Source organism: Methylobacterium phyllosphaerae (assembly GCF_001936175.1).
Taxonomy (GTDB): Bacteria; Pseudomonadota; Alphaproteobacteria; order Rhizobiales; family Beijerinckiaceae; genus Methylobacterium; species Methylobacterium fujisawaense.
On sequence record NZ_CP015367.1, the window covers coordinates 5212365 to 5269777 of the forward strand.

Annotated in this window: 50 protein-coding genes and 3 tRNA genes (2 of these 53 cut by a window edge); 22 read left to right on the plus strand and 31 right to left on the minus strand. The window is 69.2% G+C overall.

The features are described from left to right. The 6 genes from oxc to MCBMB27_RS23880 form a co-directional block, all read right to left on the minus strand. Positions 1-641: the beginning of an oxalyl-CoA decarboxylase gene (gene oxc / locus MCBMB27_RS23855; RefSeq protein ID WP_075381427.1), read on the minus strand. Its footprint begins 1105 nt before the window's first position; the window shows 641 of its 1746 coding nt (coding positions 1-641); it begins with the start codon at positions 639-641; the stop codon falls past the left edge of the window. Positions 642-787: 146 nt separating this feature from the next. Then, a complete protein-coding gene (oxlT, locus tag MCBMB27_RS23860; protein WP_075381428.1) occupies positions 788-2074 on the minus strand; it encodes an oxalate/formate MFS antiporter in 1287 nt (428 codons plus the stop codon). A 134-nt stretch (positions 2075-2208) separates the two neighbouring features. After that, a complete protein-coding gene (locus tag MCBMB27_RS23865; RefSeq protein WP_075381429.1) occupies positions 2209-4017 on the minus strand; it encodes a DEAD/DEAH box helicase family protein in 1809 nt (602 codons plus the stop codon). A gap of 243 nt (positions 4018-4260) precedes the next feature. After that, the gene (locus tag MCBMB27_RS23870; protein ID WP_043353724.1) at positions 4261-5349 is read right to left on the minus strand and encodes a branched-chain amino acid aminotransferase; all 1089 of its coding nucleotides are present in this window, start codon (positions 5347-5349) and stop codon (positions 4261-4263) included. A 91-nt stretch (positions 5350-5440) separates the two neighbouring features. After that, entirely contained in the window at positions 5441-7201 is a 1761-nt protein-coding gene (locus MCBMB27_RS23875) for an ABC transporter ATP-binding protein (RefSeq protein ID WP_075381430.1), read from the minus strand. A gap of 93 nt (positions 7202-7294) precedes the next feature. After that, positions 7295-7828: a Spy/CpxP family protein refolding chaperone gene (locus MCBMB27_RS23880; RefSeq protein ID WP_075382086.1), complete on the minus strand. Its 534-nt coding sequence runs from the start codon at positions 7826-7828 to the stop codon at positions 7295-7297. Between the two features lie 164 nt (positions 7829-7992). On the opposite strand from MCBMB27_RS23880, the gene MCBMB27_RS23885 reads away from it, so the two are divergent. The 4 genes from MCBMB27_RS23885 to MCBMB27_RS30650 all read left to right on the plus strand — a co-directional run bounded on the left by MCBMB27_RS23885 (position 7993) and on the right by MCBMB27_RS30650 (position 13309). Then, positions 7993-8931, plus strand: a complete 939-nt coding sequence (locus MCBMB27_RS23885; protein WP_083683691.1) for a metal ABC transporter solute-binding protein, Zn/Mn family — start codon at positions 7993-7995, stop codon at positions 8929-8931. A 326-nt stretch (positions 8932-9257) separates the two neighbouring features. After that, positions 9258-11006: a heparinase II/III family protein gene (locus tag MCBMB27_RS23890; RefSeq protein WP_043353729.1), complete on the plus strand. Its 1749-nt coding sequence runs from the start codon at positions 9258-9260 to the stop codon at positions 11004-11006. Between the two features lie 72 nt (positions 11007-11078). Then, positions 11079-12677, plus strand: coding sequence for a bifunctional phosphoribosylaminoimidazolecarboxamide formyltransferase/IMP cyclohydrolase (purH, locus tag MCBMB27_RS23895; protein WP_075381432.1), 1599 nt, complete (start codon positions 11079-11081; stop codon positions 12675-12677). A gap of 179 nt (positions 12678-12856) precedes the next feature. Further along, positions 12857-13309: a hypothetical protein gene (locus MCBMB27_RS30650; protein WP_236952799.1), complete on the plus strand. Its 453-nt coding sequence runs from the start codon at positions 12857-12859 to the stop codon at positions 13307-13309. Between the two features lie 661 nt (positions 13310-13970). Here MCBMB27_RS30650 and MCBMB27_RS23905 read toward each other — a convergent pair. From MCBMB27_RS23905 to MCBMB27_RS23925, 5 genes are all read right to left on the minus strand, one after another. Continuing rightward, the gene (locus MCBMB27_RS23905) at positions 13971-15605 is read right to left on the minus strand and encodes an MFS transporter (RefSeq protein WP_052083781.1); all 1635 of its coding nucleotides are present in this window, start codon (positions 15603-15605) and stop codon (positions 13971-13973) included. Positions 15606-15897: 292 nt separating this feature from the next. Then, positions 15898-17580, minus strand: a complete 1683-nt coding sequence (locus MCBMB27_RS23910) for a cation acetate symporter (protein ID WP_043353743.1) — start codon at positions 17578-17580, stop codon at positions 15898-15900. Next, positions 17577-17948, minus strand: a complete 372-nt coding sequence (locus MCBMB27_RS23915) for a DUF485 domain-containing protein (RefSeq protein ID WP_043353744.1) — start codon at positions 17946-17948, stop codon at positions 17577-17579. The genes MCBMB27_RS23910 and MCBMB27_RS23915 overlap by 4 nt, the downstream gene beginning before the upstream one ends. Positions 17949-18084: 136 nt before the next feature. Beyond that, positions 18085-20031 carry an acetate--CoA ligase gene (gene acs / locus MCBMB27_RS23920; protein WP_043760494.1) on the minus strand — a complete coding sequence of 649 codons (1947 nt, stop codon included), beginning with the start codon at positions 20029-20031 and terminating at the stop codon, positions 18085-18087. 301 nt (positions 20032-20332) lie between these two features. Further along, positions 20333-22993, minus strand: a complete 2661-nt coding sequence (locus tag MCBMB27_RS23925; protein ID WP_236952800.1) for a PAS domain-containing protein — start codon at positions 22991-22993, stop codon at positions 20333-20335. Positions 22994-23109: 116 nt separating this feature from the next. Here MCBMB27_RS23925 and MCBMB27_RS23930 point away from each other — a divergent pair, with 116 nt between their 5' ends. Together MCBMB27_RS23930 and MCBMB27_RS23935 are read left to right on the plus strand one after the other, a co-directional pair. Next, the gene (locus MCBMB27_RS23930; protein WP_043353754.1) at positions 23110-23598 is read left to right on the plus strand and encodes a phasin; all 489 of its coding nucleotides are present in this window, start codon (positions 23110-23112) and stop codon (positions 23596-23598) included. A gap of 131 nt (positions 23599-23729) precedes the next feature. After that, the gene (locus tag MCBMB27_RS23935) at positions 23730-24065 is read left to right on the plus strand and encodes a hypothetical protein (protein ID WP_051044905.1); all 336 of its coding nucleotides are present in this window, start codon (positions 23730-23732) and stop codon (positions 24063-24065) included. Positions 24066-24149: 84 nt separating this feature from the next. On the opposite strand, the gene MCBMB27_RS23940 is transcribed toward MCBMB27_RS23935, so the two are convergent. The 5 genes from MCBMB27_RS23940 to MCBMB27_RS23960 form a co-directional block, all read right to left on the minus strand. Further along, positions 24150-24797 (minus strand): L,D-transpeptidase, encoded by a 648-nt coding sequence (locus MCBMB27_RS23940; RefSeq protein WP_043353755.1) that lies wholly within the window; start codon positions 24795-24797, stop codon positions 24150-24152. 153 nt (positions 24798-24950) lie between these two features. After that, entirely contained in the window at positions 24951-25769 is an 819-nt protein-coding gene (locus MCBMB27_RS23945) for a transglutaminase-like domain-containing protein (RefSeq protein ID WP_075381435.1), read from the minus strand. Positions 25770-25846: 77 nt separating this feature from the next. Continuing rightward, a complete protein-coding gene (locus MCBMB27_RS23950) occupies positions 25847-26776 on the minus strand; it encodes a transglutaminase family protein (protein WP_075382087.1) in 930 nt (309 codons plus the stop codon). 225 nt (positions 26777-27001) lie between these two features. Then, positions 27002-27598: a response regulator gene (locus MCBMB27_RS23955; protein ID WP_078947027.1), complete on the minus strand. Its 597-nt coding sequence runs from the start codon at positions 27596-27598 to the stop codon at positions 27002-27004. A 119-nt stretch (positions 27599-27717) separates the two neighbouring features. Then, positions 27718-28884 (minus strand): transglycosylase SLT domain-containing protein, encoded by a 1167-nt coding sequence (locus tag MCBMB27_RS23960; protein ID WP_043760503.1) that lies wholly within the window; start codon positions 28882-28884, stop codon positions 27718-27720. A 229-nt stretch (positions 28885-29113) separates the two neighbouring features. Between MCBMB27_RS23960 and alaS the strand changes: the two genes are divergently transcribed. After that, positions 29114-31792 carry an alanine--tRNA ligase gene (alaS, locus tag MCBMB27_RS23965; protein WP_075381436.1) on the plus strand — a complete coding sequence of 893 codons (2679 nt, stop codon included), beginning with the start codon at positions 29114-29116 and terminating at the stop codon, positions 31790-31792. Positions 31793-32224: 432 nt separating this feature from the next. Here the strand turns inward: alaS and MCBMB27_RS23975 are convergent, their stop codons facing one another. The 5 genes from MCBMB27_RS23975 to mdeB form a co-directional block, all read right to left on the minus strand. Then, complete coding sequence (locus MCBMB27_RS23975) at positions 32225-32635, minus strand: DUF2147 domain-containing protein (RefSeq protein ID WP_043353773.1); 411 nt, start codon at positions 32633-32635, stop codon at positions 32225-32227. 36 nt (positions 32636-32671) lie between these two features. Then, a complete protein-coding gene (locus MCBMB27_RS23980) occupies positions 32672-33259 on the minus strand; it encodes a hypothetical protein (protein WP_043381805.1) in 588 nt (195 codons plus the stop codon). 338 nt (positions 33260-33597) lie between these two features. Then, a complete protein-coding gene (gene lpdA / locus MCBMB27_RS23985; protein WP_053608908.1) occupies positions 33598-35307 on the minus strand; it encodes a dihydrolipoyl dehydrogenase in 1710 nt (569 codons plus the stop codon). Positions 35308-35318: 11 nt separating this feature from the next. Further along, on the minus strand, positions 35319-36695 hold the full coding sequence (locus MCBMB27_RS23990; protein WP_075381437.1) for a 2-oxo acid dehydrogenase subunit E2: 1377 nt from the start codon (positions 36693-36695) through the stop codon (positions 35319-35321). 241 nt (positions 36696-36936) lie between these two features. Beyond that, positions 36937-39624: an alpha-ketoglutarate dehydrogenase gene (gene mdeB, locus MCBMB27_RS23995; protein WP_053608889.1), complete on the minus strand. Its 2688-nt coding sequence runs from the start codon at positions 39622-39624 to the stop codon at positions 36937-36939. Between the two features lie 207 nt (positions 39625-39831). Between mdeB and MCBMB27_RS24000 the strand changes: the two genes are divergently transcribed. After that, complete coding sequence (locus MCBMB27_RS24000) at positions 39832-40320, plus strand: Lrp/AsnC family transcriptional regulator (protein WP_043354596.1); 489 nt, start codon at positions 39832-39834, stop codon at positions 40318-40320. A gap of 119 nt (positions 40321-40439) precedes the next feature. Here the strand turns inward: MCBMB27_RS24000 and MCBMB27_RS24005 are convergent. The 3 genes from MCBMB27_RS24005 to MCBMB27_RS24015 all read right to left on the minus strand — a co-directional run bounded on the left by MCBMB27_RS24005 (position 40440) and on the right by MCBMB27_RS24015 (position 41185). Further along, positions 40440-40515, minus strand: a tRNA-Ala gene (locus MCBMB27_RS24005). A gap of 55 nt (positions 40516-40570) precedes the next feature. Beyond that, positions 40571-40646, minus strand: a tRNA-Ala gene (locus tag MCBMB27_RS24010). 152 nt (positions 40647-40798) lie between these two features. Beyond that, positions 40799-41185 (minus strand): TIGR02300 family protein, encoded by a 387-nt coding sequence (locus MCBMB27_RS24015; RefSeq protein WP_075381438.1) that lies wholly within the window; start codon positions 41183-41185, stop codon positions 40799-40801. 291 nt (positions 41186-41476) lie between these two features. Here MCBMB27_RS24015 and aroA point away from each other — a divergent pair, with 291 nt between their 5' ends. The 4 genes from aroA to MCBMB27_RS24035 all read left to right on the plus strand — a co-directional run bounded on the left by aroA (position 41477) and on the right by MCBMB27_RS24035 (position 44118). Next, a complete protein-coding gene (aroA, locus tag MCBMB27_RS24020; protein ID WP_075381439.1) occupies positions 41477-42826 on the plus strand; it encodes a 3-phosphoshikimate 1-carboxyvinyltransferase in 1350 nt (449 codons plus the stop codon). A gap of 5 nt (positions 42827-42831) precedes the next feature. Further along, positions 42832-43470, plus strand: coding sequence for a (d)CMP kinase (gene cmk, locus MCBMB27_RS24025; protein ID WP_051044950.1), 639 nt, complete (start codon positions 42832-42834; stop codon positions 43468-43470). Positions 43471-43575: 105 nt separating this feature from the next. After that, positions 43576-43651, plus strand: a tRNA-Lys gene (locus MCBMB27_RS24030). A gap of 185 nt (positions 43652-43836) precedes the next feature. Then, positions 43837-44118, plus strand: coding sequence for a hypothetical protein (locus MCBMB27_RS24035; protein WP_043350305.1), 282 nt, complete (start codon positions 43837-43839; stop codon positions 44116-44118). 174 nt (positions 44119-44292) lie between these two features. Here the strand turns inward: MCBMB27_RS24035 and MCBMB27_RS24040 are convergent, their stop codons facing one another. Then, entirely contained in the window at positions 44293-45231 is a 939-nt protein-coding gene (locus MCBMB27_RS24040) for an alginate O-acetyltransferase AlgX-related protein (protein WP_236952802.1), read from the minus strand. Positions 45232-45549: 318 nt separating this feature from the next. Here MCBMB27_RS24040 and MCBMB27_RS24045 point away from each other — a divergent pair, with 318 nt between their 5' ends. Next, positions 45550-45729 (plus strand): hypothetical protein, encoded by a 180-nt coding sequence (locus tag MCBMB27_RS24045; RefSeq protein WP_043350277.1) that lies wholly within the window; start codon positions 45550-45552, stop codon positions 45727-45729. Between the two features lie 18 nt (positions 45730-45747). Here MCBMB27_RS24045 and MCBMB27_RS24050 read toward each other — a convergent pair whose 3' ends face one another. Continuing rightward, on the minus strand, positions 45748-46038 hold the full coding sequence (locus MCBMB27_RS24050; RefSeq protein WP_075381441.1) for a PilZ domain-containing protein: 291 nt from the start codon (positions 46036-46038) through the stop codon (positions 45748-45750). A 448-nt stretch (positions 46039-46486) separates the two neighbouring features. Here MCBMB27_RS24050 and MCBMB27_RS24055 point away from each other — a divergent pair, with 448 nt between their 5' ends. Then, positions 46487-47515, plus strand: coding sequence for a hypothetical protein (locus MCBMB27_RS24055; RefSeq protein ID WP_075381442.1), 1029 nt, complete (start codon positions 46487-46489; stop codon positions 47513-47515). Positions 47516-47533: 18 nt separating this feature from the next. Here the strand turns inward: MCBMB27_RS24055 and MCBMB27_RS24060 are convergent, their stop codons facing one another. Beyond that, positions 47534-47875, minus strand: a complete 342-nt coding sequence (locus tag MCBMB27_RS24060) for a hypothetical protein (protein WP_043350294.1) — start codon at positions 47873-47875, stop codon at positions 47534-47536. Positions 47876-47945: 70 nt separating this feature from the next. After that, entirely contained in the window at positions 47946-48809 is an 864-nt protein-coding gene (locus tag MCBMB27_RS24065; protein ID WP_075381443.1) for a formyltransferase family protein, read from the minus strand. 109 nt (positions 48810-48918) lie between these two features. On the opposite strand from MCBMB27_RS24065, the gene MCBMB27_RS24070 reads away from it, so the two are divergent. Both MCBMB27_RS24070 and MCBMB27_RS24075 read left to right on the plus strand, forming a co-directional pair. Continuing rightward, positions 48919-49653: an SDR family NAD(P)-dependent oxidoreductase gene (locus MCBMB27_RS24070; RefSeq protein WP_075381444.1), complete on the plus strand. Its 735-nt coding sequence runs from the start codon at positions 48919-48921 to the stop codon at positions 49651-49653. Positions 49654-49657: 4 nt separating this feature from the next. Then, the gene (locus tag MCBMB27_RS24075; RefSeq protein WP_075381445.1) at positions 49658-51262 is read left to right on the plus strand and encodes a cryptochrome/photolyase family protein; all 1605 of its coding nucleotides are present in this window, start codon (positions 49658-49660) and stop codon (positions 51260-51262) included. Here MCBMB27_RS24075 and bcsS read toward each other — a convergent pair. After that, positions 51229-51882: a cellulose biosynthesis protein BcsS gene (gene bcsS, locus MCBMB27_RS24080; protein ID WP_236952803.1), complete on the minus strand. Its 654-nt coding sequence runs from the start codon at positions 51880-51882 to the stop codon at positions 51229-51231. The two genes, MCBMB27_RS24075 and bcsS, sit on opposite strands and share 34 nt — an antisense overlap. A gap of 365 nt (positions 51883-52247) precedes the next feature. On the opposite strand from bcsS, the gene MCBMB27_RS24085 reads away from it, so the two are divergent. Then, positions 52248-52850: an exopolysaccharide biosynthesis protein gene (locus tag MCBMB27_RS24085; protein WP_210274666.1), complete on the plus strand. Its 603-nt coding sequence runs from the start codon at positions 52248-52250 to the stop codon at positions 52848-52850. Positions 52851-52853: 3 nt separating this feature from the next. On the opposite strand, the gene ldtR is transcribed toward MCBMB27_RS24085, so the two are convergent. Both ldtR and MCBMB27_RS24095 read right to left on the minus strand, forming a co-directional pair. Further along, entirely contained in the window at positions 52854-53366 is a 513-nt protein-coding gene (gene ldtR, locus MCBMB27_RS24090) for a transcriptional regulator LdtR (protein WP_043350258.1), read from the minus strand. A gap of 160 nt (positions 53367-53526) precedes the next feature. Further along, the gene (locus tag MCBMB27_RS24095) at positions 53527-53985 is read right to left on the minus strand and encodes a DUF6163 family protein (RefSeq protein WP_043350256.1); all 459 of its coding nucleotides are present in this window, start codon (positions 53983-53985) and stop codon (positions 53527-53529) included. A 212-nt stretch (positions 53986-54197) separates the two neighbouring features. Between MCBMB27_RS24095 and hemB the strand changes: the two genes are divergently transcribed. The 5 genes from hemB to purB form a co-directional block, all read left to right on the plus strand. After that, entirely contained in the window at positions 54198-55256 is a 1059-nt protein-coding gene (gene hemB / locus MCBMB27_RS24100; protein ID WP_075381447.1) for a porphobilinogen synthase, read from the plus strand. Further along, positions 55253-55621: a hypothetical protein gene (locus tag MCBMB27_RS24105; RefSeq protein WP_075381448.1), complete on the plus strand. Its 369-nt coding sequence runs from the start codon at positions 55253-55255 to the stop codon at positions 55619-55621. Before hemB ends, MCBMB27_RS24105 begins: the two co-directional genes overlap by 4 nt. 110 nt (positions 55622-55731) lie before the next feature. Continuing rightward, positions 55732-56223, plus strand: a complete 492-nt coding sequence (locus MCBMB27_RS24110; RefSeq protein ID WP_075381449.1) for an RDD family protein — start codon at positions 55732-55734, stop codon at positions 56221-56223. A 124-nt stretch (positions 56224-56347) separates the two neighbouring features. Next, positions 56348-57094, plus strand: coding sequence for an arginyltransferase (locus MCBMB27_RS24115; RefSeq protein ID WP_043350247.1), 747 nt, complete (start codon positions 56348-56350; stop codon positions 57092-57094). A 119-nt stretch (positions 57095-57213) separates the two neighbouring features. Then, on the plus strand, positions 57214-57413 hold the 5' portion of the coding sequence (gene purB, locus MCBMB27_RS24120) for an adenylosuccinate lyase (protein WP_043381613.1). 1108 nt of this gene lie beyond the right edge of the window; 200 of the gene's 1308 nt are visible here — the first part of the coding sequence; the start codon lies at positions 57214-57216; its stop codon lies off the right edge, out of view.

A 57413-nucleotide genomic window follows, 5' to 3' on the forward strand; every position in this document is an offset into this window, starting at 1 on the left:
ATCGCCTCGGGGGCGGGGTGCTGGGCCGGGGCCGGATCGATCACCTTGACCAGCGACTTCTGGCCGGCCTCGGCGTCCATCACCTGGGAGAACAGCTTGGCGGGCAGGTCCAGGTAGACGCCGCCCGGCCGGCCCGAGCAGGCGGCGCGGATGGCGCGGGCGACGCCGATGCCGATATCGGCCGCATGCAGAACCCGGAAGGCCGCCTTGCACAGGGGCTTGGCGATGGCGAGCTGGTCCATCTCCTCGTAGTCGCCCTGCTGCAGGTCGACGATCTCGCGCTCGGAGGAACCCGAGATCAGGATCATCGGGAAGCAGTTGGTGGTGGCGTTGGCGAGGGCGGTCAGGCCGTTCAGGAAGCCCGGGGCCGAGACCGTGAGGCAGATGCCCGGCTTCTGGGTAAGGAAGCCCGCGATCGCCGCGGCGTTGCCGGCGTGCTGCTCGTGGCGGAACGAGATCACCCGCATCCCCTCGGCCTGGGCCATGCGGCCGAGATCGGTGATCGGGATGCCCGGGACACCGTAGATCGTCTCGATGCCGTTGAGCTTGAGCGCGTCGATGACGAGGTGGAAGCCGTCGGTCAGCTCGGGCTCTGCCTCGACCTCGGGGGCGGTGTGGACGATCTTGGCGAGTGCGGTCATCACGGTTTCTCCCGGAGGATCGGTATCGGTACGGGCGGCTCTGGGCGCCGGCTGGCGGGGGATCCCCCACGCTCCCGGAGGAGGGGAGGGCGGGAGATCCGTGAAGGCTGGGCGTCGCTCGGGCGACGTCGTGGGGCGGGGGCCGCTCAGGCCGCCCGGATCGGATGGGCGCCGAGCGCCGCGGGATGCTCCTCCGCGGCGAGGTAGCGGGCCCGCATCGGGCGCAGGATGAACATCGCCATCGCCGCCGCCGTCACGTTGAGCACGATGATCAGCGTGAACACCGCCGACCAGCCGTAGGCCGCCGACAGTAGGCTGGCGAAGGGCACGAGGAACGCCGCGGTGCCCTTGGCGGTGTAGAGCAGGCCGGCATTGCTGGCGGCGTACTTGGAGCCGAACGTGTCGCCGCAGGTTGCCGGGAACAGCGAGTAGATCTCGCCGAACACCCCGAAATACACCGCGGTGGCCAGCACGAAGACCATCGGGATGTGACCGTAGGTCAGCAGCACGATCACCGCCAGCGCCGCCGTCGAGAAGGCGATGAACATCGTGTTCTCGCGGCCGATGTTGTCGGAGACGTAGCCGAAGAACGGCCGCCCGAACCCGTCGAAGATCCGGTCGAGCGAGATCGCAAGCGTCAGCGCCGCCATCTGGAGGCCGAACAGGCTCACCGGCACGCCCGCCACCTGGAAGTCGTGGGCGATCGGGGCGATCTGCGCCGCCGCCATCAGGCCGCCGGAGGCGACCATCACGAACATGGCGTACATCACCCAGAAGACCGGGGTGCGCACCGCCTCGCGGGGGCTGCGGTCGACCTTGGTCTGCGGCAGGCGGGTGCTCTTGCGCTGGACCGGCGAGTTGGTCGACGGCTTGCGCAGCAGGAAGGCGAGCGCGAGGACCACGGCGCCCTGACCGATGCCGAAATACAGGAAGGCGTCTTGGTAACCGCTCGACGCGATCATGCGGGCGATCGGCACCACCGTGATGGCGGCACCCGCGCCGAAGCCGGCCGCGGTGGCACCGGCGGCGAGGCCGCGGCGATGCGGGAACCACTTGAGCGCGTTGCCCACGCAGGTGCCGTAGACCGAGCCCGCACCGATACCGGCGATGACGGCGCCGAGATAGAGCATCGCCAGGCTGTCGGCGTAGGCGTTGATCGTCCAGGCGAGGGCGATCATCACGCCGCCGAACGCGACCACGATCTTCGGGCCGTAGCGGTCGACGAACCACGCCTCGACCGGGACCAGCCAGGTCTCGGTGGCGACGAACAGCGTGAAGGCGAGCTGGATCGCCGCGCGTCCCCAGTGGTAGCGCTGGTCGATCGGGTCCACGAACAACGTCCAACCGTATTGGAGGTTGGCGATCATGGCCATGCAGATCACGCCGAAGGCGAGCTGCCACCATTTCGCCGACGGCGAATCCTGGCGTTCCATCCCTGAGCCTCTCTCTTGGGCGGCGCGGCCTTGCTGTGGCGGCGTCTCTCGTGCACCGACGATCATGCACATCCGTTCTAGGTATGCAATATACCAGCCTGAGACGGACGGGATGAACTGTCAGGGCGGCGATATTATTCCGTTTCCCCCGGCGGAGGAATTGGGCCCCAGGCACCGAGCGTCGGCGCGTCGGTTGGGTGCAGCGTTTCATCGAGCGTGGGAATCGCGGTCGGATCGGCCGGGAAGCCGATGACCGCGCAGGCCGCCTCCCAGTCCGGACCCGCCTTCACCGCCGCCAGGGTGGCCGGATCCAGCGCGGTGATCCGTCCGCGATCGAGGCGCAGGAAGGCACGGCCGGTCTCGGCCTGAACGAAGCGGACGATCGCCATCCGGCGCAGGCATTCGCGCAGGAAGGTGGTGTTGGCGGATGCCGAAAGGTCGGCGCCGTTGAACACCGCCTCGGGACCGCGGGCGAAGATGTCGACCTTCCGAAACCGATCGATGTCGATCAGCCCTTTCACGTCGAGGATGTTGAGGATCCCGTCGGCCCAGAACGCGATGGTGCGCGGGCGCTCGCCCAGCGGCACGCTGTTGTCGAGGAACTCGCAGACCACCTGCTTGTCGCGCGAGAGCGCCCAGTTGAAGAACAGGCGCGGCATGCCGGTATAGGCCTCGACGTTGTGCGCCAGCAGGTCCTCCACCGCCTTGTAGCGGCCGAACATCTCACCCCGCTGCCATGCCCGCTCGACGGTGTCGGCCGGGGGCGTGACCATGAACTGCATGTAGACCCGGTCGCCGAACCGGGTGAGCAATTGCCCGCCGCCGTCAGAGCCGGCCTCGGCCTGAAAGCTGTCGAACCGAAACCGGTCGATGAGCAGGTTCGAGATCCGCCGCTCGGCCGCCTTGCGGGTGACGTAGCGGTCGAGCTTCATGTCGATGATCTCGACCTCGTAGCCCGTCAGCGTCCCGGCATAGCGGGAGGCCTCGCCCAGGCTGTCGTAGTCGAGGAGGTACTTGCGCCAGACGTCGGGTGTGATCACCGCGAAGTCCGACCACGCCATGCCGAGACGTCTGGCGAGGCCGAGCTGGTAGGGACGGATCGTGCTCTTGCCGGAGGCCGAGGCCCCTTTCACGTTCATCACCACCGGGTAGTCCTGCGGCGCCAGCCGGCGATAGCCATGCGCCTCCACCACTGCGGCGATCCAGGGCTCGATCAGCTCGCCGATGCGGCGGCTGCCGTAGCCGTTCGAGACCAGCGTACCGGCGATGGTCCGCATGAGGGATCCGTCGCGGATCAAGGTGTTCTGCCGCGCGATGAGGCCGGACACCACGCTGCGCAGGGCTTCGCAGGCGGCGATCTCCAGGCCGTCGCCGGATTCGGCGGCGCGCCGCTGCCAAGTCTCGAGATGGCGCAGGGACCGGGTCGCGAGATCCTCGCGCGGGGCCACGACCGCCGGGGGGCGGCGTCCGAGGAGCCTATCGAGCCAGCGCGGCTCGGGCGGCGGCGGGGCCGGCGCCTCGTCGAGGATGGCGGCGACCTCACGATCGAGTAGCGCGTCGGCCTCGGCGCGGATCTGGGCGAGGGCTGCTTCGATCTCACTGAGGCGGGGCTCGATGCCTTCGCGCAGGATCGTGGACACGATGGCCCGAAAGTTCACGCCGAGATCGGCATAGACCGCACCGACCGGCACGGACAGGTCCGACATCACGCGGATCAGCACCTCGTGGACGACGAGGCGGCGGGCCCGGAACCGGCTGAGCTGGCGGGCCGGCAGCCCGCAGAGGTCGCTCAGATCCAGGGCGTCGCGCAGCGGCGTCTCGACGTGCTCGGACCGGTAGACGGTCACCAGCGGCAGGAAGGCGGACGGCAGATCGGATCGGACGCCGGGGTTCCACGGGCCGATGGTGGCCGCATCGGGAGCCTGCCCCGCCGCGACGGTCACGGGCGCAACCGCCGTGGCATGACGCGGCCTGTCCGATCGATCCCTCTTATCCTGAAATGCTGGGCAGCAGCCTCGCAGGCGCGGTCCAGGGATCGCGCGGCCGTCCGGAGGCCTCCTGCGAGGCCTCCGTTGCGCTGCGCCATCACACGATGCGGGGATGGGTTGCACGTGCGGGTGCCGCGCCGAGGGTGCGAGCCAAGCCTGCGCGACCCCCGTGGCATGAGTTCGAACTGGCGAGACGCCTTAAAAGATCTTCTGGAACCAGCCATGGGCGTCATTGGTGTTGCCCCGCTGGATGTCCACCAGAAGGCTCCGCAGCCGCTGGGCCACGGGCCCGGCCTTGCCGTTGCCGATTGTGAAGCTCTCCTCGCGGCCCTTCACGGTGCCGATCGGCGTGATCACCGCGGCGGTCCCGCAGGCGAAGGCCTCGGTCAGGCGGCCCTCCCGCACGTCGGTGCGCCACGCGTCGATCGTGTAGGGCTCTTCCTTCACGGTCAGGCCGGCTTCCCGCGCCAGGGTTATGACCGAGTCGCGGGTGATGCCGTGCAGGATGCTGTCCGAGAGCGGCGGCGTCACCAGCGTGCCGTCCTCGAAGACGAAGAACACGTTCATGCCGCCGAGTTCCTCGATGTAGCGGCGCTCAACCGCGTCGAGGAAGACGACCTGCTCGCAGCCCTGGGCCGCGGCCTCGGATTGCGGGGCGAGGCTCGCCGCGTAGTTGCCCCCGCACTTGGCCGCGCCGGTGCCGCCCGGGGCGGCCCGCGTGTAATGCTCCGAAACCCAGACCGTGACGGTGCTGTTCGGGTCCTTGAAGTACGAGCCCACCGCCGACGCGATGGTGATGAACAGGTATTCGGAGGCCGGCCGGACGCCCAGGAACGCCTCGGTGGCGATCATGAATGGCCGGAGATAGAGGCTACCGTCGGGCGTGTCGGGGATCCAGGCGCGGTCGATCTCGACGAGCTTGCGCACCGCGTCGACGAAGGCATCCTCCGGAAACGGTGGGATCGCCAGGCGCTCGGCCGAGTGCCGGAAGCGACGCGCATTGGCGTCGGGCCGGAACAGGGCGGCGCCGCCATCGGCAGTGCGGTAGGCCTTGAGGCCCTCGAAGATCTCCTGCGCGTAGTGCAGCACCGCGGAGGCGGGATCGAGGGGAATCGCCTCGCGGGCCTGGATCCGCGCATCGTGCCAGCCGCGACCGGCCGTGTAGCGCGCCACCACCATGTGGTCGGTGAACACCTTGCCGAAGCCAGGATTCGCCATCAGCGCGGCCCGCTCCTCGGCGGTCCGCGGGGCGGGATGACTTTGGATCTCGAACGTTAGGTCGCTCACGGTCTGGTCCTTATCGACTGAGGCCCTTATGGCGCGCTCCGGCGCGCGAATCTACGGAGCCGGCGCATGACGGTGTCACCGCACATGCGCGTTATTCGGCGGTCGCGGGCTCCGACAGCTGGAGCCGGTGCAAGCGTGCATAGGCGCCGCCGGCCGCGAGCAGGGCGTCGTGCCGTCCGGTCTCGATCACGCGGCCCGATTCCATCACGGCGATCTGATCGGCGTCGCGCACCGTCGAGAGGCGATGGGCGATCACCAGGGTGGTGCGGCCCCGCATCAGCCGGGTCAGCGCCTCCTGGACCAGACGCTCCGATTCGGAATCGAGGGCGGAGGTCGCCTCGTCGAGGAGCAGGATCGGCGCGTCCTTCAGGAAGGCGCGCGCCAGCGCCACCCGCTGCCGCTCGCCGCCGGACAGTCGGCCGCCGCCGGGCCCGACACGGAAGTCGTAGCCCTCCGGGAGGGCCGCGACGAAGTCGTGGGCCGCGGCGGCGCGGGCGGCCGCCTGGATCTCCGCAGGCGACGCCCCGGGCCGGCCGAAGCCGATATTCCGCGCGATCGTGTCGTCGAACAGGACCACCTCCTGCGACACCACCGCCACCGCCGCGCGCAGGGACGCGAGGGTCACCGCGCGGACGTCCTGTCCGTCGATGGTCACGCGGCCTTCGGTCACGTCGTAGAGCCGCGGGACGAGGTTGAGCAGCGAGGATTTCCCGGAGCCTGAGCGTCCGACCAGGGCCGTGACCGAGCCCGCCGGGACCGTCAGATCGATCCCCTCCAGGGCCGGCGCATCCGGCCGGTAGCGGAACCGCACGCCGTCGAAGCGGATCGTCCCGGCGGACACGGTGAGCGGCCGCGCGTCGGGCGCCTCGCGTATCTCGGGCGCCTCGTCCATCACGTCGAAGTAGCGCCTGAGGGCGGCGGCCGCCTCCTGCAGGATGGCGTTGAGGTTCCCCAGCGCCCGGGCCGGCTGCGCGGCGAGCAGCAGCGCCGCCACGTAGCCGGTGAAGTCGCCCACCGTCTTCTCCCCCGCCAGCACCCGCTGCCCGACCAGTACGAGCACCCCCGCCACCGCGATGCCGCCCCCGATCTCCAGGAGCGGGTCGAGACGCCCGCGGGCATTGGCGGCTTTCATCTTGAGGCGGCGCACCTCGTCGAGGGCCTGCGCGGCGCGGCCCTTGAGGTAGGCCTCCATGGCGTAGGTCTTGGCGACCCGGACCCCCTGGAGGCTTTCGGAAATGAGGCTGGCGGTGGCGCCCATCTGCTCCTGCGTCGAGGTCGAGACCCGCCTGAGCTTCTTCCCGATCCGCCCGATCGGTCCGGCCACGAACGGCACCGTGACGCCGGCCACCAGAGTCAGCACCGGATCCATCCAGATCAGCGCCCCCACGAGGCCGATCAGCATGGCGATGTCGCGCAGGAGCACCGTCGAGATGCGGGTCAGCGCTTCCTTGATGAAGGCGAAATCGGTGGTGAAGCGCTGGGTCAGCGCCGCCGGGCTCTCGCGGCCGAGCTGGGCGAGATCGGACTCGATCAGGTGCCCGTAGAGCGCCGCCTGCATGTCGGCCTCGACCCGGGTGACCACCCTGTTCGTCAGAACGGTCTGGCCATAGAGCGCGAAGCCGCGCGTGGCGGTGACGACGATCACCACCAGCGGCCCGTAGGCGATGGCCGCCGCATCCTTGCGGTCGAAGGCGTCGAAGGCGGCCTTGATCAGCGCCGGGTAGAGGCCGGTCGAGGCGCCCACCAGCGCGATCAGCACCAGCACCACGGCAAGGGTGGCCCGGTGCGAGTACAGCCAGGTGCGCCAGAGGCGCGCGAGGAGGGGAGCCGTGTCGCCGCGGAGGCGCGCCATGAAACCTACCAGGTCGGATCAGCGCCGGCCTCGGGCAGGATGCGCGGCGGCAGCGGTGTGCCGCCGCCATCGCCGCGGATCAAGGCCTTTGACTCAGCGGTCGTCGCCGTCCGGGCCGCGGCCGCCCTCCCGGTTGCCCTCCCGGCCGCGATGCCAGCCGCCGTGACCATGCCCGCCCATAGGCCGGGCGAGGATCGTTGCGCGCCGCTTCTGGTCTTGATCGAGGCTGGCGTAGAGCGGCTGGGACGCGTCGGCCAGCTTGCGCAGGGCCTCTCCGCGTGCCGTCGCGGCATCTGCCATCGCCCGAAGGGCCGCTGGGGCATCGTCGCTGAACTTGGGGCGGTCGCGCATCGCCTCGCGGCGCTGCTGGCGCATCTTGGCCATGTCACGGATTGCAGCTTCCACGGGCGGCCACAGCTTCTCCTGGTCGGGGTTGAGCTTCAGGCCGGCATGCAGGGCGGCGATGCGGGCATCCGTGAAGGCCGCCCGATCCTCGGGCGTGAGCGCACTCCAGCGCCCGTGACCGCGGAAGCCGTCGGGTCCATGGTCGTGCGCAACGGCCGCGCTGGCGACACCCAGGCCGAGGGCCCCTGTTACCAGGATGCTCGCTCTCAAACGGCGGGACATGGAATCCTCCATCTTGACGCTCCGGACAGCGTCGGAACCCACGGGGCGCGACGCGTCCGACGCCGCGCATTGGGGACCGGGCATGTATCCCGCTTGTGTATGTAACAATGTTACATTAGTGGCAGGTGCGACCGAAGGCGCGGGAAGGTGGAACGGTGCGGGGCGTGGCAACAACATTCCGGATCGCGGCGCTCGCGGTCCTGTCCGTCTGGCTCGGACTTGGGGTGCCGGCGGTGGCCACCACGCAGACCGTCCCGATCCGGGCGGTTGCGAGCTTCTCGATCCTGGGCGACCTCGTCCGGCAGATCGGCGGTGCGTCCGTGACGGTGACCACCCTGGTCGGACCCGATTCCGACGTTCACGGCTTCAGCCCGTCGCCAGCCGACGCGCGCAAGCTCGCCGAGGCCGATATCGTGTTCGTCAACGGCCTCGGGCTGGAGGGCTGGCTCGACCGGCTGATCCGCGCCTCCGGCACGCGCGCCCCAGTGGTGACCGTCTCGACGGGCGTGTCGCCGATCCCGGCGCAGGACGAGCATGTCCACGGGGAGGGCGGTCACGGACACGGTGAGCACGCCTTCGATCCGCATGCCTGGCAGAGCATCGCCAACGTTCGGATCTACGTGGCGAACATCCGGGACGGCCTCGTGAAGGTCGATCCGGCCCATGCCGCCGCCTATCAGGAGGCCGCGGCCGGCTACCTCGCCAAGCTCGATGCCCTGGAGCGGGACGTCCGGGCAGCGATCCTCCAAATCCCGCCGGAGCGGCGGCAGATCATCACGACCCACGATGCCTTCGGCTATTTTGCGGCGGCCTACGGCTTGCGCTTCATCGCGCCGCAGGGCGTCTCCACCGACAGCGAGGCGAGCCCGCGGGACGTGGCGTCGATCATCCGCCAGATTCGCCGCGAGCGCGTACCCGCGGTGTTTCTGGAGAACATCAGCGACCCGCGCCAGATGGAGCAGATCGCCCGCGAGAGCGGCGCCCGCATCGGCGGGAAGGTGTATTCCGACGCGCTCTCCGGGGCGGACGGTCCGGCAGCGACCTATCTCGACCTGATGCGGTCGAACCTGGCGGCGTTCGACGCCGCGCTCATGCCGAAGTGACCCGATCCGACCGGCGCGGGATCGACTGCGCTGCAGCCGCTCCGCCGAGGGCTGGCCCGTGTCATGGCCGGATGCCGGCTCCGACAGGACGGGATCGACCTTCCATCCCGACGACGTGCTCTGCGGCTGCGCCGATCCTGCCCGGATCACGAGCCGCCACGACTGGCGGTGCCGTCCTCTGTCGCCTTCACGGCGTCGGGCATGACATAGCGTAAACCGCCGGTTAAGAGGCCCCCACTAGCCTTACGAAACGGGTGCCAGCCGATCCTCGTACGCGAGGGCTCAAGGCCTTGGGGCCTTGTGAAAACGCGCAGCTCGGAGATCGCGTGGCTTGGGGGCCTGACCGCTGGCGCTTCTATCGGCTCGTCGCGCGCGAGGCTGCACGCGCGGGCCGCGCGGCCGGAGCCAGCGTCACAGCACCGCCCGACATCCTCGCCCGGATGCGGGTGACCGGACTGGTGATCGCCCCGCAGGACCTGCGGACCTCGGACGCGACCTTTGCGGACGACATCTATGCCGGGCTGTTCGTCTTCGCGGGCCGGTCGCTCGCGGCGAGCGGCGGCTCACCCTTCGACTACGCGGCGCCGTCGCCGGAATGGGCTGATGAACTCTACGGCTTCGGCTGGCTGCGCCACCTGCGCGCCGCCGACACCGCCCTCGCCAGGGCCAATGCCCGCGCCTTCGTGGCCGATTTCATCGCGGGCCGGGGGGACGCGGCGCTCGCCCGGCAGACGCCGGTGGCGGCCCGCCGGTTGATCTCGTTCCTGTGCCAGTCGCCCCTCGTGCTGGAGGGGGCCGATCACGGCTTTTACCAGAACTTCCTCAAGGCGATCGGACGCAACGCGCAGCAACTCGAGCGCGATCTGCGGCGGGGCGTGCCACCGCAATGGCGCCTGAACGCCGCCGTGGCGCTCTGTTACGCCGGCCTGTGCTGCGACGGCATTCAGCCGATCCTGCGTCGAGCGACCCGGATTCTGACACGGGAGCTCGACCGCCAGATCCTGACCGATGGTGGCCACCGGTCCCGCGACCCGCGCTTCGCCATGGATCTGCTCCTCGACCTCCTGCCCCTGCGCCAGAGCTACCTCAGCCGCAGCGTCGAGCCGCCGATGGCGCTGTTGCGGGCCGTCGACCGGATGTTGCCGCTGCTGCGACTCCTGCGCCACCCGGACGCCTCGCTGAGCCACTTCAACGGCATGGGCGCCACGGATGCGGATCACCTCGCGACCCTGCTGGTCTACGACGGCGCGCTCGCCCGGCCGCTGATGCACGCGCCGAACTCGGGCTACGAGCGCCTGGAAGGCGGCAGGGTCGTGATCGTGGCCGATGTCGGCGCGTGCCCGCCGCTGCCCTACTCGGTGAATGCCGGTGCCGGCTGCCTCGCCTTCGAGATGTCGAGCGGCCCCCAGCGCATCGTGGTCAATTGCGGCCTGCCGGCCAGCGGGGCGGATCTGCGCCTCCTCGCCCGTTCGACGCCGGCCCACTCCACGGCCTCGGTCGCCCACAGCTCGTCGTGCCGGTTCCTCACCCGTACCGGGTGGTGGGGCGAACGGCTCCTGGCCGATTGGCTGATTCGCCGGCGCGGGCCCGTGGTGCTGAGCGGGCCCTCGGCGGTGGCCGCCGAGCGCGCCGAGGAGGCCGACAGCGTCGTCCTCGCGGCCCGGCACAACGGCTACGCGCCCGATTTCGGTATCGTGCACGAGCGCCGCTGGCAGCTGTTCCACGCGTCGGTGCGGCTGGAGGGCCGCGACGCCTTCCTGCGCCAGGGCAAGGCGCAAAGCCGGGGGCGGCGGTTGCGCCCGCAGGATGTGGCGATCCGCTTCCATCTCCATCCCGGCATCGCGGTGCGCGGCATCCCGGACGGGCTTGAACTCGCCTCGGCGCTCGGCGAGGTCTGGGTGTTCCGCGCCGAGAACGCCGAGATCGCCATCGAGGAGAGCGTCTACTTCTCGGGCCTGACGGGGCCGCGCCGCACCGACCAGATCGTGCTGCACCTGCGCGTCTCCGAGGACGTGGAGGTCCGCTGGAGCTTCGAGCGTCAGGCGTCCGCACCGCTGCGCGGGGTGGCACCCTGAGGGAGCCGGCTGGCCGGGCTCACCGTTTCCATGCTACCGCGCCGGAAAATCTCGAACTTTCGGCACGAAGCTATGGCGCACGATCAGGTGCGGGTCTCCCGCGCGCTCCTCTCGGTCTCGGACAAGACCGGCCTCGTCGACTTTGCCCGGGCGCTCCACGCCCGCGGCATCGCGCTGGTCTCAACCGGGGGCACGCATCGTGCCCTGCAGGAGGCCGGCCTGCCTGTCACCGAGGTGGCCGATCTCACGGGCTTTCCGGAGATGATGGACGGCCGGGTGAAGACGCTGCACCCGGCGGTTCACGGTGGATTGCTCGCCATCCGCGACAACCCGGAGCATCAGGCCGCGCTCGCCGCCCATGGGATCGGCGCCATCGATCTGCTGGTGGTCAACCTGTACCCGTTCGAGGCCACCATCGCGGCCGACCGGTCGGATGCCGACTGCATCGAGAACATCGATGTCGGCGGCCCGGCCATGATCCGCGCAGCGGCCAAGAACCACGCGGATGTGGCCGTGGTCACCGACGTGTCGGATTATGCCGGCGTGCTGGCCGCACTGGAGGCGCATGACGGCGCCCTGGGCGCGGAAATGCGCCGGAGCCTGGCGCAGAAGGCCTTTGCCCGCACCGCGGCCTACGATGCCGCCATCGCCAACTGGATGGCCGGCCGCTTCGGCACGGATGCGCCGGCCCAGTTCCGCGCCTTCGGCGGCACCCTCGGTCAGGCGCTGCGCTACGGCGAGAACCCTCATCAGGCGGCCGCCTTCTACCGCGCGCCCGGCAAGGTCCGCTCGGGTGTGGCCACCGCCCGGCAGCTCCAGGGCAAGGAGCTGTCCTACAACAACTTCAACGACACGGACGCCGCCTACGAGTGCGTGGCCGAGTTCGATCCGGCCCGGACCGCCGCCGTGGCGATCATCAAGCATGCCAATCCGTGCGGCGTCGCGGAAGGCACCAGCCTGCTCGAAGCCTACGAGCGGGCTCTGAGCTGTGACCCGACCTCGGCCTTCGGCGGCATCGTCGCTCTCAACCGGACGCTCGACGCCAAGGCGGCCAGCAGGATCGTCGAGATTTTCACCGAGGTGATCATCGCCCCGGATGCCACGCCCGAGGCCGCGGCCATCGTCGCGGGCAAGAAGAACCTGCGCCTGCTTCTGGCCGGCGGACTGCCTGACCCGCGGGCCCCCGGCGAGACCGTGCGGACGCTCGCCGGCGGTCTGCTGGTCCAGAGCCGGGATGCGGTGGTCGTCGACGACATGCCGCTCAAGGTCGTCACCAAGCGGGCGCCGAGCGAGGCCGAACTGGCCGATCTCCGGTTTGCCTATCGGGTGGCCAAGCACGTGAAGTCGAACGCCATCGTGTACGCCAAGGCCGGCGCGACGGTGGGAATCGGCGCGGGTCAGATGTCCCGGGTCGATTCCTCGCGCATCGCCGCCTGGAAGGCCGCCGAGGGTGCGAAGCGCCTCGGGCTGTCCCAGAGCCTGGCGGTCGGCTCGGTGGTGGCGTCGGACGCGTTCTTCCCGTTCGCGGACGGGCTGATGGCGGCTGCCGAAGCGGGCGCGACGGCGGTGATCCAGCCCGGCGGTTCGATGCGCGATGCGGACGTCATCGCGGCCGCCGATGCGGCCGGCCTGGCCATGGTCCTCACCGGCCACCGTCACTTCCGGCATTGATCGGGCGGAGTCGGGAGGGTCACGACGTGACGCTCCCGTGCCTCCGTGCCCCAGCATCGCCGAAAGGCCTGTCCGTCGCGCGGCGCCGCCGCGCTTCCGTTAACGATCCGCACGGATTGGGGCGGTCGCGGCGATTTTTGTTCGGGCTGCGATGTCTCTCAGCATTGCCGTGAACAAGCGTGGCCTGGGCCGAAGCTCAGCAATGGATGTCCCGTAACGCCGAATGCTATTTTTTGAGCATTATTGCCGAACAAATACCCCCACCTTTGCGAATATGGGTGGCATCTGCGGAGCGGGTTGATATTTTCTCGGCTGCACGCCATCATTGCCCAGATGTGCGCCGGAAGCTCGTGAGAAGAACTTCCTGGAACGAATCCGGGTTGGGTGACGAGATGGTGGTCGCAGCGCTGTTGTTTCTCGTGGGAGCGCTGATCGGCCGCTCCTATTCGGTGATGATCATCGCCATGACCTCATCGGTGGTCATGTTCGCTGCGATGACCATTTTCATGTCCGTTTACGGCCTCGACCTGCTGCACGTTCTGATTATGCTGGGATACCTGACGGCCCATCAGGCGGGATATCTGCTCGGCGCCTATCTCACCGACTATCCCGAGAACAATCGCGGGCTGTAACCAGCGTCACCACCACCAAACCAGCCGCCCGGCGAGGGTGTTGATCAGCGCCCACAAGCCCAGAGCCACGGCCATCCAGATAATTAGAAGTAGAAGATGCAGCTTCCGATGAGGCTGACGGCGCAAATGTGGCACGACATCGTTCACGATGGAAATCCCAGGGGCCCTGGATCGTAGGGGAACCTTATACGGCCTTGTGCCGCTAAGGTTCCGCCGGGGCGATCGGCGAAAGATTAAATTTCGGACAGTTTCCGGCGGCCGGCAGGTTTGTTGGACGACCGGCATTGGCCGAGAAACGGACTGAAAGTTGCAGTCATTGACTGCTTCCAACGTGATGGTCAGAAATCAGGACATTCCGTGTCGGCCCGCCGTTTCGACGGTGGTGGTTCCGTCTGCCGTCGATACTTGAGACCTCTGTATAGGATCCGCCGCAACGCAATCCGTGACAGACCGCACGGATCGCGATTCCGCCGACGCGTTGCGGGTTCGACACAAGGCGAGAAGGCCCGGCCCACCTTGCGGCCACGACCCGGCACGGGTCTGTGCCCGGCGGCCCTCTGCCCGAAGGGGCGCGGACAGCTCTGTGGAAATGGAAACGCCCAGGCAGTGGGAACTGCCTGGGCGTCGTCGACGCGTGGTTCGTTTGGCCGGTTTGCGCCGCTCAGGTATCCGCGAAGATGTCGCGATCCTTGGTCTCCGGCACGAAGAGGATGCCGATGATCACGGTCGCGACCGCGATGACGATCGGGTACCAGAGGCCGAAATAGATATCGCCGGTCTGGGCCACCATGGCGAAGGCGGTCGCCGGCAGCAGGCCGCCGAACCAGCCGTTGCCGATATGGTAGGGCAGCGACATCGAGGTGTACCGGATCCGGGTCGGGAACAACTCCACCAGCATGGCGGCGATCGGGCCGTAGACCATCGTGACGAAGAGCACGAGGATGAACAGCAGGCCAATCACCTGCGCGACCTGCGGCCGGAAGATGTCGAACGGATTCGACATCTTGACGATCTCAGGATCACCCGCCTTCGGGTAGCCCGCGGCCTGGAGTGCCGCGGTCGTGGCCTTGTTGGCCTCGACGTTGCCCCCCTGCGGATAGGGGATCTCCGTATCGTTGACCCGGATGGTCGTGGGCTGTCCGGCCGCCCCGGCAGCAGTGGTGTAGCGCACCGACGACTTCGACAGGAAGTCGCGGGCGAGGTCACAGGGCGCGGTGAACACCCGGGTTCCGACCGGGTTGAACAGGTTTCCGCAGGCGGCCGGATCGGCCGTCACCGTCACCTTCACGTTCTCGATCGCCGCCTCGAGCTTCGGGTTGGCCGTGGAGGTGATGCCCTTGAAGATCGGGAAGAACGTCGCCGCCGCGATGGCGCAGCCCGCCAGGATGATGACCTTGCGGCCGATCTTGTCGGACAGCCAGCCGAAGACCACGAAGAAGCCGGTGCCGAGGAGCAGCGACCACGCGATCAGCAGGTTGGCGGTATAGCCGTCGACCTTGAGAATCGATTGCAGGAAGAACAGCGCGTAGAACTGGCCCGTGTACCAGACCACACCCTGACCGGCGACGAGGCCGAACAGGGCGATGATCGCGAACTTCGCATTGCGCCATTGGCCGAAGGCCTCGGTGAGCGGTGCCTTCGAGGTCTTGCCCTCGTCCTTCATCCGCTGAAAGGCCGGAGATTCCGACAGCTGGAGGCGGATCCAGACCGAGATGCCGAGCAGCAGCACCGAGACCAGGAACGGGATGCGCCAGCCCCACTCGGCGAAGGCGGCCTCGCCGGTGAAGGTCCGGGTCGCGAGGATCACGAGGAGCGACAGGAACAGGCCCAGGGTCGCGGTCGTCTGGATCCAGCTCGTATAGAACCCGCGCCGGCCGTTAGGGGCGTGCTCGGCGACGTAGGTGGCGGCGCCGCCATACTCGCCGCCGAGGGCGAGGCCCTGGGCGAGGCGCAGGACGATCAGGATGATCGGAGCCGCGATGCCGATGGTGGCCGCGTTGGGCAGGATGCCGACGATGAAGGTCGACAGGCCCATGATCAGGATCGTGATCAGGAACGTGTATTTGCGTCCGACGAGATCACCGATGCGGCCGAAGACCAGGGCGCCGAACGGACGGACGATGAAGCCGGCCGCGAAGGCGAGCAACGCGAAGATGTCGCGCGTGGCGGGCGGATAGGCAGAAAAGAACTGCGCGCCGATGATCGCCGCCAGAGAGCCGTACAGATAGAAATCGTACCACTCGAACACAGTACCGAGCGAGGACGCGAAGATCACCCGCTTCTCGGCCGAAGTCATCGGCCTCGCGGCGTCTCCGGCCCGCGGGATCGCGGTTGCCACAGCCATAAGACACGTCCTCCCAAACGCATATGGGCGGCCCGACGATGGGATCGCCCTTTCCCGGCCCGCTCCCGGGCGGCCCTGCGCAAAGCGCAGATCACCTATGCGTTATCTCAAGGGCGTTGCGGGTCAACCGGTAAAGCGATTGTGAAGAGCCTCATCAACACAGGTGCGCACCGAGTTGTCACCGGAACGACGAAGGGCGCGGCTCGCGCCGCGCCCTCCGCCTGTCCGACGCGTCTGGTTGAGGTCAGTGCGCGTGGGCGCCGGACGCCCCAATGCCCGTCTCGGAGCGCACATACTGCGCCTCGAAGGCGGCCCGCTCGCGCTGGGCCCGGCGGGACTTGTCCATGAGCGACACGACCCAGATCGTCGCGAAGGCCAACGGCATCGAGAACAAAGCCGGGTTGTCGTAGGGGAAGAGCGGGGCCGGGTTGCCCAGCGTCGTCACCCACACGGCTTTCGACAGCACCACCATGATCACCGCGGCGAGCAGGCCGACGAGGCCGCCGGCCAGCGCACCCCAGGTGGTGGTGCCGCGCCACAGGATCGACATGGCCAGCACCGGGAAGTTGCAGCTCGCCGCCACCGCGAAGGCCAGGCCCACCATGAAGGCGACGTTCTGGTTCTCGAACACGTAGCCGAGGTAGATCGCCACGATGCCGATCACCACCGCCGAGATCTTCGACAGGTTGACCTCGTGCTTCTCGGTGGTGCGCCCGCGGGCGATCACCTGGGCGTAGAGGTCGTGGCTGATCGCCGAGGCGCCGGCGAGCGTCAGGCCCGCCACCACGGCCAGGATGGTCGCGAAGGCCACGGCGGAGATGAAGCCGAGGAAGTACGGGCCGCCCACGGCGTTGGCGAGGTTCACCGCCACCATGTTGGTGCCGCCGATCATGTCCTTCAGCTTGTCGAAGGTCCCGGCCGCGCCGAGCTTGAAGTAGACCGGATCGGACATCAGCAGGGCGATGCCGCCGAAGCCGATGATGAAGGTGAGAATGTAGAAGTAGCCGATCAGGCCGGTGGCGTAGAACACCGACTTGCGCGCGGCCTGCGCGTCCGAGACCGTGAAGAACCGCATCAGGATGTGCGGCAGGCCGGCGGTGCCGAACATCAGGCCGACGCCGAGGGAGATCGCCTCCACCGGGTTCGACACGAGTCCGCCCGGCGCCATGATGGCGTCGCCCTTCGGGTGAACCTGCACGGCGTTCGCGAACAGCATCTCGGGGTTGAAGCCGTATTTCAACAGCACTGCGCCCGCCATGAAGGTCGCGCCGCCGAGGAGCAGGCAGGCCTTGATCACCTGCACCCAGGTGGTCGCCTTCATGCCGCCGAAGGCGACGTAGACGATCATCAGGACGCCGACGATGATCACCGCGTAGAGATAGGGCAGGCCGAACAGGAGCTGGATCAGCTTCCCGGCGCCGACCATCTGGGCGATCAGGTAGAACGCCACCACCACGAGGGTGCCCACCGCCGAGATGATGCGGATCGACGTCTGGTCGAGGCGGAAGCTCGCCACGTCCGCGAAGGTGAACTTGCCGAGGTTGCGCAGGCGCTCCGCGATCAGGAACAGCACGATCGGCCAGCCGACCAGGAAGCCCGTGGAATAGATCAGCCCGTCGAAGCCCGAGGTGTAGACGAGGCCGGAGATGCCGAGGAACGAGGCGGCCGACATGTAATCGCCGGCAATCGCCAGGGAGTTGGTCCCCGCCGAGATGCCGCCGCCCGCCGCGTAGAAGTCGGCGGCGGACTTCGTGCCCTTCGCGGCCTTGTAGGTGATCCCGAGCGTCAGCAGCACGAAGAACAGGAACATCAGGATGGCCGGCCAGTTCGTGACCGATTGCTGCACGGCCCCGAGATCCGGGCCGGCGGCATAGGCCGCGCTGGCGGCGATCGTGCCGAGCGTCAGGCCGAGGAGGAGCCGGTTCATCGGGCGACGCTCCGCTTGAGGGCGGCGCTCAGCGCGTCGAAACGCGTGTTGGCCCGGGCCACGTAGACGCCGGTCAGCGCGAAAGCGAACAGGATCACGAAGACGCCCGCGAACAGTCCGAGGGAGGCGGTGCCGCCAACCTTCACGGCGAGCAGCGACTTGTCGAAGGCGATGAGCCCGATGAAGCCGAAATAGACCACCAGCATCAGGATGGTCAGCGTCCAGGCGAAGCGGGTGCGCTCATGGACGAGTTGCTGGAATTCGGGTGTCCGGACAATCCGCTCGACCTGCGGATCGACCTCCGTTCCGAGTGCGCGTGTTCCCGGGGGCGCCGTGCGCCCTCGAAGGCCGAGTGTCGTGCCGCTCATGGCTTTTCCTCCCGCGAGGGCACTCTGGCCCCCCGGTTCATCGCGTTGAAGTTCGTGGTTCTTGTTGGAGACGGGCGCCGCCCCGGCACCCGTCCCGGTCCGAACCCGCGCCGCTATGGCCGCGGCGCGGATGCGATCAGGCCCGGTTCTGCCGGTTCTCGATCAGGTCGTCGACCACGGCCGGCTCGGCCAGAGTCGAGGTGTCTCCGAGCGAGCTGAAATCGTCCTCGGCAATCTTGCGCAGGATCCGGCGCATGATCTTGCCCGAGCGGGTCTTGGGCAGGCCCGGCGCGAACTGGATCAGGTCCGGAGAGGCGATCGGCCCGATATCCTTGCGGACCCAGGTCACGAGCTCCTTGCGCAGGGCGTCGTCGCCCTCCTCGCCGTCGTTGAGGGTCACGTAGGCGTAGATGCCCTGGCCCTTCACGTTGTGCGGGTAGCCCACGACCGCCGCCTCGGCGACCTTCGGGTGGGCGACCAGCGAGGATTCGACCTCTGCGGTGCCCATGCGATGGCCAGAGACGTTGATGACGTCGTCAACGCGTCCGGTGATCCAGTAATAGCCATCCGCATCGCGCCGGGCGCCGTCGCCGGTGAAGTACTTGCCCGGATAGGTCGAGAAGTAGGTCTGCTCGAACCGCTCGTGGTCGCCGTAGACCGTGCGCATCTGGCCCGGCCAGGAATCGGCGATGCAGAGATTGCCCTCGCAGGCCCCTTCCAGAACCTTGCCCTCGGCATCGACCATCTCGGGCGTCACGCCGAAGAACGGCCGGGTTGCCGAGCCGGGCTTGAGTGCGGTGGCGCCCGGCAGCGGGGTGATCAAGATGCCGCCGGTCTCGGTCTGCCACCACGTGTCGACGATCGAACAGCGCTTGTCGCCGACGACGTTGTAGTACCATTCCCAGGCTTCCGGGTTGATCGGCTCGCCGACGGAGCCGAGCACGCGCAGCGAAGCCCGCGAGGTCTTCTTCACCGGCCCCTCGCCGCCGCCCATCAGCGAGCGGATGGCGGTGGGCGCCGTGTAGAAGATGTTCACCTTGTGCTTGTCGATCACTTCCCAGAAGCGGGACGTCGACGGATAGGTCGGGATGCCCTCGAACATCAGCGTCGTCGCGCCGTTGGCGAGCGGCCCGTACACGATGTAGCTGTGGCCGGTGACCCAGCCGACATCGGCGGTGCACCAGTACACGTCGCCCTCGCGGTAATCGAAGACGTATTCATGCGTCATCGACGCGTAGACGAGGTAGCCGCCCGTGGTGTGCACCACGCCCTTCGGCTGACCGGTCGAGCCGGAGGTATACAGGATGAAGAGCGGATGCTCGGCCTCCACCGCCACGGCGGGGCACTCGTCGGTCACCTGCTCGGCGGCCTCGTCGTAATAGACGTCCCGGCCCGCCTCCATGGCGACGCTGCCGCCTGTGCGGCGCACGACGATCACGTGGTCGACGAGATCCGCGTCGAGCCGCTTGATCGCTTCGTCGACATTGGCCTTCAGCGGCACCTTGCGGCCGCCGCGCAGGCCCTCGTCGGCGGTGATCACCAGCTTGGAGCCGCACCCCTGGATGCGCGACGCCAGCGAGTCGGGGGAGAAGCCGCCGAACACGATGGCGTGGATCGCCCCGAGCCGCGCGCAGGCGAGCATCGCGTAGGCGGCCTCCGGGATCATCGGCATGTAGAGCGTGACCCGATCGCCCTTGCCGACGCCGCGGTTACGCAGGACGTTGGCCATCCGGCAGACCTGCGCGTGCAGCTCCCGGTAAGTGATGTGCTTCGACTCGTCGGGATTGTCGCCTTCCCAGATGATCGCGGTCTGGTCGCCGCGGGTCTCCAGATGACGGTCGATGCAGTTATGGGCGACGTTGGTCTTGCCGTCTTCGAACCACTTGATCGAGACCTTGCCGGGCTCGAAGCTGGTGTTTTTCACGGTGGAGAACGGCGTCATCCAGTCGATGCGCTTGCCGTGCTCGGCCCAGAACGCATTCGGATCGGCGACGGACGCCGCATACATCTCTTGATACTTGGAATCGTCGACGTGAGCGCCCTCACGCCACGCGTCCTTCACCTCGATGACCTTGCCTTGCATGGCGTTCCATCCCTGATTGGTGCCCGATCGTATCGCGGTGGCGGCCGCGCAGCCAGGACTTCCAAAGTAATGTAGCCTACAATTTACGATGAAGATATGATCGCGGTTTCGCGCGCGCTCAGATCAAGTCCCGTAAATAAATTGGGCACAATGTAAGAGCTGATTGAGGCTTCGATGCTGCGCTGTCAAGCGCGGGGAGCCTGGCGAACGATCACCCGCCGTCCTCTGTTTCCGCCCCCGGACGATGGCCGGTACAGGGGCGCGCTTTCGGGGACGCGTCGGCCCTCGATCGGCCAGGGACCTATCCGTTCGCCATCCGTCGCGTCGGCATGATGATTTCCACGAGCGTGCCGTCTTCCGGGCGTGCGGAGAGCTGGAGGCGGCCGCCGTTGGCCTCCACCAGGGCACGCGGCAGTGCCAGCCCGTCCTCGACGGATTCCTTCGGGTCTTCCACCCGCGGAGCAGGCCCGGCGCCGGTACCGCGCACCCGCAGGGCAACGGCCGCCCGTTCTGCCGACCCGGTAGAAACGATGATCTGGCTTCCGGCGGCGGAGCGTCGGATCGCGTTCTCGATGACGAGGCTGGCCGCGCGGCTGACCGAGCGCTCGTCGGCTTCCAAGTCGCCGAGATCGGTGGAGAAGCTCGTCCGCATGACGACCCGGCCCCGCGCTGCCTCGCCCTGAAGGCGGGCGACGCAACCCGCCACGACGTCGTTGAGGTCGAGAGCGCGGGGTTCGAGGCGCAGCGAACCGGCCTCGACTGCGGCAAGATCCAGAAGCTTGCCGACCCGTTCCAGGATCGTCTCGCCCGACGCTTTGATCTCCGCCAGGCAGTCCCAGTAGCGCGTGTCGCCGAGGGGCCCGAAGGGCTCCTTCAGCATCGCGTTTGCCAGATCGATCATCCCGGTGACGGGGCCGCGCACGGCGCCGTCAAGCCGGCTCAAGGCCTCTCCGCCGCCCGGCACGGTTTCCGGGCGACTGGCTGCGCCCGCCTCTCCGGGCGCCGCGCGACCGGCATGGTCGAGCGTGACCACCCGTCGTCCAAGAGGCCCCGCGACGGCGAGCGACATCGGCTTGCCGGCCAGGACAATGGAGCGCCGCTCCGGGGCCGCCCCGCGCAGGGCATCGGCGATCGTCAGGACGCTCTGACGGTCGAACAGGCTGACGAAACTGCCGCCGACGACCTCGCGCGGATCGCATCCGAACAGGCCGGCCGCGGCGTGGTTCAACGCGACGATGCGGCCGGCCCCGTCGACGGTGACGACCCCGATCTCCAGTGCGTCTAGGGCCGCCTCGGCACGGGCCGTCCGTTCCGTCTGGGCGGCGCGGGCGAGGCGCTCGGCGGTGAGCGCATCAGCGACATCAGCCTCATCGACCGGGCGTGCGATCAGGCACGTCGCAGCGGCGCCTGCCCAGCTGAAGGCGCCGCTCAGAAGTTCCACCGGACGCGTATGGCCCTCGACCGACTTCACCGTGGTCCGGCGTGCCGCGTCGCCAAGCGTGTTGCCAAGCGCATCGCCAAGCGCGTCCGAAGGCGGCAGACCCGGGAGAAGTCCGGAGAGCCCGGTGCGGGCGAGGCTCGGCAGGTCGGGATGGCCTGTCAGATCCAGAAAGCCGCGATTGGCGGCGACGATGGTGCCGTTGTGGTGGATCAGCGTCGGCAGCGGCAGACCCGCGAGAAGGTCGGCCTGCGGAGGAGCGGCCACATCGACGGGCTGCTCGACACTGGCCCCGTCGGTTTCCGTGCTGGCCTCCTCGGAGACCACGGGCAGTTCCACCGGATTGGTCTGCGGCGCGGGGAACGGCATCACCGCGCCGCTCTCGGCCTTCGGCGCCCCTGATTCAGGATCGACCTCATCGCCGGCATAGCGTGCGCCCAGCGCCCGGGCGATTTCCCGGAAGGCGGCATGCTCATCAGTCGAGAGCGGTGTCGCGATGAGATCCGGCGCAGGCGCGACCGGCCTTTCGACTTCGACGGGCGCGGGGATAGGCGACGCGGGTGCCGAAACCGAAGATTCCGGCGTCGACGCCGCGGGCTCGGCGACCTTAATCACGTTCGGCGCGCTCCGGATCAGGCCGAACCCGCCGAAGCCGGAGAACGCCGCATCGCCCCGCCCCAGAGGGGCGCCGGAGAGATCGACCCGGAACGGCCCGGTGCCGGCATCGAGCACCGCCGATTCGCCGCGGAAGGTTCGCCGGTCGCGCAGGGCCGTCAGCACCGAGTCGGCTTCGGACAGGAGGCCTGTCGCCGCCATGTCCTGCCACCGCTGCCCCACGAGGCCCGCGAGGGCCTCCGGCCCGGTGAGGGTGGTCAGGACACCCGCGGCATCGATGCGCCACAAGAAGCGGTTGTCCCGCCCCATCGAGGATGGCGTCGCCTGCGGATGCGCCGGCGGCGCGCTTGCGCTCGCCGGGGGCGCGACGGGGCGGACCGGCCGGGCGCGGGCGGCGGTCACGGGCGTGGTCGGTACCACGAGGATGGCGGGACGACCGTCCGCCTGAGTTCCACGCGCCAGCCAGCACAGTGCCGGGGGGGCGATGCGGCGGACATCCAGGCGCAGGCGCGCGAGGCGGGGCGCGGCGTCCCCTGCGGTCGCGGCAACAATCTGACGGATCAAACCGACGAGCGCGGAGCCGGTCAGGGTGTCGGCCAAGGGCGCCGCCGCATCGGACGCGTACAGGATCTGCCCCGCCGACGGGTCGACCACGAAATGCACGGTGTCCCGAGCGCCGAGCGTGGCGGCCAGGGCCGGCACGCGCGCCCAGGCCGCGAAGGCAGTCGCCAGCCCGGGCTGGGCTGCACCGGCCATCGGTGTCACTGTCGTCTCCAAAGCCCGCGACCTCGAACCCAAACGCGATCCGTCACGTTCCATGGGCTCGCTTTGCCCGAGAAACGCCCGTGACCGTAGCCCTATTGTAAACTCCCTTGCGCCGCGACGCTGGACTCTGGGCGCAACCGTCACACGTTTACGTCATGGCAACCTTAACGCCATGGGCGTGGGTGGCATAAGGCGGCGAATCAGATATTGTGCACCGCACAAAGCGCCATCCACAGAGCAATCAAGAGAGGAGACGTAGAATGAGCAACCCCCCGAATTACGAAGTCCCGGCCGAGATGCGTGACTTTGCTGAGAAGAGCGTCGAGCAGGCCCGCAAGGCCTTCGACAGCTTCATCGGCGCGGCCCGCCGCACGGCCGATACCGTGCAGGGTTCGGCCGAAATGGCCCGATCCAACGCGCTGGACGTCTCCTCGCGCGGCTTCGAGTATGCCGAGCAGAACGTGAACGCGGCCTTCGATCTCGCCCAGAAGCTGGTTCGCGCCAAGGACGTTCAGGAGGCCATGCAGCACCAGGCTGAGTTCGTGCGCAGCCAGTTCGCCGCCATCCAGGCGCAGGCCAAGGAGTTCAGCGGTCTCGCGCAGAGCGCGATGCAGCAGGGCGCCGAGCGTGCCAAGTCGGCGATGCAGCAGGGGGCCGACGAGGCCCGCAAGGCCATGGAGCAGGGCCAGGACGCCGCCAAGCAGACGGCCCAGGACGCCCAGGACGCCGCCGAGCGCGCGACGCACTGAGGCCTGCACCGATCAACGGGGCTGCGACCCGTTCCCGGGCTCCGGGGGCGGGTCGTCTCGTTTTCGCCGGTATTGCCGCCGAGAGCCGCCGGGCGGACGCGTTGAGTCCGCGCCGAGCGAAGGAATCAGGGATGCGCCTTACTGTTTCGGGCCGATCCGGCCTGCGTGGTCCGTTCCGGCTCGCGATCGCCGCGCTGGCGCTCGCGGCCGCGTTGCCGGCCGGCGCGGCGCGGGCCCAATATTACGACGATCCGGGTTACGACGGCGAATACCGGCCTGTCCCCCGCCGGGCGCAGCGCGCCCCCGTCGGTTACAACTGCGATGCGGTCCAGCAGGGCATCACCGGACCGAAGCCGTTCTCGTGTCCTCTGCCCGGCCCGCGGCCCCTCGGCGTGCGCTGCTTCTGCGACATGCCGATCGCCTCGTTCAGCCCGCCGCAGACCGCTGTCGGGCGCGTCGTCCCGTAACGGAACGGGCCGCGCACACGGATGGGTGGCGCGGCCGGTCTCGTGGGGTCGGGGTCCGGCGAGGATGGTCCCGCCGGATCGAACTTAGTTCAGAACGACGACCTTGGCGCCGACCTTCACACGCTCGTAGAGATCGGTGACGTCGTCATTGGTCATCCGGATGCAGCCCGACGACACCGCCTGACCGATCGTGTCCGGCTCGTTGGAGCCGTGGATGCGATACTCGGTGCTGCCGATATACATGGCACGGGCGCCGAGCGGGTTCTCGATGCCGCCGGCCATGTAGCGCGGCAGGTCGGGACGGCGGGCGATCATGGCCTTCGGGGGCGTCCACGACGGCCACTCGCGCTTGGCGGTGATCTTGTTGGTGCCGCTCCAGCTGAAGCCCGGGCGACCGACGCCGACGCCGTAGCGGATCGCCTGACCATCGCCCAGAACGAAGTACAGGCGGCGCTCGGCGGTGGAGACCACGATGGTGCCGGGCGCGTAGGGCGCGTTGAACGCCACGACCTCACGGGGGATCGGCTGGACCTGCGCCTGCGGCGCCGCCTGCACGCCCTGACCATAGCCCGGGGCGTAAGTGCCCTGGTAACCGTACTGTCCCTGATCCGAGTAGTACTCGTCGGAGCCGTCCGTACCGAAGGGATCGTACGACGAAGCGGCGAGGGCTGGCGTTGCGGCAAGAACAGCCACGCCGAGGAGCGCGCCGAGTGCGGTGACCGAGGTCTTCATGAGTGGCCTGCCTGTGCGATAACCTTTGCCTTTACAAGCGTGAGCATAGGCAGGCAGTTCCACACATCCGCCATGAATTTGCTGTTGGGCGGAATACGCAGGGCCGCTCGACCGTGCGGTGCGCCGCGGCTCGTGCCAGGGCCCGCGGCTTGCTCAGGTCACCTCGTCGGTGTGTATGTCGAACCGTGCGAGGTGGGCGTAGCCGAAATTGGTCGAGATCGCGCAGTCGGTGGCGTCGCGGCCGCGGGCCATGACGATGCGGCCGATCCGGGGCCGGTTGTGGCGGGCGTCGAACGTGTACCAGCGCGGCCCGTCGGGCCCGTGGAGGTAGACCTCGAACCACGCGGAGAAGTCCATCGGCGCCGGATCCTTCGGCACGCCGATGTCGCCCAGATAGCCGGTGGCATAGCGCGCCGGGATGTTCATGCACCGGCACAGGGCGATCGCCAGATGCGCGAAGTCCCGGCAGACACCCTCGCGCTGCATGAAGGCGTCATGCGCACTCCTCGTGGCATCGGCGCGTTGGTAGTCGAAGCGGATCCGCTCGTGCGTGTAATCGACGATGGCCTGGACGCGTGCCCAGCCCTCCGGCGTGGTGCCGAACAGCGACCACGCCGTCTGCGAGAGCCTGTCGGTGTCGCAATAGCGCGAGCCCAGCAGGAAGATCAGGACATCGTCGGGCAGATCTTGGACCGGGATCTGGCGGGCCTCCGGCACGACCGGATCGGGCAGCCCCGTATCGTGAACGGTGAGGTCCGTCGAGATCGTCAGCTGTCCGGGCGGCGCGACGATCCGGTGGCAGATGTTGTCGAAGGCGTCGCGGTATTCGCGAGCCTGGAGCGGCGGATCGAAGCCGATTCCATTCGGGGTCGTCACGTCCTGCATCCGTGAAGGATGGACGCTGAGCATCAAAATCATCGGTGTTGGCTGCGACAGCGTGAACGCAATCTCGAAACCCGTCCTGATCTTCATCGCGGCCACCTTGCTCTGTCGCCTTCCGCGCGCACTCGCCGCGCATGCCTGTCCCGGATCCGGATGCTCACCCGTGCTCAACGCGCGAGGGGCGTCGGCAGCCCTTGCAGGCTGTGGGCCGTCGTCCCGTCGGCGGGCAATTCCACCACGTTGACATCGACGCGCATGCCGAGATCGTCGCTGCTGAGGCCGAAGAAGGAGCCGTGCAGCGGAACGGCCTGAGCGGGGTCGCGGGCCACCGCCACGCGGATCAGGTCGCGGTTGCCGACGATGCCGTTGGTCGGGTCGAACTCGACCCAGCCCGCGCCCGGCAGGTAGACCTGCAGCCACGCATGGGTGGAGCCGCCGCCGACGTGGCGGGCGCGGTCGTTCCGGGGATTGTAGAGATATCCGGAGACGAAACGGGCGGCCATGCCCAGCGCGCGCACGCCCTCCATCATCAGCACGGCGAAGTCCCGGCAGGATCCGAGCTTCGTGCGCAGCGTCGTCAGCGGATCCTGCACGCCCTTCTCGGCACGGGCCAGATAGGTGAAGTTCGCGCGTACGCTGCGCGTCATGGCGGCCAGCAATTCCTGCGTGGGGATGCGTCCCTGAGGCGGCAGGAAGCTTCGCGCCCAGGCATCGACCTCGTGGCGCGGGTCGGGCCATTGCCGCTCGATCGAGCGGGCGAGATCCGGCATGTCCTCGGCACCGTAGCCGAACGGATAGTGCGTCGCGTGCGGTGCGAGCGGGAACACCGGCGCGTGTTCCGGCGTGTGGTCGAGGGTGATGCCGCAATCGAAGGTCAGGACTTCGGCGCGGATGTCGAAGGTCGTGACGGCCACACAATTTCCGAACACGTCGAACAGCCAGCGCTGGGAGGCCGGTTCGGGCGTGATGTCGAGGGTCGCCGCGATCAACCGCTGATCGTAGCTGTCGCGCGGCCGGAACATGATCCGGTGCTCACCGAAGGCGACCGGCCGTCGATACCGGTAAGTCGTGCGGTGGCGGACAGACAGGATCGGCAACGTCACAGTCTCCCGGCTCGTGCCGACACGACCGGCGGTCATGCAAGGGCCGGGCCTTCCCGGTCCGCATCGTGCAGCGACGATACGGGTCCGACGGCCCGCGCAGATCCGGGCTCACGATCCGTCCGGACTTCCGGCCCTGCCGTCAGGCGCGGGTGACGCGTCCGGGCTCTGCCGGATGGTTCGAGAGCGACGATGAACGGGCTCGGGGGAGGCCGCCGGCTCTCAAACGACCGGAGGGGCCGGATCGGAAGTGGCGCGCTCGGCTTCGACCAGCACGTCCAGGGGGCGCCAGGGCTTGGCGATGAACACGGCCTCGGGCGGCATCTCCGGCCGCGGCAGGCCGTGCCCGGAGGTGATCACCAGCCGGGCCCGCGGCCACAAGGTCGCCACCGCGCGGGCGAGCTGGAGGCCGTCCATATGGCCGGCCAGCCGGACATCGGCGAAGACCAGGGCGACGTCGCCGCCGCGTGCCTGAAGGACCGACAGCGCAGCCTCGGCGCTGTCGCAGCCGACCACGTCGAGTTCCGTCTCTTCGAGCAGGGTCTCGGCCAAGGCCCGAATCGCGGGATCGTCCTCGACGACGAGGGCGACGCGCCGCGGATCGGTCTCGGCCGCCACGGCGACCGGCCCGGCTGCGGCGACCCTGTCGTCCTCGGTCTGCCGGACGCGGCGCACCAGCGCGGCGAGGTGCTCCGGCATGCCCTCGGACACCAGATCATCGTAGAACGACGCCAGTGTCTGACCGATCTGGTCGAGAGGAATACCTGGCGACAGCGTGTCATTGAGCGGCAGGGGCGCGCTCGTTCCGTGCTTTTTCAAGGACTTCCCCCGAAGTCGAACGTCGTGCCGCTCAAGGAGGCGGCGCTTGAGGAGGAAAGTCGGCAATCCGCCCCTGGTTGCGCGCGACGTTGGGAATCCCGCATCGCACCCGCCGCCCGTTACGGCGTGGCGAGGCCCAGGTCGGCGTCGGCGTAAGCCATGATCCCGGACACTTCGCGGACGTTCTGATAGCGCGTGCCGCGGGTGCTCATCATCGCCTCGAACTTCTCGTGGACCTGTGCCACCGACAGGCTCATCGGCTTGCGGTGACGTCCGCGCCCGACGAAGCGCCCGGCGGCGAAGAAGATCGAGCGGTTGGCCCGGGCCGGGCCCGGAAGCAGGGCCGCCGCGGCGGCGGCCGGCTTGTTCACGACGTTGGCGAGGAACTCCCCGGCATCGTCCGGCCCGAGGAAGTGGGCGAGGTAGACCTCGCCGAGGGTCAACTCGCGGCCGATGCGCAGGGCGATGCGGGCGGCGTCGCGCTTCAGCATCTCGCCGGCCATCAGGGCCGACAGGTACGGGTCGCGGCGCAGCTCCAGCACACGGGCGCGTTCCGCCTGATCGGCGATCACCGGCCGGTCGTTGGCGTCGGACGTGATCGACGCGGCCTCCTTCTCCAGCCCGTATTTGGGCCCGAAGTCGCGGACCACACCGAGCCAGGTCCGCTCAATGAACTGAAAGAGGCCCGTCGCCGAGGAAGTCTTGGCCTGAACGGCCGTGACGAAGCTCGACTCCTTGTCGGCAACTGCCATCAGCAGCACCGGATCGGTCTGAACGGCCTGGGCCGCCCGCACGATCGTCTGCACCAAGTGGCGCCGGATCTTCATCGGGCCGAATTCGAGAATGTCGTTGGGGTCGCCGGCGGCGCTCTCGGAGAGAAGGAAGTCGTACGACACGCGGTCGACCGTGTTGGAGCCGAGATCGGTGTCGAGATCGTGCACGGGGGCGAAACTGGAGGCGGCGCGGAGCGGCGTCTGGTCGAGCTCGGTATTCAGGGCGACTGTGTGGATGCGCGGGCGCGGCATCGGGAGTTCGGTAGCGGCTTCCGCCGTGGACACGGCCGGCGACAGGCCGACCTTGGCGAGATCCACGCCCGATCCGATCAGCGCGGCGCTGAGGCCGCCGGCGATCATCGACACGGTGAGCAGCGAGCGGAACAGCGCGGGGCGGCTGCCATGGGCACGGCCCAGCATGGGCTGTGCGGCGATCACGTCGGCGCGGTTCGAGCCGAAATGGCTCTGCTTGCCGGTGATGGTCCTCGGCGATCCGACCGTGCGGCCCTGCATCGTTATCCCGACTCTCCACACGCCGTTGTGGCGCTACGGACTCACCATCGCTTGACAGATGTGGCGACAACACGGCCGTGCTTGTGGCCGAGTTGCGGCGTCCCGGGGAGATTTCGGGGCAGGCCGCCCGTGACTCGCGCGGCATCCCTCCTTAAGAGGGCGCCATGCGGGCGCCGGGCGGATGACGCGCGGCCGCCCTTTCCCGTCCGTCCTGCCAGAGTCAGCCCCGATGAGCGGCGTCAACGAGATCCGGTCGACCTTCCTCGACTACTTCGCCAAGGCGGGACACGAGGTCGTGCCCTCCTCGAGCCTCGTGCCGAAGAACGATCCGACGCTCATGTTCACGAACGCCGGCATGGTGCAGTTCAAGAACGTCTTCACGGGGATGGAGAAGCGCGCCTACGACCGGGCGACGACGGCGCAGAAATGCGTGCGGGCCGGCGGCAAGCACAACGACCTCGACAATGTCGGGTACACGGCACGTCACCACACCTTCTTCGAGATGCTCGGCAACTTCTCGTTTGGCGACTATTTCAAGGACCGGGCGATCGAGCTGGCCTGGACCCTGATCACGAAGGAATTCGGCCTCAAATCCGACAGGCTCCTCGTCACCGTCTACGCCGACGACGACGAGGCCGCCGGCCTGTGGAAGAAGATCGCCGGCTTCCCGGACGAGAAGATCATCCGGATCGGGACCTCCGACAATTTCTGGCAGATGGGCGATACCGGCCCCTGCGGTCCCTGCTCGGAGATCTTCATCGACCAGGGTCCGGCGCTGCAGGGCGGGCCGCCCGGCTCTCCGGACGAGGACGGCGACCGGTTCCTGGAGTTCTGGAACCTCGTGTTCATGCAGTACGAGCAGCTGGAGCCGGGCGTCCGCAACCCGCTGCCGCGGCCGTCGATCGACACCGGCATGGGCCTGGAGCGCATGGCGGCGATCCTCCAGGGCGTCCACTCGAACTACGACACCGACCTGTTCCGCGCCCTCATCGACGCCGTGGCCCACGCCGTGTCGCGGGCGCCGGAGCCGGCAACGCTCGCATCCTACCGGGTGATCGCCGACCATCTGCGGGCGGCCTCCTTCCTGGTGGCCGACGGCGTGCTGCCCGGTAACGAAGGGCGCGGCTACGTGCTGCGGCGGATCATGCGCCGCGCCATGCGCCACGCCGAGATCCTGGGCGCCCGCGAGCCCACCATGTTCCGCCTCGTCCCGACGCTGGTGCGCGAGATGGGCCAGGCCTATCCGGAGTTGATGCGGGCCGAGAGCCTGATCGCCGAGACCCTGAAGCTGGAGGAGACCCGCTTCCGCCGCACCCTCGAGCGGGGCCTGACGATCCTCGACGCCGAGAGCCGCGATCTCAAGCAGGGCGACAAGCTCTCCGGCGAGACCGCGTTCACCCTTTACGATACCTACGGCTTCCCCCTCGACCTGACGCAGGACGCCCTGAAGGCCCGTGGCATCGGCGTCGATACCGACGCCTTCTCGGCGGCGATGCAGCGTCAGAAGCAGGCGGCCCGCGAGGCCTGGAAGGGCTCGGGCGAGGCGGCCACCGAGACGGTGTGGTTCGGCTTGCGCGAGCGCGTCGGTGCCACCGAGTTCCTGGGCTATGAGACCGAGACGGCCGAGGGCATCGTCACGGCGCTGCTGCGCGACGGCGCCGAGGTGCAGAGCCTTGACGCCGGCCAGACCGGCCTCATCCTCGTCAACCAGACGCCGTTCTACGGGGAATCGGGCGGCCAGGTCGGCGATACCGGCCTGATCCTGGCGCCGGGCGTGCGGGCGCGGGTGACCGACACCCAGAAGAAGCTCGGCGACCTGTTCGTCCACTACGTGACCGTGGAGGAGGGAAGCTTGGGCCTCGACCAGCCGGTAGAGCTCAAGGTCGACCATGTCCGCCGCAAGGCGATCCGGGCCAACCACTCGGCCACCCATCTGCTGCATGAGGCTCTGCGGCAGGTGCTGGGTGATCACGTCGCGCAGAAGGGCTCGCTCGTGAGCCCCGATCGTCTGCGTTTCGACATCAGCCACCCGAAGCCCATCGAGGCGGATGAACTCGCCCGGGTGGAGGACATCGCCAACGCCGTGCTGCTGCAGAACGCGCCGGTCGTGACCAAGCTGATGGCCGTGGACGACGCCATCGCGTCGGGCGCCAGGGCGCTGTTCGGCGAGAAGTACGGCGACGAGGTGCGGGTGGTCTCGATGGGGCTGCCGATCGACGAGGAGGCCGCGCAGGGCCGGCCGAAGACCTTCTCGGTCGAACTATGCGGCGGCACCCACGCCGGGCGCACCGGCGACATCGGAGCGATCACCATCGTGGGCGAGAGCGCGGTGGGGGCCGGCGTGCGCCGGATCGAGGCTCTTACGGCCGACGCGGCGCGTCATCATCGGGCCGAGGAGGCCCGGACCCTGGCGGCGCTGGCCGGCATTCTCAAGGCTCCAGTCTCCGAGGCGCCCGATCGTCTGACGTCATTGATGGAGGATCGGCGGCGCCTGGAGCGTGAACTGGCCGAGACCCGCCGGAAGCTCGCCATGGGCGGCGAGGGTGGTCCGGGCTCGGGCGCTCAGCAAACTGAGATCGGCGGCGTGGCCTTCCGCCGCTCGGTGGTGGAAGGGCTCGACATGCGCGACCTCAAGCCGATCGTCGATGAGGAGAAGAAGCGTCTGGGCTCCGGCATCGTGGCGGTGGTCGGCGTCGCGCCGGACGGCAAGGCGGGTCTGGTCGTTGGCGTCACCGACGACCTGACCGGTCGCTACGATGCCGTCGGGCTCGTGCGGGCTGGAGCGGGCGCGCTCGGCGGCAAGGGAGGCGGAGGCCGGCGCGACATGGCGCAGGCCGGCGGGCCGAACGGAGCCGGAGCCGAGGCCGCCCTTGACGCCATCGCGCAGGCTCTCACCGAAGCGGCCTGAGACGCGCCCGCAAGGAACCGCGCCGTCTCCGGTGCGGCCGTGGAGGCGAGCGGCGGGATGGTCGGGGTCCCGCCCTCGGCGGCTTACGTGTTTCCGCCGACGCCGCCGCCCTGCGGTGTCGCCCGCGACGGGGGATTGGCGTTGCCCGCTGCGGCCAGATCGGTCGCCATCCTGTCGCCCAGACGATTGGTCGGGCAGTAGGTCCCGGTCGCGGCGTTACCGGTAGCGTCGCTCTGCTTACTCACAACGCCCGAGGCGCGGGCGCGACTGTGCCTGGACTGGGTCCGGCGCGAGGGCGGGCAGGCCAACGAGGCGGGCGAGGAGGGGCTGGGTCACGAAGCCCCCGTTTCGGTTTCTGACCCACGCGACCTCAGCGGCGCAGACCCGATCCTGCATCGTTGCAGCGCCGGCGCCGGCCTGCGGGGGCCTCGGTTATTTGACGCGCGTCCAGGTCTGCTGCTTGCAGAATACGCTCATCACGCAACCGGAGACTTCGAGCGTATCCGGGCCCGTGAGCTTCAGCGAACCGGAATAGGTCTTGCCGTCGTTCGGATTGTAGAGGGAACCCGAGTAGCCGCCGCCTTGGGGTTGACGCGCGTCGAGGATCTGAACGCCCACGACGCTGCGACCGCGCAAGGCCGGATCCGGGTTCTTCGCGTCGAGTCCCTTCCCCGGTGCGCTGACGATCGTCCCGCAGAAGCCGCTCCCGCAGGGCGTGATCCGAACGCGGGAGCTGCCGGTCTCCGTGAGCCAGAAGCCAGCCGGGTCGGCCGCCAGAACCGGACCGCACGCCGTGCCCATCGCGAGCAGTGTCAGAATCGAGCGACGAAGCCTCGAACCCATCCCTGGTCCTCTCCTGTCCAGAATGCGGATGGGTACTTAGCGCGATGCTCGGGGCAGCGCACTGCCCAGATAAGTCTCGACCACCTCGCAGAACGGCTCGCCGGCGGCAGTCGAGAGCACGGCATCGATCTCGAAGAGCGGATCGTCGGGGCCCGGATCCGTGCGCTGGTCCGGCGCGCGAACCGCGACGGTGTCGCGAACCGGGGCGAGGGGACGCACGACCCGGCCGAAGGGCGTCCGCGTGCTGTCCAGCGTCGCGTTCATCTCCGGCGTGAGGCGTGCGGGCACATACCAATTGTCCGCTTCCGACAGGACGCGGTCGCCGCAGGCGAGGCGGACCCGGCGATAGCGCACGGGCTCGTCCGGCCCGATCGCCAGCCGCGCCCGCTGCACCGCCGTCAGAGGCTTGTCCGCCACCGGTATCCGCTCGGCGACGAGGTGAGGATCCCCCGCAAGCTTGTGGTCGGCACACCAGCTTTCGAGGGCGAAGGTCGCGCTGTGAGCCGCGAGAATGCGGCTCCGCAGCGAGGCGATGAGCGCCTGCGGGCTTTCAGCCGGCGCCGGCGCGGCGGCAGGACCGGACACGGACGCCCCATCGCGCGCAGAGCTTGGTGACCCGGTCATCGGGACAAGCGCCGCCAGAGCCACGCGCAGCGCCCACCGGCGGAATGCGGGCTGCCGGGTTCGACGGCCGTCGCGCGTCGATCGATCCCGTGCCAAGTATGGCGAAATACAGAGGGCATGGCGGAAAGACTTTCCGGTGTGCCACAGCATCTCGAGCCATGTCCTCCCAGTCGAAATACCAGGTCTTCGCCGATCGCCGCGGCGTCGAGGCCCGGCAGAACGTGCTGACTGGGCTGTTTCCTGGCCGAGTCGGCGACGCGGGCCAAGATCTATACAAGACGCGTCCATCCGTCGAGCTGCCCGCCGCCTGGCGGACCCGTCCCCTGGCGAAGATGATCCTACCGGCGCCCGACCGGCGGCAGGTCGGTGCAGAGCCCGAGGCCGGCTTCGGCCGCGAGGCCGATCGTCTCGCCGAGGGTCGGATGGGGATGGATGGTCCGGGCGATGTCGGTGGCATCGGCGCCCATCTCGATTCCCAGCGCGACCTCGCCGATCATGTCGCCCGCGCTCGGGCCGACGATGGCGCCGCCGACAACGCGCTTGGTCTGCGCATCGAACAGCAGCTTCGTCAGACCGTAATCGGCGCCGTTGGCGATGGCCCGGCCCGAGGCCGCCCAGGGGAAGCGGGCGACCTCCACGGCCCGCCCCGAGGCCTTGGCCGCCGTTTCCGTCAGGCCCACCCAGGCGATCTCGGGATCGGTGTAGGCCACCGAGGGGATCACGGCGGCATCGAAGCCGGCCCTGTGGCCGGCGGCCACCTCGGCGGCCACGTGCCCCTGGTGGACGGCCTTGTGGGCGAGCATTGGCTGCCCGTTGAGATCACCGATGGCGAGAATATGCGGCACGTTGGTCCGCATCTGCGCGTCCACGGGCACGAAGCCGCCATCCAGCACCACGCCGGCGGCGTCGAGGCCCAGGTTCGCGCCGTTCGGACGACGCCCCGCGGCCTGGAGCACGAGGTCGTAGGTCTGCGGCTCGGCCTCGCCAGCAATCGATACGGCGATGCCCTCCGGTGTCGCCTCTGCCGCCATCACCTCCGTACCCGTGCGGATCCGGTCGAAGCGGTGCGCGTTCCGCTTCATCCAGACCGCCACGAGATCCCGGTCGACGCCCTCCAGCAGGTTCGGCAGGCGTTCGACCACGTCGACCCGGGCGCCCAGTGCGCTGTAGACGGTCGCCATCTCCAGCCCGATGATGCCACCGCCGATCACCAGCAACCGGCGCGGCACAAAGGGCAGCTCCAGCGCCCCCGTGGAATCCACGATGCGGGGATCGTCCGGCAGCATCGCCAGGGCCACCGGCGACGAGCCCGCGGCCACGATGGCGCTGGCGAAGGTGACGTCGCGCGTGTCGCCACCATGCAGCGCCACCGAGACCGCGCTCGGGCCCGTGAAGCGTGCGGTCCCGCGGATCACCTCGACCTTGCGCTGGCGCGCCATCTGGGCGAGGCCGTCCGTGAGGCGCCGGACGGTGCCGGCCTTGAAGCTCCGGAGCTTTTCCAGGTCGACCGTCGGAGCGCCGAAGCTGATCCCGTGCGCGGCCAGCCGGACGGCCTCCTCGGTCACTGCAGCCACGTGGAGCAGCGCCTTCGAGGGAATGCAGCCCACGTTGAGGCAGACGCCGCCGAGGGTCGCGTCACGCTCCACCAGGATCACCCGCTGCCCGAGATCGGCGGCCCGGAAGGCGGCCGAGTAGCCGCCCGGTCCGCCGCCGATCACCAGGAGGTCGCAGCCCGCCTCCGCCTGCGGCTTCGGTGGCGGCGCGGCGGGGGCCGGCGCAGGTGCCGGCTCGGTGCGCACCTCGGGCGCCTCCACCGTAAGGCGGGCGACGAGGGTGCCGGCCGAGACCGCGTCGCCGAGGCCGACCAGCATCTCCACGAGGCGGCCCGCTGCCGGGGAGGGGATGTCCAGCGTCGCCTTGTCGGATTCGACCACCAGCAGGGTCTGGTCCTTTGCGACCGGCTGGCCGGGCGCCACCGGGATCTCGATGACGGGCACGTCGGCGTAATCCCCGAGATCGGGGACGCGGATGTCGAGGGTCTCGGGCATGGCGGTGGCGGTCACAGGAGGGCGCGGCGGAGGTCCGAGAGGACCGACGCCACATGGCCGAGGAAGCGGGCGGCGGCGACGCCGTCCACGACGCGGTGGTCCCAGGAGAGGCTCAAGGGGAGGATCAGGCGCGGCTGGAAGGCTTTGCCGTCCCACACCGCCTCGGTGCGCGAGCGCGCCGCGCCCAGGATCGCGACCTCGGGGGCATTGATGATCGGCGTGAAGCCGTCGCCGCCGATGCCGCCGAGCGACGAGACCGAGAAGCAGCCGCCCTGCATGTCCGAGCCCGGGAGGGTTCCTGCCCGGGCCTTCTCGGCCATCGCGGCCATCTCGGTGGCGATCTCGATCAGGCCCTTGCGGTCGCAGTCGCGCACCACCGGCACCATCAGGCCCTTCGGCGTGTCCACCGCGAAGCCGACATGGACGTAGTCCTTCAGGACCAGCTCGCCGCCCGCCAGGGAGGAATTGAAGCGCGGGTAGGCGCGCAGCGCCGAGGCCGCCGCCTTGATCAGGAAGGCCACCATGGTGACCTTCGCGGGCGGCGTGCGGGTCTCCGTGTTCAGGCCGACCCGGAACGACTCGATCTCGGTGACGTCGGCCCGGTCGAAATTGGTCACGTGCGGGATCGTGAGCCAGTTGCGGCTGAGATTGGCCCCCGAGAGACTCTGGATGCGCGACAGCGGTTCGCGCCGGACCGGGCCGTATTTGGCGAAGTCCACGTCCGGCCAGGGCGGCAGGCCGGCGCCGATGCCGGACGCGGCGGCGGGCGCCGGGACCGACGCGCCGAGCGCCGCCTTGACGAAGGCGTGTACGTCCTCGCGCAGGATCCGCCCTTTGGGCCCGGTGGCGGCGACGCGGTCCAGCTCCACGCCGAGCTCGCGGGCGAGCTGGCGGACGGACGGGCTGGCATGCACAGCGCTGCGGGTCGCCTGGATCGGTTCGGCCTGTATCGGCTCCGGCGAAGCGCGACCGGCTCCCTCTCCCGTCCGGGAGAGGGTTGGGGTGAGGGGTGCGCCGTCTCCGGACAACCCTGATCCCTCATCCTGTCCCGCTTCCGAACGGGAAAGGGGAACCGCGCTCCGCTGGGGGGACGACGCGGCCGCGGCAGCGGGGGGGGCGTCCGGCACCGGTGCGGCCCCGCTGCCCTCCGCGGGCTCCACCGTCAGGATCGGGGTTCCTTCCGACACCTTCGACCCCACGGAGACCAGCCACTCGCGGACGATGCCGGCGACCGGGGAGGGAACCTCCATGGTGGCCTTGTCGGACTCGATGCTGAGGATCAGGTCGTCCACCGCGAGGCGGTCGCCGGGCTTCACCAGAAGCTCGATGACCGGCACGTCCCGGTAGTCGCCGATATCCGGAAGGGCGATCTGCAGCGCGGCGCTCATGCGGGTGGAATTCCGGTTGCTGGAAGGCTGTGACGGCCTGTCCGCGTGCGGGCAGGGGAAGAGAGGCGCGATGTCGTCGACGCGCCGGATCTCCCAGCCACGCCCTCATCCTGAGGCGCCGGAGCGCAGCGGAGGCCTCGAAGGAGGGCTCCAGGGATCGCACGGCCGGCTGGAGAGCTCCTTCGAGGCGCGCTGCGCGCGCACTTAAGGAATAGGTCGCGGGTGGGTTCGCCGGTTGGCCTCAGATCGTCCAGGGTGCGGGCGCGTCCGCCGCGATGCCGTAGCGGCGGATCGCGTCCGCCACCGTGGCGCGGGGCACCGTCCCGGCTTCCGCCAGGGCGTGCAGCGCCGCGATGACCACGTGCTGCCGGTCGACCTCGAAGAACCGGCGGAGCGCGTTGCGGGTGTCGCTCCTCCCGAACCCGTCTGTGCCGAGGGCGACGAAGCGCGCGCCGACATAGGAGGCGATCAGCTGCGGGTAGGCCCGGACGTAGTCGCTCGCCGCGACGATGGGCGCCGTGCCCGGCAGCAGCGCCGCCACGTGGCTGACCGGCGCCTCGGCTTCCGGGTTGAGCATCGCCTGCCGCTCGGCCTCGCGGGCGTCGCGGGCCAGCTCGCTGAAGCTCGTCACGCTGAACACCTCGGCGGCGACGCCGAAATCCTGCGCAAGCAGCTCCGCCGCCGCGATCACCTCCGGCAGGATCGCCCCGGAGCCGAGGAGCCGCACGGCGGCGGCGCCCGTCCCTTGCCCGGCCTCCGGCCCCGACAGCCGGTACATGCCCTTCAGGATCCCGGCCTCCGCCCCCTGCGGCATGGAGGGCTGGGCGTAGTTCTCGTTCATCGCGGTGAGGTAGTAGAAGGCGTCCTCACCCTCCTCCATCATCGCCCGGGCGCCCCGGTCGACGATCACCGCCATCTCGTACGCGAAGGCCGGATCGTAGGCCCGACAGTTCGGGATCGCGGCCGCCTGCATGTGGCTCGACCCGTCCTGGTGCTGAAGGCCCTCGCCGCCCAGCGTGGTCCGGCCCGCCGTGGCGCCGATCAGGAAGCCGCGGGCCCGTTGGTCGGCCGCCGCCCAGATCAGGTCGCCGACCCGCTGGAAGCCGAACATCGAGTAGTAGATGTAGAACGGCAGCATCGACAGGCCGTGGACGCTGTAGGCCGTGGCCGCCGCCGTCCAGGACGAGATCGCCCCGGCCTCGGTGATGCCTTCCTCCAGGAGCTGACCGTCCCGGGCCTCGCGGTAGTAGAGCATCGAGCCGGCATCCTCCGGCTCGTAGAGCTGGCCTTGCGGCGCGTAGATCCCGACCTGCCGGAACAGGTTGGCCATGCCGAAGGTCCGGGCCTCGTCGGCGACGATCGGGACGATGCGCGGCCCGAGATCCTTGTGCTTCAGGAGGTTGCCGAACAGGCGCACCACCGCCGTGGTGGTCGACATCTCCTTGCCGCCCGCTTCGAGCGCGAAGCCCGCGTAGGTCGAGAGGGCCGGCACCGAGACGGTCGGCGCCGTGCGGCGGCGGGCCGGCAGGACGCCGCCGAGCGTCTCGCGGCGCTCGCGCAGGTAGCGCATCTCGGCGCCGTCCTCGGCCGGCTTGTAGAAGGCCAGACCCTCCACCTGGGCATCCGACAGCGGCAGGGCGAACCGGTCGCGGAAGGCGCGCAGCGCGTCCACGTCGAGCTTCTTGGCCTGGTGGGCGGTCATGCGCGACTCGCCCGCGCCGCCCATGCCGTAGCCCTTCTTGGTCTTGGCCAGGATCACCGTCGGCCGGCCCTTGGTGGCCTTGGCGGCGGCGAAGGCCGCGTAGAGCTTGCGGAAGTCGTGGCCGCCGCGCTTCAGCCGGTCGACATCGGCGTCCGACATGTGGGCGACGAGCTCGCGGACCTCCGGATCCTCGCCGAAGAAGTGGGCGAGGTTGTAGGCGCCGTCCTTGGCGCCCAGCGTCTGGTACTTGCCGTCCACCGTGTCGGCGAAGCGCCGCAGCAGGGCGTGGTTGGTGTCGCGGGCGAAGATCCCGTCCCACTCCGAACCCCACAGCACCTTGATGACGTTCCAGCCCGCGCCGCGGAACAGGCTCTCCAGCTCCTGGATGATCTGGCCGTTGCCGCGCACCGGGCCGTCGAGCCGCTGCAGGTTGCAGTTGATGACGAAGGTCAGGTTGTCGAGATTCTCGCGCGCCGCCAGTGCGAGGCCGCCGATCGACTCGGGCTCGTCCATCTCACCGTCGCCGAACACGCCCCAGACGTGGCGGCCGGACGTGTCGGCCAGGCCCCGGTCGGCGAGGTAGCGCATGAACCGCGCCTGATAGACCGCGTGGATCGGCCCGATGCCCATCGAGCCGGTGGGAACCTGCCAGAAATCCGGCATCAGCCAGGGATGCGGATAGGAGCACAGACCGTCGCCGGCGATCTCCTGGCGGTAGTGCTTCAGCTGCTCCTCGGAGAGCCGCCCTTCGAGGAAGGCCCGGGCGTAGACGCCGGGGGCCGAGTGCGGCTGGAAATAGACGAGGTCGCCGTCCGTCCCGCCCTTGAAGAAGTGGTTGAAGCCGACCTCGAACAGCTCCGCCGCCGAGGCGTAGCTGGCCACGTGGCCGCCGAGCTCGCCGTAGGCCATGTTGGCGCGCACCACCATGGCGAGCGCGTTCCAGCGCATGATCGAGGTCAGGCGCTCCTCGATGTCGAGATCGCCGGGGTAGCGCGGCTGCTTCTCCAGCGAAACCGTGTTCCGGTAGGGCGAGTAGGGCAGGGCCTCGTCGAGGATGCCGATCTCCTTCGAGCGCCGCTCCAGGCGGTCGAGGATGAACCGCGCCCGGGCCGCACCCTCGGTGCGGAAGACGGATTCCAGCGCGGCGAGCCAGTCCTGGGTCTCGGCCGGGTCGTGATCGACCTCGGCGGACCGCGCGATCGTGGCTTTCGGCGGTATGGCGTTCATCGACGCGGCCTCCCTTATTCCCCCGATCATACGGGGATCGGGACGGCGGGACATGCCGAAGATTTGCTTCCATCGCGCGGTATCCGGATTGATATTCCGCGATTTGGGCGATAGGCGGCAAAATATGCCTCTGTCGCGAGGCCGGAGCGCCTCGCCCGTCGTCGTCGGAAGCTGCGCTTCGCGGCGGCCAGATTGGAGACCGAACCGATGCCCGCACGACCGGCCCCCCTCGACGCCGCGAGCCTGCGCATTCTCGAATGTCTGCAGCAGGACAGCGAGATCAGCATCGCGGATCTCGCCGAGCGGGTGGGCCTGTCGACGTCGCCGTGCTGGCGCCGCGTCAACGACCTGAAGGAGGCGGGGGTGATCCGCGGCTGCGTGGCGGTGGTCGACCCGCTGAGCCTCGGGCTCGCGGTCAACGTGTTCGTCCACGTGTCGCTCGAGAAACAGACCCAGGCCGCGCTCCAGGCCTTCGACGAGGCGGTGCGCAACCGCCCCGAGGTGATGGAGTGCTATCTGATGAGCGGCGAGGCCGACTACATGCTGCGGGTCGTAGTCGAGGATCTCGGCCAGTACCAGAAGCTCGTCCTGGACCACCTCACGCGGATCCCCGGGGTGGCCAACATCCGATCGAGCTTCGCCCTGGGGCAGGTCAAGTACGCGACCGCGCTGCCGCTCGGGCACCTGACCCGCTGACCGGACGCGGCCGCCCACGGTGCATCAGTGGCAGCGGGGTCCGCTCGCGACGGCGAAATCTGGAAAGTCTCGTTCTCAGGTACGCAGGCCGCGATGGGCCGCGTCGCGCGCGAGATGAATGGTGGAGCCTAACGGGATCGAACCGATGACCTCTTCCATGCCATGGAAGCGCTCTCCCAGCTGAGCTAAGGCCCCATAATTTTCACTGCATTTCGCGTCCCGTGGAGGGCCGCGTCACGCGAGAGTGGGATGGTGGAGCCTAACGGGATCGAACCGATGACCTCTTCCATGCCATGGAAGCGCTCTCCCAGCTGAGCTAAGGCCCCACTTTTAGCATCCGCCGCGGGTTGGGTCCCGCGGGGTCTCGCCGGTCTAAATCGCGTCCGGCGAGGCCGGTTCTATAGGCGGCTCGCACCGCGGACTCAACCCCCTTTTTCGCTGCCGCCGGGGGTTTTTCATCGGGGAGGCGACGACCGCCTCAGCCCTCTTCGTCGTTCTCGATATCGCCGTCGATCAGGTCGGAGACATCGTCGTCGCCGGCGTCCTCTTCCTCCAGGAAGGTGTCGTCGTCGGCGGTATCCCCGTCCTCGACCGAATCGTCCTCGGGCGTCGGATCCGCATCGTCCTCGGCGGCTTCAACCTCGTCGAGGGAAACCAGCTCCGGACCCTTCTCGTCCGTCTCGTCCTCATCGTCGTTGCTGGCCGCGCTCCGCGACAGCGCCGGAGGCGCTGCACGGCTCGAGGTGGCCACCGCCTGATAGACCGCGCCGCATTTCGGGCAGACGGCGGGATCTCGGGCGAGGTCGTAGAACTTCGCGCCGCAGCTCATGCACTGGCGCTTCAAGCCAAGTTCCGGTCGGGCCACGGGCGGACACCTCGTCGTCAGTTCTGTCTCGGGGGAGGGGCCCCGTTAGTCGCGGTGGCGGCCCCTGTCAATCGAGCCCGAGCAGGGCGTTCCGGGCCGCGTCCTACGGAGGATCGGCGGGAGGATCGGCAGGAGGATCGCCCGGAGGATCGACGAAGACATCGGATTGATGACGCCGGCCGGTACCCGTGTTAACCGCCCGGCGATTTCACCGTCCGATTGCAGCGCCGCGGCTGAGCCGCGCGACGCGCCGGATCCAGGCCCACTCGTCAGAGCCCGAACGGACGTCCCGTGTCGCACGATTCGACTCCACAGCCCCTCACCGCCGCGCCGGGCACCCCGCTGCGCGGACGCCTTCGGCCGCCCGGCGACAAGTCGATCTCGCATCGGGCGATGATCCTCGGCTTGCTCAGCCAGGGCGAGACGCGGGTCGAAGGGCTGCTGGAGGGCGATGACGTCCTGCGGACCGCCGCCGCCGCGAAGGCGCTCGGCGCGGGCGTCGAGCGCCTCGGGGCCGGACGCTGGCGGGTCCGGGGCGTCGGCATCGGGGGCCTCGGCGATCCCGCCGACGTCCTCGATTTCGGCAATGCCGGCACCGGCTCCCGCCTCATGATGGGCGTGGTCGGTGGGCAGCCGGTGACCGCGACCTTCGACGGCGACGCCTCCCTGCGTTCGCGGCCGATGCGCCGCATCCTCGACCCGCTCACCCGGATGGGCACCCAGGTCCTGGCCGAAGCCGAGGGCGGCCGCGTGCCCCTGACCCTGCGGGGCCCCAAGGAGGCGATCCCGATCACCTACGAGACCCCGGCGGCCTCGGCGCAGATCAAGTCGGCGGTGCTGCTTGCCGGCCTCAACGCGCCCGGCGTCACCACCGTGATCGAGGCGGCCGCGACCCGCGACCACACCGAGCGGATGCTGCGCCTGTTCGGCGCCACGGTCGTCGTCGAGCCGCATGGTCCCGGCGGCCACGGCCGCAAGGTCGCGCTGACCGGCCAGCCGACCCTGCGCGGCACCGATGTCGTGGTGCCGGCCGATCCGTCTTCGGCGGCCTTCCCCCTGGTGGCGGCGCTGATCGTCCCCGGCTCCGACGTGGTCATCGAAGGCGTGATGATGAACCCGCTGCGCATCGGGCTGATTACGACGCTCCTGGAGATGGGCGCGCAGATCGAGCGCGTGGCGGAGCGGGAGGAGGGCGGCGAGACCGTGGCCGACCTGCGCGTGCGCGCGAGCCGCCTGACCGGCGTCGACGTCCCGGCCGAGCGGGCGCCCGCGATGATCGACGAGTACCCGGTGCTGGCGGTGGCGGCGAGCTTCGCCGAGGGCCGGACCCGGATGAACGGCCTGCACGAGCTGCGGGTCAAGGAATCGGACCGCCTCGCCGCCGTGGCGGCGGGGCTGGCCGCCAACGGCGTCCGCCACGCGGTGGAGGGCGACGACCTCGTGGTGGAGGGCGACGGCGCCGCCGCGCCGGGCGGCGGAACGGTCGCGACGCATCTCGACCACCGCATCGCCATGGCGTTCCTCGTCTTGGGGCTCGCCGCACGGAACCCGGTCACGGTGGATGACGGCGCGATGATCGCCACGAGCTTCCCGAGCTTCCTTCCGACCATGCAGGCCCTCGGCGGCCGGATCGAGGCGTGACCGGCATGCCGCTCGTCATCGCGATCGACGGACCGGCCGCATCCGGCAAGGGCACGCTCGCCAAGCGTCTGGCCGATCATTACGGCCTGCCGCATCTCGACACCGGGCTCCTCTACAGGGCCGTGGCTATGGCCCTGCTCGATGCAGGCCTGTCGCTGGAGGATGCCGCGGCCGCGGCGCAGGCGGCCCAGGCCCTCGATGCCGGCAAGCTCGACGACCCGCGGCTGCGCGACCGGGCCATGGGCGAGGCGGCCTCGCGCGTCTCGTCCGTGCCGGAAGTCCGGGCCGGCCTGCTCGCCTGGCAGCGCCGCTTTGCCGCCGATCCGCAGGGGGCGGTGCTCGACGGGCGCGACATCGGCACGGTGGTCTGCCCCGGGGCCTCGGTGAAGCTGTTCATCACGGCGTCCTCGGAGGAGCGCGCCCGCCGCCGCCACCGGGAACTGGTCGGCCGCGGTGAGTCGGCGACCTTCGCGACGATCCTCGCCGACATCGAAGCCCGCGACGCCCGGGATGCATCTCGCAGCGCCGCACCCCTGCGCATGGCCGACGACGCGATCCGGCTCGACACCACGGAACTCGATGCCGACGCGGCCTTCGCCGAGGCCCGGGGCATCGTGGAGCAGAGCCGCGGCGACGCGGATTGAGGGCGGATTGAGGATTGTCCACGTCCCTTATGTTGACCCCCCGGGCCCGCTCACCTATTGCGGACGCGCCGTCCCCGACGGGCCACCGCGATCGGCCCGGGACGCGAGCGCGTAGCTCAGCTGGTAGAGCAACGGACTTTTAATCTGTAGGTCCTGGGTTCGAGTCCCAGCGCGCTCACCACACCCTCGGTGATCCCCATCGGACGCGGCTGATCGGCAACGGCGAACCGCCCGCGGTCGTTGACGGGCATTCCCTTTCAGATTGACGGTGCGTTGCCGATTGCGCTGACGCTCGCAGAACCTACGGTGGAACCTCTTTGCGGCGTATTGGGTTGGGGCCCCAACGTAACCGTGAAGGATTCATCGATGCGAAAGCTCGCACTCATCTCCGCCCTGAGCCTCTCCATCGGAGCTCTCGGCGCCACCAGCGCGGACGCGCAGGGCTATGGCTACGGGCGGCATCACGGCTACGGATACGGCCACGGATATCATCGCGGATACGGCCCGCGCCGGGATTACGGCTACCGTCGTCATCGCGGGATCTCGACCGGGGCTGCGGTCGGTCTCGGCATCGCCGGTGCGGCCGCCGGAGCCGTTGCGGCGGGCGCTCTGAGCCGGGGTCCGGGTTACTACGGCTCCGGCTACTGAGCCGAGCCACGGATTTTGACGCAGAGCCCCGTCGCCCCCGCGACGGGGCTCTCGCCGTTTTTCACCGCCGCATCGATGAACCGGCCGGGTGCGCCGAGTCGATGATGCGAGACCTCGGGGTTGGCGCCATCGTATGGGGCAGCCAAAACCGACGATGGCGTCCGCGTGATCGTCTCACCGCAGCCAGCGCCGGATCTGTTCGCGGAGGGTCGGGCGGACGGCACGGCGCGCTCGGGCCTCTGCGAAGCGATCGATGTGGATCCTGTCGTTGGGGACCTGCCGCAGGAAACGCTCCGCGATCTCGAAGATCACGACATCCGGCCGAACCGCCTCGACATAGCGCCAGTCGATATTCGCGGACCAGATCGCGTGCACCTCGTGGAAGGTCTCGGCCAGCATGGCGGTGAGACGCGCCCCCGGGCTATAGATGTAGGAATCGCCGAACAGGATTACGCGCCGCGGATCAGGGGCCGTTTTGTTCTGCAGCACGACCCGCGACCCGACGAACAGACCGCGCGGTCGCACGGCGCGTCCGGACTCGCGAACCTCGACCAGCGCGTTCGCGTCGATCCGTTCGGCATGGCGCGGGAAATCGTAAGCCACATACGCTTCGTCGACCGGAGGGACGAGCTTCTCGCCGAGATCGAAGGTGAAGGTCTCGCGGGTGCTGGTGCCGGCAAAGACATGGTCCGCCACCGGTGCGTTCAGGGCTTCGCAGAAGGCGCGATAGGCGATGAGATAGCCGCGATAGGTCCAGTGCGTGTCCGTCCGCAGGTAGACCGGCTCGCCGTCCCGCGCGGCCACGAGTGGCGTCTGCAGATTTGCCATCGGAGCTCCGCTGTCGGCGGCGACCGATCGGGCGAGGCGGACGCCCGGCGGGTCGTCGAGCCCCGGAAAGGGGCGGCCGAGCAGGTCGGGATAGATCGCCAGCTTGTCGGGGACGACGGTATGCACGTGGCGGATTCCGAGGGCGTCCAGGCGGCGTGCCCGGTGCCCGATCAGCCGGGTCCAGCGTCTGAGGATCCGTCGCGAGGTCGCGGTGTCGCCGTAGAAGGCCTCCACCTCGCCGGCGCGCCCGACCCAGTACAACCAGCCCTCATGTCCCACAGCCACGCCGCTGCCGCTCGCCTTCACAGGTCGAAGTCCCCCCGCTGCCTGCGACAATCCTCAACGATGCCGCTTGCTTCCGCCTCGACGGATCTGCGCGGGATTGCAACCCCCTGACCCTGAGGGCACGCGCTCGGCACGGGTCTACGGTGGAGATGCCGGCGCGGCGCCGCCCTGCGGTCGTGTCCGGAGTGCAGGGACCCGTAGGCGCCCGGGTGGTGATTTTCGCGATCGGCGGACCTGCGGTGAAACTTTACGCCTCCGCGGCGGGTACTGCCGGGCAGGCGCACGCTTCCGTGCGGCGTTCCGCAAAGGGGCCGGGTCATGTCCGCGCTTGTCACGTTCATCGGTTGCGGCTTGGTTCTGTTCGGCTTCGCAGCCGAGAAGTTCGCCGAGCATCGCTGGCTCGCCGCGAGCCGGCCGGCACCGCTCGACGCCCTGGCCATCCTGGCGCTGACGCTCCCGGCATTCGGACTGATGCTCATGGCGACCTTGGCGACTTGAGCCGGGACGGCGCGTGCCTCAATCGGAATCCGGACTGAACGCCACGCCGACCGTCTGCTCCGTCCGCCAGATCAGGCGAACCGCATGCCGCGTTTCTGAACTCGTCAACACCAGATCGAACGAGTTCTCGAGCAGCGCCGCCTGCTGGCCGAGGAACTCCAACATCGCGCCGCGATCGGAGATGTTTCTGACCTGACACGGATAACGCGCGCCGTCCCGTTGCTGAGCAAAGGCCAGCAGGGCGGTGGGCTTCCGCTCGGTCGCCCGTCGCTCCGCCAGGGCGCTGTAAGGGCGTGCGGTGCGGGACACGGCCGAGGTTCCTGCCTGGATCCGTTGATGGGCGCGATATCAGTAAAAATGCGCGGTATTTACTAATAGATGATTGATGGTCCCCGATCGTCCGGCAGAAGGACAAGACGTGGCGCGTCTATCGGTGGGAGTTCGCATAATCACCGCGGGCCCTTTCCGGGCGATGGCGGTCCCTTGCCGACCTTGATGAACCTGCCGACCAGGAGGCCCAGCGGGATCGATAACAGGAGCCAGATTCGCAGGAGACGAAGGGCTTTCATGGGTCCGAACCGGTGGCGAAATCCGGCCTGCATCAGATCACATCGGGATCCAGGCACCGAATCCGCAACTCGCCCGGTCGATCGGGGCTGATGTCGCCGCGACGCTTGGCAGAGCCTATCTCGCACCGAGGGGCGGCCGCCCGTCCGGTCCCGGGCGCGGCCGTGCCGTACGGATATCGGAGACGATCATGCGCATCCGCCCTGGCTTGGTCCTGCTGGCCAGCATCGCGGCCGGTCTGCCGCTTTCCGGCGCCGCCGAGGCACCCGGACGGCCGCCGTCAGCCGCGCCTGTCCCCGATCAGTCTTGGCTGCCGACCTTCTCCCGGAGCGTCCAGGGAACCGGCGTGCCGGGGCTGGACGGCGGCCACGTCTTCCTCTGGAACCGGCCGCAGGCCTTCGATCCGGTCTCGACCCTTCGGGTCGACCGGCACGTGCCCGAAGGGTCGGGTGAGGCCACCCACACCTACAAGGCGATCTGGGCGCTCGGCTCCACCGGCCCGCACAATGCCGGCTACGAATGGACGATCACGGGCGAACTGCACAATCGCGCCCTCGCCAGCACCGGGGCACAGAACGTCGCCGTCAATGGCACGATCTTCAAGGAACCGAACGGGTTGGGGCCGGTGGGGCCGTCCTGGGCCGCCAACTTCAATTGCGTCGACATGACCGACGAGGCCGACCCCGTGGCCTCATGCATCGGCGCCGAGATCGACGTCTCGGCGCAATCGCCGACGACGGATCGGAACCGCCAGCGGGTCGGTCTGCAGATCTCCACCGGCGGCGTGCCGGGGGCCCATACCGGCTACGGCATCCTCATGGGCAATCTCACCGGATCCATCACCGACCGGGCGATCTCGTTCCAGGGGGAGGGGACCTACGGCATCGGGATCGACGCTGCCGCGGCGCGGTTTACCGGCGTGCCGATGCTGCTCGCGGCCGGACAGGCGATCGGGCTCGACGGCAACCGCGACGGCGGCTTCTCCCGCAGCCTCGGCTTCGACGGGCGCGATCTGGTCTACGGCACGGGAGCCGGACCGGTCCTGCGCGTCAGCGACACCGGGCAGATCGAGGCCGCCTCTTTCCGCGAGACACAGCCGCGGCCGCCCGCGAGCAGCCGCGCACCCTGCATCCCGGGGGACCACGCCTGGGACGAGGCCTACGAGTACCGCTGCGTCGCGCCCGATCGCTGGAAGCGCGCGGCGCTCAGCGACTGGTGAGCCGCGCGCCGCGGAGCGTCAGCGATCGAGGATTCGCACCACCGCACGTGTCTCGGGGTCGACGACCACGATCTTGTCGCCCGGCGCCACGAAGTAGCCGAAGCGCCGCAGGCGCGGATTCGGGGCCTCGGTGAACGGGGCCAGACGCACGTCGGGCGGCACGATGCTGCCGGGACGCAGCGGGATCGATCCGACGATCGGCCCGGGCCCCACCGGTCGGCGCACGATGTAGTCGCGCACCACCACGTCGTCGTCGGGGCCGAACTCGTCGGGGGTCACGATCACCGCCTGCGCGAAGGCGGAGCCGGTGAACAGCGCGGCAAACCCGAGGGCTGCGGCGAGGCTGGCGCGTGTCGACATGTCGGACTCCGTAATGTCCTGGGCCGCCGGAAACATCAGGGTTCGCGCTTCGGTTCCCGGTCGGCGTCGGTCAGCGGCCGACCTGCCCGGCTTCCGCGAGGGGCACCGGCGACCAGCGGGTCAGCTGAACGTAGCCGTCGAGGGCCGCGACCACGACGTGGCGGCGGTGGCGGTGCACCACCGTCCCGGGCGTGTGCGCGTGGCGTTCCGGCCAGCCCTGGGCCTCCGCCACGAACACCCGGGCATCTCCCAGCCGCGCGATCGTCTCGACCGTGCCGAAGGCCCGCACCCGGCGCAGGACCGTCGCGACATCCTGCCGGAAATCGAGCGTCCGGTCGAAATCGGTGGCACGGGGCCAGTAGGAGCCGTCGCCCTGCGGCTCGGATCTCCGCCATCGTGCGGGCAGTTCACGGCCGAGCGGGCCCGCGGCGAGACGGCGGGCCGCCATCTGGCACTTGGCCAGCAGGGTCTCGTGGCTCTCGTGCGAACTCAAGCCGAAAATATCCTGCGCGAGGATGTCGCCGGTGTCGAAGCCGTCGGCAAGGACATGGGCGGTGACGCCCCAGCTCTCGTAGCGGTCGAGGACGGCGCGGAACAGCGGGTAGGGGCCGCGGCCCGTCGGAAGCGGGGAGGGGTGGATGTTGAGGCCGTAGGCGGCGCGGCCCTTCCAGCCCTTGATGAGCCAGGGATATCCCGCGACCACGAGCGTCCAATCCCGGCCGTGCTCGGCCTGGAGCGCCTCGATATCCCGTTCGCGGATCCGCGACAGCTGGATCGGCAGCCGCAGCGCCCGGGCGCGGGCGACGATGACTTCGTTGTGGTCGTAGATCCCGTCACAGGGGCGGGTGAACAGCTTCACCGGCGTCCAGCCGGCATCCAGCAGTCCCTCGAAGACTCCGCCGAGGAAGTCGATGCCGGCGAACGCGAACTTCATCCTTGCCGCCTGCGACCTTGTGCACGTGGAGGGCGCGGATCCGCCGTCTGCCCGGGAGCGTCCCTCGCCTTACCTTGATCGGGCCAATGCGGGTAGCAAGGGGTTCGGCGTGCGTCGGGTGATCATCTACGGCGGAACCGGAGGCATTGGTCTCGCTACGGCGCGTGCCCTCCGCGCCCGAGGCTACGCCCTGCATCTCGCTGCCCGGGACGCGGATCGCCTGTCTAAGGTCGCCGAGGATCTGGGCGAGACGCGCATCACCGCGGGCGACGTCACCGATCCGGACTTCGCGTCCGCCGTGACCGAGGCGGCGGGCCCGGACCTCGCGGGGCTGGTCTACGCGGTCGGCACCATCAATCTGCGACCGCTGAATCGGTTGACGCGGGCGGATGTCGAGGGCGACTTCGCGATCAATGCGCTCGGCGCCTTCTCGGCGGTGCAGGCCGCCGCGGGCGCGCTGAAGGCCGGTGCCGGCGCGGCGGGGGCCGGGATCGTCCTGTTCTCGACGGTGGCGGTGGCGCAGGGTTTTGCCGCGCATGCCTCCGTCGCCATGGCGAAAGGCGCCGTCGAGGGCTTGGCGCTGTCCCTGGCGGCCGAACTCGCGCCCCAGATCCGTATCAACGTCGTGGCGCCCTCGCTGACGCGCACGCCGCTCGCTGCGGGGATCACCGGCAACGAGACCCTCGCGCAGGGGATTGCGGCCATGCATGCCCTCCAACGGCTCGGGCGTCCGGAGGATGTCGGCGCCCTGGCCGCCTTCCTGGTCTCCGAGGAGGCGGCCTGGATCACCGGCCAAGTCATCGGCGTGGATGGCGGCCGCTCCGCCCTCCGAACCAAGGGCTGAGACGATGGCCGGAAAACGCCGCGGCGCCGCCGCACCGCGCGGCACGCTGCGCTTCGTCCTCGGCGATCAGCTGACGCGCCGGGTCTCGAGCCTCGTCGACCTCGACCCCGAATGCGACGTGGTGCTGATGGTCGAGGTCCGGGACGAGGCGACCTATGTCCGCCACCACAAGCAGAAGATCGCCTTCCTGTTCGCCGCCATGCGCCACTTCGCGGCCGAATTGGAGGCGGAGGGGATCACCGTCGACTACGTGCGCCTCACCGAGGCGGGCAATACCGGTAGCTTCACCGGCGAACTGGAGCGCGCCGTCGCGCGGCACCGGCCGGAGCGGATCGTCGTCACCGAACCGGGCGAGTGGCGCGTCTGGGAAATGATGCAGGATTGGCGCGAGAGCCTGCCGATGCCGCTCGAGATCCGCGCCGACAACCGCTTCCTGTGTCCGCGTGAGGATTTCGCGAAATGGGCAGACGGCCGGCATCACCTGCGGATGGAGACCTTCTACCGGGGCATGCGGCGTCGGACCGGCCTTCTGATGGATGGCGGCGAGCCCGCCGGCGGCCGCTGGAATTACGATCCCGAGAACCGCAAGCGCCTGCCCAAGGGGCATCGTCCGCCGGACCGGATCGGCTTCCAGCCCGATTCCGTGACGCGCGAGGCCATCGCCCTCGTCGAGGCGGAATTCGGCGACCATTTCGGCGATCTCTCCGGCTTCTCCTGGCCGGTGACCCGGGCCGACGCCCTCGCGGCGCTCCGGCACTTCCTGGCCGAGGCCCTTCCGACCTTCGGCGACTATCAGGACGCAATGAAGACCGGCGCGCCGTTCCTGTACCACGCCCTCCTGTCGCCCGCCCTCAACGCCGGCCTGCTCACCGCCGAGGAGGTCTGCTGGGCGGCCGAGCGCGCCTACCGCGACGGTGCGGCGCCGCTCCACTGCGTCGAGGGCTTCATCCGGCAGATCCTCGGCTGGCGGGAATACGTGCGCGGCCTCTACTGGGCGCGGATGCCCGCCTACCGGGACACCAATGCCCTCGGCGCGCGCCGCGACCTGCCGTGGTTCTACTGGTCGGGGGAAACGGCGCTGAACTGCGTCGCGCAGGTGGTCACCGAGACGCGCGCCCACGCCTACGCCCACCACATCCAGCGCCTGATGGTGACCGGCAACTTCGCCCTCATCGCCGGCCTCGACCCGGCGCAGGTGGAGGAATGGTACCTGATCGTCTTCGCCGACGCCTACGAATGGGTCGAGTTGCCCAACGTTCACGGCATGGTTCTGTGGGCCGATGGCGGCGTGATGGGCTCCAAGCCCTATGCGGCCTCGGGCGCCTATATCGACCGGATGTCCGATTACTGCGCGTCTTGCGCCTACGACGTGAAGGTCAAGTCCGGGCCCGAGGCCTGTCCGTTCAACTATCTCTACTGGAACTTCCTGATCGAGAACGAGGAGCGGCTGGCTGGCAATCAGCGCTTGGCGATGCCGTACCGGACCCTGCGCGGATTCGGCGACAAGCGCCGCGCCGAGATCCGCCGCGACGCGGCCGCCTTCCTCGATGCCCTCGAGGCCCGGCCGAGCGCCGATCAGAGGGGCGACCAGACCGACAGCGTCACGTAGGGACAAGCCCGGGCCCGGCGCGACTCGGTCTGAAGGCCCACCGACGCGCGGAGGCTGTACCGGCCGAGGGCGAAGTCGGTCCCGTGCAGGCCGAGGCTCCACTTCGCGTAGCCGGTCGCGTCGGTGTAGAGCGCCGCCTCGGGGCCGAGATAGGTCTCCCAGAGCCGATAGCCCCAGGCGAGGCGCGCCCAGAGACTGTCCCGGGCCGAGCCCGCGACGGCGGTCGCCTGAAGCAGCGTCGCAGCGGTCGGACGTGCCCAGACCTCGCCGTGCAGGCGCAGGCCGAAGCGGGTCGGCAGGGCGTCGCGTGTCGGCCCTGCGATCAGCATCTCGCTCGTGGTCTCGAGGCCGGCATAGGCCGCAACCACCCCCCAGTCGAAAAACCACTGATGCCCGGCGAGTGCGGCAGCGGCGACGGTGTACCGTGCGCGGGGACCGTCCGCGCCGCTTTCCGCGCGCCGTCCGCCGCCGACGGTCGCCAGCGCGACGAAACCCTCCTGCGCGAGAGAAGTAAGGCCGACCTTCGCGCCGAGGGTCAGGAACGTGTCGCCGCCCGCGTCGAGGCTGCCGAACAGCAGCGTGTCGATCTCGCTGGCGTGTGCCGTTGAAGCAAAACCCACGATGCCTGCCAGAACAATCAGAGCCGTTGGCCTTCGCGTGTGGATCTTTGGGGCTGTGCGATAGCTTTGCACGGTCGATCCTCCGGCCTGGAAGGATCAGATTAGGATAAAATTAACCGTGTTGCATCGATTGGCGCGATGGCATCCCCGGATTTGTTGGCGCCATGATCCGGAAGCCCGGCAAAAGCGTGCCGCATGTCCGCCGGCGTGCGCTGTGACTTTGGGAATGCTTGGCCGGGCTGCCGGGCGCGGCGCGGTGCGCGGCCACCTGCCGGCCGCCATCGCGCTGTCGCGAATCCGCCGTGCTTGGCGTGCCAGATGTTCTCGGCTAGAGCCCCCGCGGGTTAGCGAAGGTTGGCAGATCCTTGACCTCCGGTGCACGAACGTCGGACGTCCTCACCGTGCTGGCGAGCCAGGAGGGCGAGCGCCTCACCGTGGGCGACATCGTCGCGGTCCTACGGGATCGCGCCTTCGCGCTGCTCGTGGTCCTGCTGGGGCTGCCGAATTGCCTGCCGATGCCGCCGCCGATCCCACTGATTTGCGGCCTGCTCCTGCTGCTCGTGGCGATCCAGATCGCCGCCGGCATGTCGGCACCGTGGCTGCCGCGGATGCTGCTGGGCCGCTCCATCGCCTTGACGGATGTCCGGCGCGCTGTGACCCGCGCGGTGCCGATCCTGCGCCGCCTGGAGCGCTGGTCGCGCCCCCGCGTCAGCGTCTTCGAGACCGCGCTCGGCATGCGCGGCATGGGGATCGTCCTGCTGGCCCTGGCGCTGGCGCTGATCGTGGCCGCGCCCATCGTCGGGCAGATCCCGCTCGGTCTCGCCGTCTGCCTGGTCGGGCTCGGCCTCGTCGAGCGCGACGGTCTCGTCGTGCTGGGCGGCCTCGTCATCGGCGTGTTCGGCGTCGCCATCAATGCCGGCTTCGCCTATGCGGTGATCGCCGGGGTTGCCGGGCTCCTCAACCTCTGAGCCTCAGAGGCGGTAGCGGATCTGGTCGGTCCAGAAGCGCTCCAGGCGGCCGAGCGCCTGATTCAGGCGGGCGAAATCGTCCTCGGAGATCCCACCGATCGGCGTGATCGTCCGGGCATGCTTGTCGTACAGCCCCTGGATGATCTCGTGGACCTGACGGCCCTTGTCGGTCAGGCTGATCCGCACGGAGCGCCGGTCCGTCTTCGAGCGGGCATGGTGGAGGTAGCCCGCCTCGACCAGCTTCTTCACGTTGTAGGAGACGTTGGAGCCGAGATAGTACCCCTTGGTCCGCAGCTCGCTCGCGGTCAGTTCCTTGTCGCCGATGTTGTACAGTAGCAGCGCCTGGACGCTGTTGACGTCCTCGCGGCCGCGGCGCTCGAACTCGTCCTTGATCACGTCGAGCAGGCGGCGGTGCAGCCGTTCCACGAGGTGGAGCGCCTCCAGGTAGGAGCCCTTCGCGCCCAAGCCTTCCTCGGGAGCTTCGATCTGCGCGACTCGGGCGTTCTGGGTCTTCATCTCTGCCTCGCCATCCGATGATCCGGCACCCGTTCGATGCGGCGCCGTTGATGATGGCTAAGCTAGGGCTCGGGAATGAAAGGCGATTTAAGCGACAGGATGAATTCGCGATTTACTCTTCGCGGTAAAGACAAACTGAATGAAGATAAGAACGGTTCGTTCACCGTGCTTCCTGCGCCGCCAGCCAGGACAGCAGGAAGTACAACGTCACGACGCAGCCCCCGAATACGAGCAGCGGCACCGATAACGGCAAGAGTTGCGGTGTCAGAACCGCCAGCGTCATCGCCGACGTGACGGCGAGCAGCCAGATGACGCCGCCCCAGGCGCTCGTCAGCCACAGGCCGATCGCCGCGGCGGCATCGATCACCGCGAAGTAGACGATGGCGGATTGGCGGCCGAAGGGCTCGGCCTCGAAGGGGCGGACACCCGGCACGATGTCGAGGATGGTCGCCCAGGCGAAGACGCTCTTGAGCAGCCAGACGAGGGCCGTGAGCCGCATGAACCAGATCAGCACCGTATCCCACGTGCCGGGTGCCGGCCCCTGGACGCGCTCGATCCGGTCGCTGGGGATCCCCCCGGGCCGGGGCGTCCTGCGCCGGATCGGAAAATAGCCGGGCACTATCGGTGACTCGCGGAGATGATGGGCCGGCTCATGGATAGGGAACAGGATCCTGGTCTTCGGGAACGCAACGCGCCGGGTTGAAGCCGTTCCGCCGTCCTGCGTCAACGGTCGGGTTTCGCCGCACAGGTCCGGTGTGGTAGTCGAACGCCTCCGGCGCAGGGGCGCCGCGCGATCCGCGGCGTGGTCCGCGCGAACGGTAGCGAAGCCGCATGTCAGACACCCTGCCAGAGCCGCGCCCTCTCGCCGTGGAGGCCGCCCGCGAGGGCGCCCGCGTGGAGGGTCTCAAGATCACCCAGCGCCCGCGCCGCAACCGAAAATCGGAATGGTCGCGCCGGCTGGTCCGCGAGCATACCCTGACGGTCGACGATTTGATCTGGCCGATGTTCGTGATCGAGGGCGAGGGCCGGCGCGAGCCGATCGCCTCCATGCCCGGCGTCGAGCGGCTCTCGGTGGACGAGGTCGTCCGCGACGCGGAGCGCGCGGCGCGCCTCGGCATTCCGGCCATCTCGTTCTTCCCCTACACGGATGTGGCGCTGCGCGACCCGACCGGTTCGGAGGCGCTCAACGCCAACAATCTCGTCTGCCGGGCGGTGCGGGCCGTGAAGCGGGCCGTGCCCGAGGTCGGGATCATGACCGACGTGGCGCTCGATCCCTACACCAGCCACGGCCATGACGGCCTGATGAAGGACGGCGCGGTCCTCAACGACGAGACCGTCGCGGTCCTCGTCGAACAGAGCCTGATCCAGGCCGAGGCCGGCACCGACATCATCGCCCCCTCCGACATGATGGACGGGCGCGTGGGCGCGATCCGCGCCGGCCTCGACAAGGCGGGGTTCCTCGACGTGCAGATCATGGCCTACGCGGCCAAGTATGCCAGTGCGTTCTACGGGCCGTTCCGCGACGCGATCGGCACCAAGGCCGCCCTCGTGGGCGACAAGCGCACCTATCAGATGGATCCGGGCAACTCGTCCGAGGCCCTGCGCGAGGTCCGCCTCGACCTCGAAGAGGGCGCCGATTCGGTGATGGTCAAGCCGGGCCTGCCCTATCTCGACATCATCCGCCGGGTCCGCGACGAGTTCCAGGTCCCGACCTTCGCCTACCAGGTGTCCGGCGAGTACGCGATGATCGAGGCGGCCGCCCGGAACGGCTGGCTCGACGGCGACCGCGCGATGGTCGAGGCGCTCCTCGCCTTCAAACGGGCCGGAGCCGACGGCGTCCTCACCTACCATGCGCCGCGGGTCGCGGAGCGCCTGCGCAGCCATCCGTGACACGCGGGCACCGCTGGCTCCTCGGGGCCGCGGTCGTCGCCGGCTTTCTCGGCGGGCTCGCCGCCTGTCAGGACACCCTGCGCCGGGATCGCGTCGCCACCTGCCGGCGGGCGTTGCCGGCCGTGGCGCCGCAACCTGGGATCCGGCTCTTGCGAGCGGCGCCGGGACCGACGGCGAATTCGGTGCGGGTCGATTATTCCGACGGGACCCGGCCGCACTGGCTGACCTGCCGGTTCGATGCCGGGACGACCCTCGTGGCCCTCGCCACCGAGGGGACGACCCTGTCGGGGCCCGCGCTCTACATGCTGAGGCGATTCTATCTCGACACGCCGGACGCCGCGGCCGGCGACCCGGCCGGACGGTAAGGCAGTCCTGCAGCAGCGCGAAGCCGAGGCCGGGCAAACGCATCCTCTTGCGGCCTGAGCGGCGCGCACCCACCTTCTCGCCCGCAGCCTCGCTGGCAGGACGCGACATCATGCAGAACCCCCAACCCGGATACGCGCAGCGCTTCGACACGGCACCCGGCTATGCGGCGTCGCTGCCGGTTCCGTTCGTGCGGGCGAGTCTCGGCGGCCGGACGGTCGCCTATCTCCTCGATATCCTGTTCATCTTCGGCTTCACGGCCCTGCTGACTTTGCTGATCACCGTGATCGGCGTGGTCACGTTCGGCCTCGGCTGGACCCTGTTCGCGGTGCTGCCGGCGAGCGGCATCATCTATAGCGCGATCACGGTGGGCGGGTCGAAGCAGAGCACGATCGGCCAGCGGTTGATGGGCCTGCGCACCATCGCACCCGAGAGCGGCGCGCGGGTCGACGTGATCACGGCCGCGGTCCACGCGCTTTTGTTTTACGTGGCGATCTCGACCTTCCTGCTCTGGTGCGTCGACATCGCGTTCGGCCTGGTGCGGTCGGACCGGCGTCTCGGTCACGACCTGCTGCTCGGCCTCGCCGTCGTCCACGCCCGCTGAGCGTCGAACCCGGCGATGAAAATCTGACGGTGCGACCGGTCGGGCCATTGAGCCTCGGCCGGTCGCCTGTACATTGACATGCCGGCGCCGAGAGGACGAACCCGGCGCAGGGCCTGTGAGAAGCGTGACCAGCCATCCGCGCGACACACCGCAATTCTACCTCACGGCCCCCTCGCCGTGCCCGTACCTGCCGGGACAGGAGGAGCGGAAGGTCTTCACCCACTTGGTCGGGCGGCGCGCCCGCGACCTCAACGAGATCCTGACTCAGGGCGGCTTCCGTCGCTCGCAGACGATCGCCTACCGTCCCGCCTGCGAGACCTGCCGCGCCTGCATCTCGGTGCGTGTCGTGGTCGATGAATTCGTGCCGAGCGCCAGCCAGAGACGCATCCTGGCGCGGAGCGCCGACTGGATCGGCACGCCGGAGCCGAACCGGCCCGCCTCGGAGCAGTATGCCCTGTTCCGCCGCTACCTCGACGCCCGCCACGGCGACGGCGGCATGGTCGACATGACCGTGCTCGACTACGCCATGATGGTCGAGGACAGCCACGTCGACACCCATCTGGTGTCGTACCGGCGGCACGGGCCGGACACGGCGGTCACCGGCCGCGGCTCCGGGCCGCCGCTCGCCTTCTGCCTGACGGACGTCCTCTCCGACGGGCTGTCGATGGTGTACTCGTTCTACGATCCCGCCGAAGCCGCGCGCTCCCCCGGGACCTTCATGATCCTCGACCATATCCGCCGGGCCCAACGGCTCGGCCTGCCGTATCTCTATCTCGGCTATTGGGTCGAGGGGTCGCGGAAGATGGACTACAAGTCCCGTTTCCGCCCGCAGGAGCGCCTGATGGGCCAGGGCTGGGTGCGGATCGACTGATCCCGCTGTTGCCGACGGTCCACATCCGTTGCCGTCCCGTCATGGCCGATGCGCATTGAGCGGCCGGGCCGGCGCATGCTACCGGCCTCGCACGCAATACGGACCGTGCCGAGGCCCCCATGATCCCCCGCTACAGCCGCCCCGCGATGACGGCGATCTGGTCGCCCGAGAGCCGCTTCCGGATCTGGTTCGAGATCGAGGCCCACGCCACCACGGCGCTCGCCGAGATCGGCGTCGTCCCGAAGGAGGCGGCCGAGACGATCTGGGCCAAGGGTAAGGACGCGGTCTTCGACGTCGCCCGCATCGACGCGATCGAGGC

Coding starts and splice junctions, on each gene's coding strand:
- oxlT (WP_075381428.1), bottom strand. CDS start 2,074: ATGGAACGCCAGGATTCGCCGTCGGCGAAATGGTGGCAGCTCGCCTTC.
- MCBMB27_RS24060 (WP_043350294.1), bottom strand. CDS start 47,875: ATGTCGACACGCGCCAGCCTCGCCGCAGCCCTCGGGTTTGCCGCGCTG.
- mdeB (WP_053608889.1), bottom strand. CDS start 39,624: ATGAACGCCATACCGCCGAAAGCCACGATCGCGCGGTCCGCCGAGGTC.
- MCBMB27_RS24000 (WP_043354596.1), top strand. CDS start 39,832: ATGCCCGCACGACCGGCCCCCCTCGACGCCGCGAGCCTGCGCATTCTC.
- MCBMB27_RS23975 (WP_043353773.1), bottom strand. CDS start 32,635: ATGGGTTCGAGGCTTCGTCGCTCGATTCTGACACTGCTCGCGATGGGC.
- MCBMB27_RS23980 (WP_043381805.1), bottom strand. CDS start 33,259: ATGACCGGGTCACCAAGCTCTGCGCGCGATGGGGCGTCCGTGTCCGGT.
- MCBMB27_RS23945 (WP_075381435.1), bottom strand. CDS start 25,769: ATGAAGATCAGGACGGGTTTCGAGATTGCGTTCACGCTGTCGCAGCCA.
- MCBMB27_RS23935 (WP_051044905.1), top strand. CDS start 23,730: ATGCGCCTTACTGTTTCGGGCCGATCCGGCCTGCGTGGTCCGTTCCGG.
- lpdA (WP_053608908.1), bottom strand. CDS start 35,307: ATGCCCGAGACCCTCGACATCCGCGTCCCCGATCTCGGGGATTACGCC.
- MCBMB27_RS23930 (WP_043353754.1), top strand. CDS start 23,110: ATGAGCAACCCCCCGAATTACGAAGTCCCGGCCGAGATGCGTGACTTT.
- MCBMB27_RS23875 (WP_075381430.1), bottom strand. CDS start 7,201: ATGGCGCGCCTCCGCGGCGACACGGCTCCCCTCCTCGCGCGCCTCTGG.
- hemB (WP_075381447.1), top strand. CDS start 54,198: ATGTCAGACACCCTGCCAGAGCCGCGCCCTCTCGCCGTGGAGGCCGCC.
- MCBMB27_RS24055 (WP_075381442.1), top strand. CDS start 46,487: ATGCGCATCCGCCCTGGCTTGGTCCTGCTGGCCAGCATCGCGGCCGGT.
- MCBMB27_RS23960 (WP_043760503.1), bottom strand. CDS start 28,884: ATGCAGGGCCGCACGGTCGGATCGCCGAGGACCATCACCGGCAAGCAG.
- MCBMB27_RS24045 (WP_043350277.1), top strand. CDS start 45,550: ATGTCCGCGCTTGTCACGTTCATCGGTTGCGGCTTGGTTCTGTTCGGC.
- ldtR (WP_043350258.1), bottom strand. CDS start 53,366: ATGAAGACCCAGAACGCCCGAGTCGCGCAGATCGAAGCTCCCGAGGAA.
- MCBMB27_RS24035 (WP_043350305.1), top strand. CDS start 43,837: ATGCGAAAGCTCGCACTCATCTCCGCCCTGAGCCTCTCCATCGGAGCT.
- MCBMB27_RS23905 (WP_052083781.1), bottom strand. CDS start 15,605: ATGACTTCGGCCGAGAAGCGGGTGATCTTCGCGTCCTCGCTCGGTACT.
- purH (WP_075381432.1), top strand. CDS start 11,079: ATGGCGCACGATCAGGTGCGGGTCTCCCGCGCGCTCCTCTCGGTCTCG.
- MCBMB27_RS24110 (WP_075381449.1), top strand. CDS start 55,732: ATGCAGAACCCCCAACCCGGATACGCGCAGCGCTTCGACACGGCACCC.
- MCBMB27_RS24075 (WP_075381445.1), top strand. CDS start 49,658: ATGGCCGGAAAACGCCGCGGCGCCGCCGCACCGCGCGGCACGCTGCGC.
- MCBMB27_RS23940 (WP_043353755.1), bottom strand. CDS start 24,797: ATGAAGACCTCGGTCACCGCACTCGGCGCGCTCCTCGGCGTGGCTGTT.
- MCBMB27_RS24065 (WP_075381443.1), bottom strand. CDS start 48,809: ATGAAGTTCGCGTTCGCCGGCATCGACTTCCTCGGCGGAGTCTTCGAG.
- cmk (WP_051044950.1), top strand. CDS start 42,832: ATGCCGCTCGTCATCGCGATCGACGGACCGGCCGCATCCGGCAAGGGC.
- acs (WP_043760494.1), bottom strand. CDS start 20,031: ATGCAAGGCAAGGTCATCGAGGTGAAGGACGCGTGGCGTGAGGGCGCT.
- MCBMB27_RS23910 (WP_043353743.1), bottom strand. CDS start 17,580: ATGAACCGGCTCCTCCTCGGCCTGACGCTCGGCACGATCGCCGCCAGC.
- MCBMB27_RS23915 (WP_043353744.1), bottom strand. CDS start 17,948: ATGAGCGGCACGACACTCGGCCTTCGAGGGCGCACGGCGCCCCCGGGA.
- alaS (WP_075381436.1), top strand. CDS start 29,114: ATGAGCGGCGTCAACGAGATCCGGTCGACCTTCCTCGACTACTTCGCC.
- MCBMB27_RS23990 (WP_075381437.1), bottom strand. CDS start 36,695: ATGAGCGCCGCGCTGCAGATCGCCCTTCCGGATATCGGCGACTACCGG.
- MCBMB27_RS23880 (WP_075382086.1), bottom strand. CDS start 7,828: ATGTCCCGCCGTTTGAGAGCGAGCATCCTGGTAACAGGGGCCCTCGGC.